Source organism: Sporosarcina gallistercoris, assembly GCF_050459885.1.
Taxonomy (GTDB): Bacteria; Bacillota; Bacilli; order Bacillales_A; family Planococcaceae; genus Sporosarcina; species Sporosarcina gallistercoris_A.
Genome location: NZ_JBCMNO010000012.1, coordinates 286,578 through 344,248, shown reverse-complemented (window position 1 = coordinate 344,248; position 57,671 = coordinate 286,578). Strand labels below are relative to the sequence as shown.

Sequence of the window (57,671 nt, the reverse complement as noted above, 5' to 3'; positions counted from 1 at the left end):
CGATATCGATGAGTACGTCCAGACATTCATGGATAACATCGTGAAAAGTTCTGACGAAATCGTCAAAGCGATGAAGTTGTTAGAACGCAGGAAACTTGTGGAAATGCGAGATCACGCGGTTACCATCAAAGAATATGAACGGATTTGTGACGAAGTGCTCCGTACTTCCATCAAGCAATTGTTCATCCGCGAAACGGATCCAATCCGGATCATCCAATTTAAAGATATTTACGAATTGCTAGAAGATATTGCGGATTACTGTCAGGATGTCGCCAACACAATCGAGACGATCATCATGCGTAACGCTTAAGGGGGCAAACTGATGGATACAGTATTGCTTCTCACAATTATGATTGTAGTTTTTGCGCTAGCATTTGACTTCATCAACGGGTTTCACGACACAGCAAATGCGATTGCCACTTCTGTTTCAACACGCGCACTAAAGCCTCGGGCTGCCATTTTGCTTGCAGCAACGATGAACTTTGCAGGTGCTTTGACGTTCACTGGTGTGGCAAAAACCATTTCAAAAGATATTGTGGATCCGTTCACATTGGAAAACGGATCCCTAGTCATATTAGCCGCCCTCCTTTCGGCGATCATCTGGAATTTGTTGACTTGGTACTTCGGTATTCCATCAAGTTCCTCACACGCCTTAATCGGTTCGATAGCAGGCGCAGCCATCTCAGCTGCAGGCGTCGGCGTTTTAAATTACAATGGCTTCCTTAAAATAATGCAGGCTCTTTTAATTTCACCTGTCATAGCTATCGTCGGTGGATTTGTTGTCATGACTATCCTTCGCACTGTCCTAAAGAACCGGAATCTGTTTAAAGCCAACAGACGGATTCGGCATTTGCAAATTCTCACTGCTGCGATCCAGTCGTTTACGCATGGTACAAACGATGCTCAAAAAGCAATGGGGATCATAACGATGGCCCTCATCGCTGCCAATCTTCAAACAGGCGATGACATTCAATTGTGGGTTCGAATTGCGGCTGCTACTGCGATGGGGATCGGGACTTCAATCGGTGGATACAAAATCATTAAAACTGTCGGTGGCAAGATCATGAAAATCCGTCCAATCCACGGAGCTGCTGCTGATTTGAACTCTGCTGCGATCATTTTTGGCGCTACTCTTCTTCATTTGCCTGTATCTACGACTCATGTCATTTCTTCCTCCATTATGGGAGTGGGCTCAGCGCAACGCGTTAAAGGGGTCAAATGGGGCACTGCAAAGAAGATTATCATCACCTGGGTGATCACAATGCCAATCTCGGCACTAGTGGCAGCTATATTGTACCAATTGCTTAACTTGTTGTTTTAATTAGAACATATGGGTTGCTTTGCCAACTGCTGTTTGGTATGATTAGGAGGAATTATTTTTGTTCGGTGCGATGGTTAAGTTCTCTTGACCCTTTCAAGACTTGAGCAAGAATAGTAACACAGTGTATGCGAAATTCGCATACGAGGAGGAAACAAACATGGAACATGGTAAAGTAAAATGGTTTAACGCAGAAAAAGGTTATGGTTTCATCGAACGTGAAGATGGCGACGACGTATTCGTACACTTCTCAGCAATCCAAGGCGAAGGCTTCAAGACTCTTGAAGAAGGCCAGGATGTAACTTTCGAAATCGAGCAAGGCCAACGCGGTCTTCAAGCTACAAACGTTGAAAAGAACTAATTGACTTAAACCTTTCAAAACCGTTCCCTTCCAGGGAACGGTTTTTTTATGCCTTTTTGGATGATGAATGGCTTCTTCCCCCTCATTTCCTTCCTTTTTTCGCTCCGTCTAATTGTCACTCCCCATTCCTGGTCATACTCTTGAATTCGTTCAACTAAACAGTTCCATTCTCCATAACTACCCGCTATGATGAACATAACGAAACTTACATACGAAAGAAGGACTCAACATGAAAGCATTTTCCGGCTTCGTCACTACCCGTTATAAATGGATCATTACGTTCTGGCTGCTCTTACTAATCGGACTCGCCCTGTTTGCAATCCGCCTGCCGGGTCTTTTAGAAGGTGATGGGTTCCGAATGGATGGTGAGCAAGAAGACGTTTCCAATATGTTGACGCAAGACTTCCATCAACCGGACGAGACGATGTTTCTTGTATTCGAAGGGAAAACCGACGATGAAATTTCGGATGCCCTCACTGCAATCAAAAATTTGAACATTACAACCGGCATCCTTTCTCCACTGGATGAAACAGCCCAGCACAAAGAGGATATCGCCTATGCGATGCTTCAATTCGACGACAGTGAAAGCGACAAATCAGGACTCGTCACTGAGATTCGTGATGCGGTGGGAACAGACGACGGCATCACACTTACCGGACAATCACCGATCACTAAGGATATTAACGCAGCAAGTCAAAAAGATTTAATGGTCGCAGAAGCAATCGGACTCCCCATTGCACTTATTGTGCTTCTATTTGCATTCGGCACTGTTGTCGCTTCAATAGTCCCCCTCCTAATCGGGGTGGCAACGATTGTTACGTCATTCGGGATTCTCTCATTGTTTGGCGAGACCATGGATTTGTCCATCTTCGTGCTCAACATCATTCCGATGCTTGGACTCGCACTCAGTATCGATTTTGCGTTATTGTTCATCAGTCGTTATCGGGAAGAGCGAAAACTTCAATCGATTCCCGAAGCCGTCCGAACAACAATTGAAACTGCTGGTCGATCGATTATTTTCTCAGCATTTTGTGTATTTATCGGACTTGGCGCCATGCTGCTCATCCGCGTGGATATCTTCCAGAACATCGCTCTTGGCGGGATGATTGTTGTTTCGATGGCTGTACTTTCATCCATCACGCTCTTGCCGGCTGTACTGCTTGTACTGAAAGAACGGATTGACAAAGGGAAGATTCTGCGGGTCAACACAGGAACGGACCGCTGGCGTTTCTTTGCAGAACAGGTCATCAAACGCCCAGTCCTCATTACTATTGGCGCACTCCTATTACTTGGAATTGCATTGATTCCCGTACGCAACATGACGCTGACAATTCCACAGATTGACTCATTGCCACTTTCATACGACACCCGCTCTGCTTATGAGAATATGGAAGATGCTTTCGGAATGCGCGACGAATCGACGGCATTTGTGATCGCAGAACGTACAGGCGGTTGGGAAGATGAGGACGGATTGAATGCACTGCTAGACGTTCAAAAGGCTCTTGAAAAAGACGCACTTACGGGGAAAGTGACAACCGTTTTCTCTGAAAGCGGCATCGACCAGCCGGATGATCTGGCCCAAGCCTTGCAAGTACCCGAGCAATCCGCACAGTTACAGCCTTTACTCAAATCATTCATCACAAAAGACCTCCTTATGATTCCAGTTACGCTGGAAGCGGATGGGGCGTCCAATGAAGCGCAGGAATGGGCAAGGAAATGGTCTGAGAAAGAAACCCCTTGGAACTTACAGATCGGCGGAGAAGCAAAATTCAACCAAGAAATATTCGACGAAATTGCAGACAATATCGTTTTTGCATTACTCATTATCATCGTTTCAACGTTCATCATCTTAATGATTGCGTTCCGTTCACTGCTCATCCCGTTTAAGGCGATTTTGATGAACATTATCGGACTGTCTGCCTCGTTCGGACTGCTCGTCTACATTTTCCAATATGGTCATTTCGGACTCCATCCCGGAACGATTGCACTGATTATTCCGGTCATCGTATTCAGCCTCGTATTCGGTCTTAGTATGGACTACGAAGTTTTCCTGATTTCCCGCATGCAGGAATCTTATTTAGAAACTGGAGATAATGACAAATCGACGGTTGAAGGACTGGCATCGACAAGTAAAGTCATCACGTCCGCTGCGCTCATCATGATTGTACTGACAGGTGCATTCGCTTTCACAGATGTCATGCCTGTAAAGCAAATCGGTGTCGGCATCGCAATTGCAGTCGCAATTGACGCCACTATCATCCGTTTGTTACTCGTTCCCAGCCTAATGAAACTGTTCGGAGACTGGAACTGGTGGTTGCCCTTCCGTAAGAAAAACTGAATGATAGCAAAAAGACGCATACTCCACGTCGGAGTGTGCGTCTTTTTCCATCAGCTTATGCCAGACCGTTCCATCCACTCTATCGAAGCTGGTGCGCCCATCGATGAATTCACATCACGCTGGTCGTGTTTGAACGTTGCCATGACTAAAAAGTAGATAGCCGCTACTGCAACAATGGTCAAAACAACCACTGCAATCGCAATTGCTTTGCCTTTCATCGGACGATCCCTCCGTCCTCCACTTTCTTAAATCCTTCTTCTCTCAAATAAGCTACCGCCTCTTGGTAATCCCCGAAGCTGTCTTCCAAATTCAACCCGTGATAGATATTCCATGCACCGTTCTCTTCTTTCAGCTCAAGCTGGGAATTGTGCCCGTCTAGCCAAATTTCTTCAACCCGCTCTGCTTCTGTTCCCTCCTCAGCTAATCCTGCGATAGCGTCTTCGATCGTCTTCCGTAATTCCGCTTCAGAAGCATCACGAACATTCACGAGACCACGGCTGTCTGGTTCATATCCGGGCACGTCCGCAACGTAAACGAACGCATTGCCATTCGGATGCAGATGCTGAACGACAACAGTCTTGTCAAATTTACTTTCTGCATAATGATAATTGACCCGCTTCATGGAAACGTCTTTTCGTGACAATTCCGGATAAGATTCAATGATTGTTTGTTTTTCTTCAAATGTTAGCATAGGTCCTATACACTCCTTGTTTGGTTCGTTTCAGTATATCATGATTCTTCGTGTATCAATAACCCGAACATCCGTGCGAAACCGATTGCTTGTTCCTTAGAAACGGTGCATGCCGAAATTTTAGACGGTGTCACTTCCAGCCGCTCAAATGTACAACCTGCCAGATTCACCCCCGCAAGATCGGTCTCTCTGAAATTCGCATTCTCCAATTGGGTTCGGGTAAGCTTCACATCTTTAAGGACACACTCATAAAAGTCCGACTCCGAAAACTGGGAATCCGCTAGCTGAACCGCCTGCAGCTTACTGAAACTGAAACCGCTGTAGCGGGCGTCACACTCCTCAAATCGTACATGTTTGACTACCGAATGATCGAAGTTCGCACCCGTCAATTTGCAATTCCGGAACTCACAACGCAATAAATCTGCATGTCCACCCTTCACATTTGAGAAATCGCATCTTTCAAAAACAGTATCGACAAATGAGGCACCGGATAAATCCATTTCTGCAAATGTACAATCTGTAAACACTGCATCATCCGTTGAGAGCTGCATTCCACTCGTGAAACGTAAATCTCCGCTCTCCATGTCAACGCCCCGAAGGGTTTCCGGATCTGCCGGAATTTGCTCAGCACGCAGCTTTTCCCTATGAGCTGACAACTTAGGTTTCTGAAATACTGCCTTCTTCATCCACTCACTCCTATCTTGTTTTCCATTCAGTAAATAAGACAATCACGATGACAACGGTAAATGCGACAATATAGAACCAATCCGGGATTGTACTCAGACCACCAAACATGACATCCACTCCTCAATATGTATCCTTCTTAGGCCCACCCGTACAAAACCCACTTCTTTCTCAAAGTATACCTGCATTCCACTCTTCTGGAAACTATCACCTCTTTAAAATAAAGGGTTCACGCTGTATTCAATCGACTTCGGCAAGGTATACTAAGAGTAGGAGGCGAATTATTTGAAACGATTATTATTGTTCATGCTACTTCTCGTTGCCCTCTTTCTCTCAAAACCTTACTGGGAAGAACAGGTCTCTAAGTATGTCGATCTATCCTTCTTAGACTCTATAGATGATAAGCTTGAAGACGTGGTCAACAAAGATACGATTGATTCGACAATCGATACATTACGGACGGCTACACAAGATCTTGCAGGAATCATTTCGGATAAAACAGAAGGATTGAGAGATGCGAAGCAGGCGGTCGACAAACCTGCACTTGCAAAGCCCACAGCCACCCCGATTTCCATCAACAACCTTGAAATTGGAGCATCTGCAGAACAAGTCACAGCTGCACTCGGTGAACCTAAGAACCAATCTCTCAATGAGTACGGAACCGAATGGCGAACGTATCATACGGATTACCAAAACTTCGTCATGGTCTCTCTCGATAAATCCAATCGCGTCGGTGCGATTTATACGAATGACGACCTCATCTCATCTACAGTCGGTGTTTCGTATGGGGCTTCAAAAGCAGATGTCCGTAAAGCACTCGGCCAACCGATGACTAAGATGCGAAAAGGGCTGAATGTGTTTGTCCTTCAAGAGGATGAAGGGATGGACCTTTTTAAACTCGGAAATGTCTATGCCTATGTATTTTATGACATTCACCAAGAAACAACTGTGACTGCCGTCGAACTCGTATCTGTGGAACTCGAGAACAACAAAAAATCGCTCTATGCTGAGCGAAGTGAAGCGCTCCGTAATGGTTTTGAACGCCAATTATTCGACCTTACTAATGCAGCTAGGGTTCGTCACGGCCGCTCCATCCTTTCCTGGGACAGTCAAGTTTCCGGTACTGCACGGAAACATAGTTCGAATATGGCGGACAATGACTATTTCAGCCATGATAATTTACAAGGCCTCTCTCCTTTCGACCGTATTAAAGAAGATGGCATAGGATTCAAACGGGCGGGTGAAAACTTGGCATATGGACAGTCCAGCAGCATCTTTGCACACGAAGGCTTGATGAATTCGAAAGGCCACCGCGAAAATATTCTTCTGAAAGATTATAGCAGCCTTGGTATCGGAGTCGACTTCAACCAAGAGATGCAGCCTTATTATACGGAAGAGTTTTTACTCAGATGAAAAACAGCCAGACAGCGCTTCGTGCGCCTGTCGGCTGTTTTTTCATTTGGTCTTGAGTTCCGCACAGGCAATCCGATCCCCTGAATTCCCGGCAGGATCCGTTTTATAATCATCTGCATCCGCATGAATGACGAGTGCACTGCCGTCCCCGTCTAACAGTGAGTTAGGTTTTCCAGGTTCCAATGTAAGGTTATGCATCGTCACTTTCACCGCGACTTTCCCGTCTTCTCCCACGGTCAAATTCGGTAAATCGCCAAGATGATACCCTTTCGGATTGTCAAAACCATGTTTTTTATCTGTAGGATTAAAGTGTCCGCCTGCTGATTTAAAATCAGGTGGTGTACATACAGCCTTTTCATGAAGATGGATGCCATGGATGCCAGGCTTCAGACCCTCGGCTCTCAAACTAATCGTGAGAGTACCCTCCACTTCCGTGAAATGGGCTTCACCAATTGGTTCGCCCTCTGTATTCAGTAAGCTCGCTTCAACCGCTTTTGTTGCCTCTGCATTCACGGAGACCTTTTTGTTCGCTCCACCGCATCCGCTTAAGACTATCAACATTATCGCAATAAGCATCCCTTCAACTAGACGTTTCATGTTGTTTGCCAACCTCCTTATGAGAAGGATGGCTGAAAACCGGTAAATTATGTGTCTTCATAGGTGTTTTTTCAAAGCTTTACTTCATCGCTCATTTCAAATACGTCAAAAATATCGCGCTGGATAATCAGTGACATGATTTTACCGTTCTTTTTAAAGTAATGGACGTTGCCGACTCGTGCTTCCACAATCTCCGTCCATCCCCACTTTTCGATTTCCGCCAAATATTCAGGGGGAGGCGTTCCTTCTTCGTCTCCGATGTTTTTCATTTTGTACTTGGCAGACTTTGCAATTTCCGTCGTACAGTCTTCCGGTTTTAGTTCGTACGCATTATTCGGTACAGGAAACCCTTCGTTAATGACCGCCATCCGATAGCCGTCTTCGTGTGCAAATGTATAAGAACAGCCAGACAGCAGCCACACGCCTATGATGAGTATCCCGGCAATCCTTTTCATCGAATCCACCTCCCGAATCGTTCTGTCACTTCAAGAATACTTCATAAATTCGGTCATGTCTTTAACGGTTTTGTGACAAAAAAACCGCCATGCGCAAAACGCAGCAGGCGGCTTTTCACTTATTTCAATTTCTGGATGATGCAGACTTTCAAGTAGTTGAATTCCGGATAATCCCGGTTTGTGCGGAAGTCTTTCGGCAAAGAGGATTCTTCCAGAATCTTGTACTTCGTGCCTGTCGCTTTGAACGCTTCATCAATAAACGTCTTGAACTTTTTCATACTGAAGCTTGCGTTGTTTGTAGATGCGACGATGAATCCTTTTTTCTCAGTAATCGCTATCGCATCCTGCAGCAGGGCAGTATAGTCTTTTGCTGAGCTGAATGTGTACTTTTTTGAGCGGGCAAAGCTTGGCGGATCTAAAACAACCACATCAAACTTCAGCTCATGACGCTTCGCATAACGGAAGTAATCGAAGACATCCATCACTTTGATATCTTGTGCTTCGTAGTCGATCCCATTTACACTGAACTGTTCAATCGTTTTCGCTAAACTGCGCTTCGCTAAGTCAACGCTTGTTGTCTTCACAGCCCCACCGCTTAACGCAGCGACTGAAAATGCACCTGTATAAGAAAACGTATTCAGCACATGACTGCCTTCTGAGTATTTGTCCCGCAGTGCTGCACGGACATCCCGCTGATCGAGGAAAATACCTGTCATGGCGCCATCATTCAAATCGACTGCAAAGTTCATACCGTTTTCTTTGACGATGATCGGGAAATCACCAGGAGTTCCTGATACGTAATCGTCCTGATCGATATACTGACCTTTTGTATCGAAGCGTTTTTTCTCATAAATCGCTTTTGCATTCACGATCTTATCAAGAACACCGTAAACATGATGCTTCATGGAGTAGATTCCTTCACTGTACCAGCTCACCATATAATACCCATCGAAGTAATCGATTGAGAGGCCGCCAATACCGTCGCCTTCTCCGTTGAATAGACGGTATGCAGTCGTTTGTGTGTTCAACTTAAAGTTGCTCCGACGTTCAATTGCCGCACTGATGCGGGATTCGAAGAAGTTGAAGTCAATGGCTTCCTCTTCTTTTCTCGTCAACACCCAGCCGATTCCTTTGTTTTGGTTTCCATAATAGCCTTTTGCAATGAATCGGCGGTTCCGGTCGATCAGACGAAGTAAATCGCCTTCTTCTTTTAAAACTTCAGGGTTCATGACAGCGTCTTTTAAAATGAGTGGATAGCCTTTCTTTAAAGCGATTCCACTTTTATCGTTTACGAGTACATCAATTGTTTTCATGTTTTCATCCTTTTCTACGGATATTTATGTCCGTTCACACATTTTCTTTATTATCGCACGTTTGGCTTGGAATTGCGATTCCTTGTTGATATTAGTTGAAGTATAGTACATCATGATACCGTTGTTTTTCGCTTCCGGCTGACGCTTTCTTACCTCGAGTCAAGCCTTTTATAAGGTTAATAATGAAGCTTATGAAGAAAATATCAACACTCAACCTTTGCTTTTCGTTTCAGGACTCGCTTTCCGGCGGGCATGGCTTGAGCCTCCTCGTACGCTTTGCTCCCTGCGGGGGCTCAAGGCTCATGCTATTCCCGCAGGAGTCGAGCCTTCCACTACAAGCAACTTTAATTTTAGAATGAAAAAACCTATCTAATTCAACTAAGGATGTGAAGTGAGTCGGTTTCCTTACACGAATTCTAAGATTCCAGCGTCCGCACGACTTCGCTTCACTTCTACTATAAAAAAATAGTAGCACAAACCATGGCCATGGTTTGTACTACTAATGTTAGTATGTTTCCATGGGCTTACACTTCAAACAACTACTGTAATAAGTAAAAAATAGATCGATCGGTTTAACTATACTAGAAAGTTACGAAATCGATTTGCGGACTTTGCGTTTCATGAAAAAAGAAGGTTTGGTTTCTGCGAGCAAAATGGCTAGTAAAATTAGTGAAGCTCCTATGAGCATTTGTCCTGTGACAATTTCTCGGAGCATGATAATGGAGAAGATCATTCCCCATAGCGATTCCATGGATAGCAGAATGGCTGCTTTTGTTTCAGAGACATGCTGTTGCGCAACAGTTTGCAATAGGAATGCAAGTGTTGTGGAGAAGACTCCTAAATAGAGTAATGAAGTTGCAGAGGTAGTAGTGATAGGAAGGGACGCCTCCCCTTTCACTCCGATTACAATACATGCGATAACCGCAGCTACTGTCATCTGTACAAGCGTCAATGTAATCGCGTCTTCTTTACGGACGAACTGTCCAGTATAAAAAATATGGAATGCAAAAAATACTGCACACAAAAGTGATAATACATCTCCAGGATTGACCGACAGGGTTCCATTCAGCGATAACAGGGCAATACCCGTCATCGCAAGAATTGCCCCTGCGATTTCAAACGGACCCACTCTTCTTCTGTAAAGTACAAATGCAATGAACGGGACGATCAGCACATTCACCGCTGTTAAAAATGCATTATTCGATGGAGTCGTATATTGCAGACCTACCGTTTGAAAAGCAAATGCACCATATAAAAACATACCTAATAAGCTGCCCCTCAGAAGAACAGCTGTAGAAAGCTTCAATAGTTTTTTATAAAACACAACTCCAAGCAAAACAGCCCCAATGACAAATCGTCCCGCTAAGATCTGATAAGGACTGAAATAGTCTAATGCAATCGCGCTGACAGGAAATCCTGTTCCCCAAATAATGGCCGTCACGAGCAAGCCGATTTCACCAATGTATTTACGCATCCACCATCCCCCTTGTCTGTGACTAGTATACTAAGGAACTGGGAGTGACGTATAGAGGAAAAAAAAAGACCTTCGGCGTGTTTTCCGAAGGTCGTGTCTATTATTCGTGTGGTGTCGTTGCAGCAGTCGCTGCTCCCGCTAATGCATCATCCCAATCGGGGGCTTCGACTTCCAAAGGTATATTCTCTCTTCGGGCTTTTAGAGCAGCGAAGAAGAACAACGCCACAAGGAAAATCGAAATCACACTAGCTCCTATCAATGCGACATCCATCGGTAATCTGAATCCGATCTGTGCATTCAAGATATATGTTGTCGTTGCCATCAGCATGAATGTGCCCGGCACGAGCGCAATCCAATAATTCTTTTTCGCAATGAATAAATACATTGCTGCCACAAAGAGTGCAATGACTGCTGTCGACTGGTTCGCCCACGAGAAGTATCTCCATAGGATATTGAAGTCAACGAATGTCAATGCAATGGATATTGCGAACAGTGGAAAAGCAATCCATAGCCGACTCATGATCTTCACTTGCGGCAATTTGAAGTAGTCTGCAATAATCATCCGGGCACTCCGGAATGCAGTGTCCCCTGAAGTGATCGGCAAGATGATAACGCCGAGAATCGCTAATGTTCCACCTACAGCACCAAGCATTAACACAGAAGCTTCACTAACGATCATGGCAGGACCACCTGCAGCAAGCAATTCATTCAAACCAACTGGACCATTGAACAACGCCATACCAGCAGCTGCCCAGATCATTGCGATGATCCCTTCAGCAATCATCATGCCGTAAAAGATTTTACGTCCTTGTTTTTCACTTTGTGTCGTACGAGAAATGATCGGTGTTTGTGTCGCATGGAAACCGGAAAGTGCCCCACAAGAAATCGTCAAGAATAGCAGCGGGAAAATCGGAAGATTGTCCGGATGCAAGTTCGCAAATGACAATTCTGGGATGGGTGCGCCTTTAACGAGCATTCCGCCCCCAACGCCCAGTGCACTGATAATGAGTAACAAACCGAAAATCGGGTAGAAACGTCCAATGATTTTATCAATCGGAAGTAATGTCGCTAAAATGTAATAGATGAAAATTGCTGTGATGATCAAGCCCATCGCCATCCAGCCGTTCATCAAATTATACAGCAGACCTGCAGGTGCAGAGACAAATACCGTTCCGACCAGTAGTAATAAAAGAATTGCGAAAGCGTTTACAATATGTTTCATGAATTTACCTAGGAATTTCCCAGCCAGTTCCGGCAAATGCGCGCCACGATTCCGGATGGATATCATTCCCGTTAAATAGTCGTGAACGGCACCAGCGAAAATTGCCCCAAGTACGATCCAAAGAAAGGCAACCGGTCCATATAATGCTCCCATGATCGGACCAAAGATCGGGCCAACCCCTGCAATGTTCAGTAGCTGAATCAACGAGTTCTTCTTCGTATTCATCGGCACATAGTCGATGCCATCCGCATTGGCATAAGCAGGCGTCTGCCGTTCTTCCTTCACTCCGAAAACCCGTTCCACAAATTTCCCATACGTGAAATAGCCGACCACAAGCAACACTACTCCAAATAGAAATGTATACATCCACTTCCCACCCCTTTGTCTAATTATCATCTATTGTCAGTTTAGATGAATTATTCAAATAACGGATGGGTTTTGTGCTAACATGTCAGTTTTCCAGATTAAGATGCATGGCAGGGTTGTTGACGTGTTGAATTAGTGTTCAAGCTTTGCACGTAAACTTTTCACGTAGTTACGGCTCACAGACAATTTCTCCAAGCGCCCTTCCATTTCAAGCTGATAAGCGCCATTGAACCACGGTGACAAGCGGCTGACATGCAGCAAATTGACTAGATAGCTTTTATGGATCCGAAAGAAGGAAAAGGGTGTGAGCCGTGTTTCCAATTCTTTTAGCGTCAGTTTCACCTCATACTCTTCCGTCTTAGTTACGATTCGGGTCACACTATCCTCACGACAAACGTATAAAATACTACTGATCGGCAGATAGACAATTTCCCCTTCCCGTTCAATTGCCAATTTACCGAGCTGCCGGCTGGAGACTGCAGCAGTTACCATTGTTTCGTCAATTCTTATCCGATTCAACGTTTGAGCAAGCTGTTCCTCTTCATAAGGTTTCAATAAATAATCTATCGCGTTCACACGGAACGCATCTGCCGCAAATTGAGGATATGCAGTGGCAAATACAATTTGAGGCGAATTCTTCAATTCTTTCAGAACAGCTGCCACTTCCATGCCGTTCATCTTCGGCATTTCAACGTCTAGAAAAACGACATCGGGCTGCAAACGAATCGCCTGCATAATGGCAGTGTCCCCTGAATCCGCTTCTCCCACAATCTCCACACGCGGATGACGGCTGAGTAGAAATATGAGTTCTTCACGCGCATAGCGTTCATCGTCTACAACAAGCGCTCGGATGCTAGATGGCATGACGGATCCCCTCTTCTCCTGGAATTGCAAAACGTACGATGGTCCCTTCTCCGCTTGCTGTTGTGAATTGAAGACCTGCTTGGTCGCCAAACGTCATCATCAACCGGCGATGCACATTAAATAACCCCATCCCGGTTCCCGACTCCGACTCAACAGGGTGCTGCCCCAATGTTTTCAACCGTTCGGAAGTGATCCCCTTGCCATTATCTTGAACTGTAATTTCCGTTTCACCATCCCGTGCAGCAATCCTCACTTTCACGACACTGCCTCGCGCCATATCAGCGATTCCATGTTTAACCGCGTTTTCAACAATGGGCTGGAGAGTAAGAGGCGGTATCAGCTGAGAGAGCACCGATGAATCGACATCAAAGTCTATCGTAAGTTTATCGACAAAACGGGCTTCCTCAATTTGAAGGTACGCGCGCACATGTGCTAATTCTTGCTCCAGCGTAACCCGGGCGGCAGTTGTCCCCTCAACGTTTTGACGCAAAAACTTGGACAAAGAGGTCAACAAATGTCTTGCCTGATCGGGATCCGTTCGAATGAGAGAAATAATGACGTTCAACGAGTTGAAGAAGAAGTGCGGACTGATCTGAGCTTGCAATGCTTTAATCTCGGCATCTTTCGCCAGTTCGTGCGCGTGATCGGAAGCTGCGATTTCCAGCTGATCACTGAGCAATGAGCTCAATCCATCGATCAACTCTATCGTGACATCCGTAATCGCTTTTTCAGAAGGATAATACAGTTTAAGGGTTCCGACCACTTTGTCCCTCTGTTTTAGCGGTGCAATGACTGCGGCGCCAAGTGGACAATCCGTTTGAATACAATGAATGGCTTGGTCGTTAGCAACTACACGATCTCCATGTTGAAGCACTTCTTTCGTTATGTGGGTTTGAATCGGACTGCAGGATCGGTGATGGTCACTTGCTACACCGACGTGCGCGAGGATTTCGTTCCGATTCGTCATTGCGACAGCACTTGGGGAGAGCTCATTGAAGAGGATTCGGCAGACTTCATTACACGTTTCAGGTGTCATTCCTTTTCTTAAGTGTGCGAGTGTCTGATTTGCGATCCGCAATGTTTTTTGCGCTTGGAGTGCAGTCGCTCTATCTTGCTCACTCATAACGTTATATACGATCAGAAGAAAAATAGCGGTCCCAACCCCATTTGCTATGATCATCGGCAGTCCAATCGTCTGAACCAGCGCCCAGGCTTCAGTGAATGGCTTTGAAAGCAGCAGGATAAGTCCCATTTGCATAGACTCTGCCAGTGCGCCGATTGCAAAAGCTGTTAGCGGCTTGACGGTTTTCCCCTTTTTGTAGAAATAGCTGGCTAATATACCGGATAGAATAGTCGATAATCCGCATGAGAACGCAGTAAAACCACCTAAAGTCATTCTATGTAATCCCGCAATAAGTCCTGCCCCAATGCCAAAACGGTAGCCTCCCAGTAAACCTGCTACTACAATACCAATGACCCGGGAGTTAGCGATCGCCTCGTCACCCGCCAGATTCATCGTCACGCTATTGAAATGGAACGTTTCAGTATTAAAAGCGACACCTAAATACGTACCAATGATGCCGAAGAATCCGAAAAATACGATAGCACTGGCAGTTTGTCGGCGATCGAGAGTATCGTGGTGCACGAGTTGCTTAAAGAATCGAAAACGCGTCAAGATGAATGCAACTGCAACAATCGTTCCAACACGTTCCAACATAATAATAAGTAAATCCACCGCGCTCCCCCCAATCTCCTACCCTATTAAGTATACTGTATTTTCCGTCATCTCCAAAGAGAAGAATGTACACATACATTCTTCTCGCTTAATGTTTAGTTAACAACCTTGATATAACACTTTCTACCGTTCCCGCTTGTGTACAGTGGACAGAAGTACCAGCCCATAACGATAGGAATTCCGCGTTATTTTGAACAGCTGCTTGTTTTCTGATACGTTTGGTCAAATCGTTTTGATAGGGATAGGGTGCAATTGGTGATTGATCCATTTGGTCAATGAATCGATTACGGATTCCGCGTGCCGGTCTTCCAGAAAAGATCCTCGTAATCACCGTATCATCCGAAGATGCATTCAAAACAGCTTGTTTATAGACTGGCGCTGCCCCGCTCTCCGCTGTTGCTAAAAAAGCTGTTCCGACTTGGACAGCAGTGGCCCCCTTGTTCATCAGTTCGGTCATTCGAGCATTCGTGGCAATACCGCCAGCGGCGATAATCGGAATTTGAAGGACATCCCGCACTTCTGCCAGTAAGTCGTCCAGCGGAATCAGCGGACCCTCTGGGAGAAATGAGCCTCGATGACCTCCGGCTTCTGCGCCCTGGATGACAACCATATCCAGACCCGCTTGTTGAACCGCCATAGCTTCATCCAAAGTAGTCGCAGTTCCTATCAAAAGTATTCCTGCATCGTGAAGCCGTTCAACTGATTCCACAGCAGGAATTCCAAACGTGAACGAACAGGACGCGGGCTTTTCTTCTATAATGACGTCAATTTGTCCGTGAAAATCCGGTTCAGACAGTGATGCTTTCCAGAACGGCATGCCCAGTTGTTCCCCGATTGGTTTCAGCGCTTCATAAGCTACTCGTATTTGCTTTTGGTCAAACGGCGTGTTGTCCGGCACAAATAGATTCACAGAGTAAGGACCGTTTGTCCGTGCTTTCACTTGTCGAATTATAGTGCGTGTTTCAGTCGCAGATAAATACCCTGCTCCGATCGAACCTAATATACCGATTTCTGTACATGCTGCAACGAAATCAGGTGTCGTAACACCTGCCATCGGTGCTTGAACAATTGGATGTTGGATACCTAGAGTCTGTTTGAAGAACATCATAATCTCCCCCCATTCCTAGTGGTTATGTTTAATTAGTCCTCTAATATGTCACACACTCTCCCGACTTGCCCATCTTCAAGACGTACTTTGATGCCATGAGGATGATGTGCCGAATTTGTCAGCAAGTCTTTTACGACTCCTTCCGTCTTCACACCACTCCGTTGATCTTTTTTCAAGATGACTGCCACTTTTAGTCCTGGATGAATATCGCTTCTGTTTTTGCCGTCCATAGTTACCACTCCTTTTCTTTTAGTTTAGCACATGAGCTGCTGCGGAATGTATGACATGGTTCAGCAAAATCTTCCTAGTTGACGGATGATAGTTCATCCCCTAAACTAGTAATTGGTTTAGGGGGTGAACTGATTATGAAAGAGACATTACTAGAAGCCATTGAGCTATTCGAGGAAGTCATCATTTACGGTACGGAGCAATTCCTTAAATCGGTACAATCACCGATTTGGAAAGAATATTCTCCAGAGCAGATTCAAACATTAAAGTTGTTATCGGCTTATGATTCATTATCCAATGGCAAACTTGCCGCACTGCAAGGTGTCCATAAAAGTGCAATTACCGCACGCTTAAAGAAGCTTGAAGATAAAGGGCTGATTCTTTCAGAACGTGCGCAACATGACCAGCGTGAAAAAGTGGTTTGTCTGACAGCAGCTGGTCAAGACATTCTTGCTGCTTCCAACACAGCTATCAATGAAACGATTGCGAATCTCTTCGATGATAAGATTTCGGAAGAGGAATTGGTTCAGTTCGTCGGTACGTTCCGGAAACTAAAAGATATTTTACAAACGAGGGAGTCTGACCAATGAAAACCATATTGAAATTCAGATGGCCGATTTTCATCATCCTGACCGGTCTGGCCATCGGATTACTGTTTGTCGCACCAGACCTAGCAAAACAAGCAGAAGAAGCCGGTTCTTTCCAGTTAGCGGATGATGCCGATTCCCAGAAAGCGGCGGACATCCTGGAAAAGGCAGGCGCTTCAGAAGATACGCTATCGCTCGTCTATGACTTTGAAAAAGCCGTTTCGAAGGAAGACAAAAAAGCGGTCCAGGCCACAGCGAAAGAGATTGAAGACCTGGGGAAACCCGTGACTGATGTTATGGACCCATTTGAAAGCGAAGAGATTGAGGACCAGCTCGTCTCTGAAGATAAACAGACGGTACTCGTTCCGATCACCGTAGATGGTTCAGAGGAAGCAATCATCGATCTGAGTGACAAAATCCGCTCGGAGATTCTGCCAAAAGACACAACTGTCTATCTAACAGGCGAAGCGATCATTAACAATGACGTAAACGAAAGTGCGCAAGAAGGATTGAAGAAGACGGAAGTCATCACTGTCGTCCTCATCTTCGCTTTGCTGCTGATCGTGTTCCGTTCGATTGTGACGCCAATCGTTCCATTGATCGCTGTCGGTATTACGTACCTACTCAGCCAATCCCTCGTTGCGTTCTTCGTCGATTGGTTCGGATTTCCAGTGTCCAACTATACGCAGATTTTCCTCGTCGCGATTCTGTTCGGCCTCGGAACGGACTACTGTATCCTGCTCTTGAGCCGTTACAAAGAGGAATTGATCGAAGGGCACGAAATCCAGGAAGCCATCGTGAACACATATAAAACTGCAGGCCGTACGTTGATCATCAGTTCACTTGCTGTATTCATCGGTTTTGCAGCGATCGGATTTGCAGACTTCCCGATCTTTAAGTCTGCGGTTGCGGTCGCTGTCGGAATTGCAGTTCTGATTCTCGTACTGTTCACAGTCGTACCGCTGTTCATGATGTTGCTGAAAGACAAATTGTTCTGGCCGGCAAAACAAGCGACGACCCACAACGATAGCAAGTTATGGATCCGTTTCAGCAAGCTTTCTGTTGCACGTCCATTGCTCTCGATGGCAATCGTTGCGGTCATCACAGTGCCCTTATTGCTGACATACGACAACGATCTTTCGTTTAACACAGTGGATGAAATCGATCAGTCGAAAGAATCCGTGAAAGGCTTGAATCTGATTTCGGAAGGATTCGGTAAAGGGGATTCCCTCCCAGTCCAGGTCATCTTGAAAGATGACCAATCAATAGTCGATGAAAAAGATGTCCCTTATTTGGAGTCGATCAGTCGAAACCTGGAAAAAGTGGATGGTGTAAAATCCGTCCGTACGATTACTCGTCCAACAGGTGAGCAAATTGACGAGTTAAACGTCGATAAGCAGTTGGGATTGGTCTCCGATGGATTGAAAGAAGCGAATGACGGCATGAAAAGCGTTCAAGACGGGCTCATTCAAGTTGAAGGCGGACTGAACGGCGCTGCAAGCCAGTTGCCTTCCGGTTCAGAAGCGTCCTCAGGTGGTGCCGGATTACGCCAGGCAGCGCAAGGTATCGGACAAATCAATGACCAACTCGGACAAATTGCAGGAGGTCTGTCACAAGGCATGCCAGCTGCTCAAGCTGCAGGAGGACTGAACGCCTTGACTGCTGAACTCGGTAAAATATCCTCGAGCTTGACTGGAGCTGCGGGTCAACTCGAAGGATCCGGTTCCCAAATCGGCGCACTCAGTGGGGGACTAGGCGAACTTGCAAAAGGTGTGACTGCTTCAAAAGAAGGCCTCACAGAGATCAGCAAAGGGCTGACAGAAGTGACGGATATGCTAAAAGATATGAGTGAAACACCGAGTATCCGCGATACAGGGATTTACATCCCTGCAGGTACACTCGGTGAAGAAGAATTCAAACCGGTCATCGATCGCTATACCTTCGGCGACGAAACCGGGATTCTCATGGAAGTCATCTTGAAAGAGGACCCTTATGCGCGTGAATCCATTGCAACTGTAAATGCGATCAAGGACAGCGTAAGGACTTCTGTCATCGGTACGCCATTCGAAGATACGGAAGTTGCGTTTGCGGGTATTTCCAGCATGAACTCCGATCTAGATGACATTTCATCGAAAGACTTCACCCGGACCGTGGTCATTATGCTCGTCGGACTGTTCGTCGTATTGACGATTCTATTCCGATCCGCGATTATGCCATTGTATATGATCGGTTCGTTGCTGCTAACGTATTACACAGCAATTTCCTTTACGGAATTGGTTTTCGTGAATATTCTCGGTTACGATGGCATCAGCTGGGCAGTTCCATTCTTCGGATTCATCATGCTCATCGCTCTCGGCGTCGATTATTCAATCTTCCTGCTCGACCGCTTCCGTGAAGAGAGCATTAAAGGAAGTACGATCGCGGATGCATTGAAAATTTCCATGGCGAAGATGGGCACGGTCATTATCACCGCTGCCGTCATTCTAGCGGGCACATTCGGCGCCATGATGCCGTCCGGTGTTTTGAGCCTCGTGCAAATCGCAACTATCGTCATTACAGGACTCTTGCTGTATGGTCTCATCATATTGCCGCTTCTGATACCAGCGATCACTGTATCGTTTGGCCGAGGCGTCTGGTGGCCATTCCGCGGATGACCGATCTCCCTGGATATAAAGAATCCGTTCCGAACAGCCTCAGCTGTTGGAACGGATTTTTTGTGAATTCAAAAGCTATGTATATATACTGGACCATATCATTTCCCAGAAAATTGAGCATAGGTGAACAGCTAGGAAAAGACCCGAATTTCGGGCCTGCCGTCTACTAATCAGTCCGCAATTAGACATAAAAAAAGACCCTACAAGTAGGGTCTTTTTCAGCTGTTATTAAGCTTTTTGAACGTTAGTAGCTTGTAGGCCACGTTGTCCTTGCTCAATTTCAAATGTTACACTTTGACCTTCGTCTAAAGATTTGAAACCGTCGCTCTGGATTGCTGAGAAATGTACGAATACGTCTTCCCCTGCTTCACGCTCGATGAATCCAAAACCTTTTTCTGCATTAAACCACTTAACTGTACCTTGTTCCATAATTATTGCCTCCTAGTGTGAATATCCACACAATATGTTACTATACTTGCTCAAATACCTTAGACGAAAAACAAAATATTTTCTCAATCTGAAAAAGAACAAAGATAATACTCCCTTAGAATAACAGGTATCTGATGAAATAGCAACTAGTTTGATCCATCTAAAAAACACAGACAAGCAGATCCAACTTGTAACGTAAAGAGGACGCTTTCCTATTTGGGTTTTTTTTAGTTTTAAGCTAAAATCTCCCGTATGGATCCGCCCCCTACGGCCGTTTTAAAGTGATCGTATGAATCGTACACGATGACCTGAACTGGAAGACTTCAAATGTTCAGATGCATTGCTTCGGGTTTATATAGAAGTTTCTCTCTTAGTAAAGTTTTAATCTCTTCATTATTCTGAGGTCATTTAACCTATTCAACGATTCTCTTAAAAATAAATATCCGAAAACTCATATTTTATTAACTCTACTCTATCCATTTTATTGTTATCGACATGTTTACCGGATCCAGTGTCCATAATTGTAATAGGAAGTTCTAAGGTGAACGTACTCCCTTCGTCTAAAATACTCTCTACACTTATACTGCCTCCGTGAAGCTCAGCTAACGATTTGGCTATGGGTAATCCGAGGCCAGTCCCTTCAGCTATACGGTTAAAATTCCTATTCAGCTGTGTGAATTTCTTGAAGATCGCCTCTACATTCTTTTGAGCTATTCCTATCCCTTCATCTTTTACAGAGATACATACAGTATGATCGTCTTTTTTCACGAGCCTTATTAATATCGTTTCACCGGGAATGGAGAACTTAATTGCATTCGATATCAGGTTCAGGAGAATCCTATCAAATTTAGAAACATCGAGCGCCATCATCAGTTCTTCAAGATCCGGGTCAAATATGATTTTGATACCTTTTGATTTCGTGTATTGGGAAACTGATTCCACAATATCCTCAACAATCTCAACAACATTGTAATTGGATAAGTTCAATTCATACAGCCCGTATTCTATTTTAGAAATATCCAGTATATTATTTACGAGTCTGTTCAGCCTATAACAATTCCCCATTGTCATTTTAGTGACACTTTGAATATCTTCTCTATATTCTTCTAAAGAATCCCGTTCCAAATACAAATTCAATAATTGAGCGCCGCTAAATATTACTGTTAATGGAGTCTTTAGTTCATGGGAAGTGTTAATGAATAATTCTTCTTGATCTTTCAGAAGTTTCTCCATGGTTTTGTTTGCCAGTTCTTCATCAGATATATCTATTCCTAAAGCAATTATCTTCTCCACTTTATTATTTTGATTGATAATAGGCTGGAAGATTGTTTTCGTATGATAAGTTATCCCGTCTTTAGTAAACTCCAATTTATGCAGATAGGAGGAGCGTTTTTCAATAGATTCATCAATATTACAAATCAGTTCCTCCAAATCTTCGGTCCTATAGTAATTAAAAAAGTTTTTCCCTATGATATCCGACTCCGCTTTTATCTCTGGCCATTCTTCTTTGAAGGCTTTCAATGCAAACCGATTCAGATAATTTATTTTATAATCTTTGTGAGAAAACGACGCATAGTACATGGAGATCTCATCTACACTTTCTTGCAATGCTGTGTATTCTCCATTTTCAATACCCGGTTGACTAGTTTTATAGATCAGGATCCCCCCCTCTATATTCCCTTGCTCATCATAGATAGGTGTACCTTCACATTCATAGTAAGCAGTCGGCTGTTCGCTTGTTCCAATAACCATACGTTTGGAGAATTTTTCTCCTCTTAACACCTTTCGTTCAGGAATATCTTCAATTGATATTTTCTCTCCATTTGTATCATCCACTCTAAAAGAATGGGATTCCCGTTTGCTGTTTACTGACATTAAATTCTGAGGGTAAGGAGCTGGAAATTGCTCGCCCGCTTTATTTTTATACGTACACACTCCGTCCTTATCCAGAATATTTACGACATCTGACATATTGTCGAGTATGAATTCCATTTCACTTTTTTGTTTTGTGAGGCGTTTTCTCTCTTGGGTCTTCTTCGTGACATCATAAAAAGAAATTACTACATACTGCCTTGTCGCGACGCCTGCTATCATTTTTACATTTATGTCCCAATAAGCAGGGGCTCCGGCCGCGCCGCGTGATTCTACTTCAAATTCATGACAAGATGTCCCTCGTTTTAGTAATTCTGAAATATTCATTGGGAAGGATGGACATTTCCCAAGCAGATTGTCAGAGACACTATTCATCTCTTTCATCATTTTGATATAGTTTTCATCATGGCTAAGCAGAATACAATCCGGATAGCTAAATACGGCTGTACATCCATTATTGTTCGTTTCGCTGCCGCCATAATTATTTAACGTGAATTCCAGCGCTAAATCTTTCTGTTCTTCAAAGTGGAATACTTTATGGTTTTCATCACCTAACCTATCAAAGCGGACTTTCACTTCGATTGGTAAATTGTCACTATTGAAAATATACAAATTTTGTCTATCACTAATATTCTGAAATGATACTTGGTGCTCGAATTTTAATAGCCCCCCTAATTCAATAAGCGATATCCCAATCAACTCACACTCTTTATAACCTGTTAACTTCAGAAATTCTCCGCTAACCTGCTGAATAATATCGTCTATAGTGTATAAATGCAGCCCTTTTGATATTCCCTCTAAATCTTTTATCATAATAGATCACCTACATGTCTTATTTTAGGAATTCTTAGGCAACTCGTATAGATTGTTCGTACACAACAAAACACTCCTGTGTGAATCATCTCTTACCAACCGCGCAACTTAACATGAAAAATTCTATTTCCCTTTATACATGATTTCCCCAGCCACAACCGTCATAACAGTTTTTGCTTTCAATAGGTCTTCACTGTCCACTGTCAGCAAATCCCGATCCAGGATGGTGAAGTCGGCGTCAAAACCTTTTGCGATTTTACCGCGGCTTTCTGCTTTGTCCATTGTTGCCGCACTTCCGGTAGTAAAGAGTGCAACAGATTCAAAGCGGCTCAGTTTCTCCTGCGGCCCATAACCTTCGTGCGTTTCTCCTGGCTTCCGGCGATATGCTGCTGCATAGATGCCGATTAGCGGATCCACTTCTTCGACTGGGGCATCCGAGCCTCCCCCGCAGATGAAACCGCGTTCAATGAGCCTTTTCCAAGCATATGCCCAGTCCATGCGATCTTCACCAAGACGGGCTTTGGCCCATGGGAAGTCGGATGATACAAACACCGGCTGGATGTCGAGGATGACCGGCAATTTCTCCATACGATCGACCAGTTCGTCACTCAGCACGTTGACGTGAATGATGCGGTCCCGCTTACCTGCTGCAGGCGGGTTCACTTCAAGTACATCGAGTAATTTCTCCAATGCTTTGTCGCCGATCGTATGGACCGCCACAGCTTCCCCGTATCGACGGGCAAGTACAATATTCTCACGGATCTCTTCATCCGTCAGGACGGCCATTCCCGAATTCCCCGGGTCATCGGAATAGGGTTTACTTAACAGTGCAGTTCTGCCGCCCAAAGCCCCATCGATGAAGAACTTCATCTCCCCCCCATGGATCCAAGGTTCATCATACGTCGCTTCATCTTCCATCAGTGATTGAAAGACCGTAGAACGTCGCAGTAAATGGGCACGGAATTTAAGCTTGTCTTCCCCAATGACATTCCGGAACGCTTGCAGCGGATTCCGGTAGTCTGCATAATACCCAAGATCATCGGTCACTGCCCCTGTGATTCCTCGTGCCAGCAAGTCTTCGACGGAAGCCTGCAACGCACGTGTAAGTGCCGCTTCGTCCGGTACCGGAATGGCTGCTTCTACAAGATCCGCAGCCCCTTCAAGTAACAATCCCGTTGCTTCACCGGACTCATCCCTGACAATCGTTCCGTTGTCAGGATCGGGTGTCTCTTTTGTAATACCCGCCAGTTCCAATGCCTTAGAATTGGCAAGCGCCGCGTGACGGCACGTCCGTTTCAAAAACAAGGGTGATGTACTGATTGAGTCCAGCTCTGACCGGGTCACTATCCGATGATCCTCGAAGTTGTTTTCGTTCCATCCGTCCGCTGTGAACCATTCGCCTGCCGGATGATCCGCTGCTGCTTCCTTTAAACGTCCAAGCATTTGTTCAGCAGAGGTAACGTATGATAGATCCAGTTGGAGCAACCGACTTCCATGTCCGATCATATGCATATGGCTATCGATGAAACCCGGATACATGACTGCCCCTTGCAGATCCACTTGGTTATCGGCATGTTCACGTAAACTCTCTAGTGTTCCAACTTCGAGAACCGCCCCATCTTCAGTCAAAACAGCTTCTACTGTCTCCCCTTCTTTTTCCATCGTATAAATCCTGCCATTTTTCCAAATTGTTTTCATATCCCCATCGCTCCCCTTTTTCTTTAGTGTACTCGCCGTGACAATTTGAGGCAATATTCTGCTACAATGAAGTTACTTAAAACTTAGGAGGAGATCCAAATGGAATTATCGGTATACTTAGCAGGTGAAATCCACAGCTCTTGGCGTGACGAAGTCAAAGAAAAAGCGGCTGCACTGCGATTGCCTGTGACGTTCTACGGTCCAATGTTAGACCACGACCGTTCGGACAACATCGGGGAGGAAATCCTAGGTACACAACATGATGCGGTTGCTAAAGATGCTGCTGCGTCGAGCTTCAATAACTTACGGACAGAATTGCTACTGAAGAAATGCGACTTGGTCATCGCATTGTTCGGTGAAAAGTACAAGCAATGGAATACGGCCATGGATGCAAGTACTGCTGTCGCACTCAACAAACCATTGATTTTAATACGCCCGCATGAGCATCATCATGCACTCAAGGAACTCTCCAGAAAAGCCCATGCCACTGTAGAAACGCCTGACCAAGCGTTAAAAGCGCTCAAGTATATCTTCGAATGACCAAACTTTACACAATCTTTACACTCCCTTCACACCCCCTCAACATTTCTTCTCTATACTGAGGAAGAAGTTACAAGAGAGGGGCAGCGCGCATGACTACATTAACGAACTACCGTCCGGCCACTCGGTCGCGAGTCGTTGCACAAACCGAAGCGCCCGCAGCGATTTTCACTACGGAAAGTCTGAACGTATGGTATGGGGACACTCACGCACTAAAAAATATTGATTTGACGATTTTCGAAAACGAAGTGACAGCAATCATCGGACCATCCGGGTGTGGTAAATCCACCTATCTTAAAACATTGAACCGGATGGTGGAAACCAACCCGGCAGTACGCATTTCCGGGTCGGCCCAGTTTAAAGAAACCGATTTGCTGCACGCAACTGTGGAACGTTTACGCTCTGAAGTAGGTATGGTATTCCAAAAGCCCAATCCTTTCCCGAAATCGATTTATGACAACGTCGCTTATGGACCGAAACTACATGGAATCCGTAAAAAAGCGATGTTAGACGAAATCGTGGAAAACAGCCTAAAAAAAGCTGCATTGTGGGACGAAGTGAAAGACCGTTTGACGGCCAGCGCATTCGGGCTTTCCGGCGGTCAGCAGCAGCGACTTTGTATCGCCCGCTCACTCGCAATCGAGCCTTCTGTTTTGCTTATGGACGAACCCACTTCTGCACTGGACCCGGTGTCCACCAATAAAGTGGAAGAATTGATCGGCGAATTGAAAAAAGACGTCTCTATCGTCATCGTGACGCACAACATGCAGCAAGCTGCACGGATATCCGATCGCACCGCCTTCTTCCTGCACGGTGAAGTCGTAGAATACGACCGTACGGAAGCCATCTTCCAGAATCCAACTAGTCACTTAACGGATGATTATGTAAATGGCCGTTTCGGGTAATTGACGGCAAGCCTTTTCCTACGCAAACTGGGAGAAGGCTTTTTTCTGTAGATTTTTTCATTATAGGCAAAAATACCACTACGTGGAATTATTCATCGTGATAGAATAGAAGTATCAAATTAGAAAAAGACGAGGTGTACTGTGCGTAAAAAGAGCATTCGTACCTATTTCATTCGAATTATAGTCGCGTTATCGTCCTCTCTACTCTTATTACTAGGAATTTCCTATTATTATAGTACCTGGATGTTCGAAAAGCGTCACGCAGAGTTAGCTCAGCAAGTTGAAAAAGGAGAAGTCATTACGGAACTCTCAGAAAGTATTTCGAATCTCTTTTTTCGAGCGCGAGGATTTTATGCATTTAAGATGGAAGAAGAACTTCAACTAGCCCGTGCGGAGCTGCGGCATATACGCGAGGTGAACACTCAGTTAACCGCTATGGAGTTGACGGAGAAAGAAGTCCAGTACACTGGTGAAATTGATAGATTCATTTCAAATTACGAAAAGAATATTCTCCCCAAAGCAATTGCCTATGTGGATGCTGACGATTATGAAGGATTGCGGCGTTTGTCAGGAGGGGGCACCAACCTATCTGTAAACCAATTCATTAAATATGCCAAGCAATATGAGGAACAAGCGGAAGAAGCCCGAAATCTGTTCAATAAAAAATCTGAACGGGAGCTAAACCTACTTTACATCGTCATTTTTTCAGTCGCTCTAAGTGCATTGTTGTTCCTGATTATCCTTAGCTGGCGTGTCATCAGTAAGCTAATTGCTCCTATTGAGTCTATGACCAATGCAACTGGGCGCTATTTAGCAAATCAGGATGTGAACTACGAACCTGAAAAACGAGACGATGAACTCGGTTCCCTTTCCAGTTCTTTTTCGAGCATGATGACTACCATTCAAAAAAAAGAACAGGAACTTCTAGCACAAAATGAAGAACTCTTGTCACAACAAGATGAGTTGCTTTCACAGCAAGACGAATTATTTACTCGTCAAAGAAAGTTAGAAGATGCCTTATCGGAAGCGCGTTATGCAAAACTACGTCTTGAACGCTATAACGGACTTAGTCATCTACTGTCTTTCTCAGATGACACTCAAGGAATTGCAACGGCGACACTCAACTATTTAGACAACCTGTTTTTGATTGACAGAGGGATCATTTACATTCCTTCAAATAATTCACATATCCTCCATGGAATTTCTGAAGAGGACTATGCCAGCTTTCCTGACGTACAAAGGCAGTATGTGTTGAATCGATTGAAAACTGAACATTATTTTCAATTGGAACGTCAGCTCGATAATGGTTCTATCGCATATGATTTCTATGCAGCTCCTTATCTAACAGAGGATACGTATACAGCACTCTTAGTTTTAACCCGATCCTCCCGCGAATTTTCAGAAGAAGACCAGTCCGACTTATTCGGTCTTGCTAATCGCATATCCTTTGCAATCGATCGCATTGATCAGTACGCTCTCATGAATAAGGAACGCCGATTGAACCAGACCATCTTGGATAATCTGGAGGAAGGCATTCAATTCGTTTCAACTGAAGGAACTTCTGTTCAGGTGAATGACGCCCTTTCAGTCTTGATAGGACAACCCTCTGGCATGTTCAAACTGACCGATTGGAGAGAGAGACTTGCTGGACTCACTTCTGACCCTGAAGTATTAGCAGGATTTATCAATGGGGTTCTTAACGATGACTCAGGACGACTGGCAGAGACTGTCTATACAGTCGAAGGTGCAGATACGAAAGTGATTTCGTTATATGGCTCTCCTGTGCACTATGAAGGGCAACGGATTGGTTCCTTGTTTGTCCACAGGGATATCACCCAGGCGTTTGAAGTGGATAAAATGAAAACAGAACTCGTATCTACAGTTAGTCACGAACTGCGTACTCCGCTATCCAGTATTCTCGGATTTACAGAGCTCCTTATCGGAAAAGAGATGGATAGCACAAGGCGCTCCCGTTATCTCGATGCGATTTATAAAGAAACAAAACGTCTGACTTCTCTCATCAACGACTTTTTGGATGTGCAGCGGATGGAATCAGGAAACCAGGAATATACGATGCAGGAAGTGGACATGGCGGACATTGCTCAGCAAACCATTCAAAACTTTGCGACACAGGATAAGCATTCGATTGCTCTTCAGGTGAACAGTGAACAAACGATTTGTGTAGGAGATTCAGATCGACTTGTTCAAGTGTTTACCAATCTGCTCAGCAACGCCATTAAGTTTTCCCCAGATGGCGGAGACGTGATTGTGGCATTTGATTCACAAGACGCGTATTTGAAAGTCACCGTCCAGGACCAAGGAATTGGAATTCCGACGGATGAATTAAAGCATATGTTTGAAAAGTTTTATCGGTTTGATAATACGTACCGTAGAAAAATAGGAGGAACCGGACTGGGGCTTGCGATTTGCCGTAAAATCGTTGAAAAACATGGTGGGGAAATCACAGTGGAGTCGAAAGAAAATGTTGGAACTGCTGTCAGCTTCACCATTCCTTTGAAGCCTTCCCAATCTAGGTTGCCCGAGCGGTCCAGCTTACCCGCAGTTGTTGTGGTCGAAGACGACCCTAGCATAGCGCTGTTATTGGAGGAAGAATTGAGAGCTCATGAATATGAGGTATTTCACTTCCAGGACGTAGCGAGTTCGTTCGCCTATGCTAAAGAGCACCATCCCGACTGTATGGTCATCGACTTGATGCTTCAAGAGGAACTGACCGGTTGGGATTTAATCGGCATGTTAAAGGATGATGCGGAGACGCGTCAAATCCCGATCATCATCTCCTCAGCGCTGGAACGGGAAGAAGAGTTGACGCGCAAATTCGGGATCAATCACTACATGACGAAGCCGTTTCCTCTTCGAACCCTTACGGAAACAGTTGCTGAAACGCTGAATGTGGAGGACGGGCGAATTTTATACCCTATGAATGACGAATAACATAAGCCACTGGGTGAGCAGGAAGTTCCTGCGTCTCCCCGTGGCTTTTTGAGTGGGTTGAGTGTTGGAATGAGCGGGTTGGACGCTGAAACGAGCGGGTTCCTCGTCGAAACGGGCGGGTTCCTCGTCGGAATGAGCGGGTTCCTCGTCGAAACGAGCGGGTTGGACGCCGAAACGAGCGGGTTCCTCGCTGGAACGGGCGGGTTGAACGCTGAAACGAGCGGGTTCCTCGTCGAAACGAGCGGGTTGGACGCCGGAACGAGCGGGTTCCTCGCTGGAACGGGCGGGTTGGACGCTGAAACGAGCGGGTTGCTCACCGGAATGAGCGGGTTCCTCGTCGAAACGAGCGGGTTGGACGCCGGAACGGACGGGTTGATTGCCAGAACGAGCAGGTTCTCCACTCGCTCCCCCTTTCTCATCTTTACACAGTCTTTACACTTCTCCCATACTGCCTTTACACTCCGCCCCTATACTAAAAGTTGTAAGAGACGAAAAACATACACAAAGGGGAGAACATTCATTGATTAAATCCATTCAAAAAACCATTCTTATCGGAGTGGCGGCTCTCGCACTCACAGCTTGTAGCGCAAAGGACGAAGAAAGTAAAACAGCTTCCGCCACAGCATCTGCAGAGCTTGAAGGAAGCGTCCTCATCGATGGTTCAGGAACCGTCTACCCTCTCATGGCGAAACTTGCTGAAAACTATATGCTAGAAGAACAAGAAGGGGTTTCTGTAGAAGTGAGCCGAGCAGGTACAAGTGCTGGCTTCAAGAAATTCCTTGCGAAAGATGGAACAGATTTCAATGATGCTTCTCGTACTATAAAAGAAGAAGAAAGCCAAGCTGCAAAAGATGCAGGGATCGAAGTGAAAGAGCTCAAACTCGCATTGGACGGTCTCACATTCGTCGTCAATAAGGACAATGACTGGGTGGATTCACTGACACCTGAACAACTCATACGCATTTTCACGGCAGATGGTGATGTAACTAAATGGTCGGATCTCGATCCTTCTTGGCCAGACGAAGAAATCAAGCCTATGGGGCCGAACGAAAATCATGGAACTTATGAGTTCTTCTATGAAAAAGTGTTGGAAGAACAAGATTTGAAGCCTTCCGTTAACTTACAACAAGACTACTCAACACTCGTTACCCTTGTATCAGAAGACAAGAACGGCATAGCATTTTTCGGTTATGGCTATTATGCAGGCAACCAAGAAAAGCTCCAAGCAGTACCTGTAGACTTTGGAAAAGGGCCGGTTGAACCTTCTCTTGAAACAATTGCAGAAGATGGTGATTATGCAGCATTCACTCGTCCTGTCTTCACTTATCTGAATGTCGGGCATGCTAAAGAAAAGCCTCAAGTACTCGACTATGCAAAATACATTTTAAACAATGCGAATAAGATGGCTGGTGAAACCGGATTTGCACCGATTCCTGAAAATGAAAGCAAAGAGAATCTGGACTTCCTGAACTCACTTGGTGATCAATAAGATACGGAACTTCATTGCAGAAAAGGAGGATGCGAGGTAATGACATCTCCATTCCAAGCTAACTCAAGTAGCGGAAACAACATTCGTGACCTCATCCGCCACAATCAGGACCAGAAATCGTTTAGAAAAATGATAGAAACATGGATCCCACGGTTTCTGTTCCTACTTGCTTCCCTATCCGTCTTCACGACGGTAGGGATTCTCGTAATTTTATTGACTGAGACCGTTGAATTTTTCAAAGCCGTTCCCATAGTCGACTTCTTTACAGGTACTGTGTTGAAACCCCTGAGCCAAACACCTGAATACGGGATTCTCCCACTTGTAATGGGGACTCTGGTTTCTTCCGGTATTGCCATCTTGGTTGCGGGTCCAATTGGTCTCATGGCAGCAATCTACTTAAGTGAATACGCTTCACGAAGAGTTCGCAGCATCCTCAAACCTGCACTGGAATTATTAGCGGGTGTCCCGACAATCGTTTACGGGTTCTTCGCATTCACTTTTGTGACACCGCTGCTTAAAGAATGGATTCCCGGCTTGGAAGCTACAAATATCCTGAGTCCCGGCCTCGTAATGGGAGTGATGATCATTCCGATGATCGCTTCACTTTCGGAAGATGCGATGCAGTCTGTCCCTGAAGCAATGAGAGAAGGATCCGCAGCACTTGGCGCCACTAAACTGGAAACCGCTTTAAAAGTGGTCGTTCCTGCAGCGCTTTCCGGCATTATCGCATCCTTTGTCCTTGGGATATCACGCGCACTCGGTGAAACGATGATTGTCGCAATCGCAAGCGGGAGCTCCAAGAACTTCACGTTCGATATCACGGAATCCATGCAAACCATGACCGCTTATATCGTTGAAGTCACGAGCGGCGATGCGGCGGCAGGTTCCACCGTTTACTACAGTCTTTACGCAGTTGCGATGACTCTATTCGCCGCGACGTTAATCATGAATTTACTTGCTGGAAAAATCGCACGCAAATTCCGGGAGGTCTACTAATATGCTCCATACCCGACAACCATCCAGTCCATCCAGAATTCGTTTCCGTCTACTCGCTGACCGATCGGCTAAAGTACTATTTGGAGCTGCTGCCCTATTCGGAATTGTCATCATGGGAATTTTGTTAGTCCGGATCACGTCTGAAGGGATAAGCTGGCTCTCCCTCGACTTTCTAACAGGACGCTTTTCCACCACACCTGAAAAAGCAGGTATTATGGGAGCCGTCCTTGGTACCTTCTGGTTGCTGGCTGTAGTAGTGCCTGTAACGATGATTGTGGGCATCGGGTCGGCCGTTTACTTGGAACTTTACTCTAAGAACGGCAAAGCCCGGACCTTCATCCAGACCAATATCGCCAATCTTGCTGGCGTTCCGTCCATCGTTTACGGAATTCTCGGATTGACCGTTTTTGTAAGAGCGCTCGGATTCGGAAGTGTAGTACTCGCCGGAGGCCTGACCTTATCGTTACTGATCCTCCCGATTGTCATTGTCGCTGCACAAGAAGCCTTGCGATCCGTTCCTAGTCAGCTAGGTGATGCCTCTTATGCGCTAGGCGGAACAAAATGGCAGACCATACAATCCGTCATTTTACCGGTCGCCCTCCCATCCATTCTGACGGGTGCGATATTGGCTCTCTCAAGAGCTATCGGGGAGACTGCGCCGCTTGTCGTCCTTGGAATCCCTGCGCTACTCATTCCATTTCCAGGCGGAATCTTAGATCGTTTCACAGTGTTACCGATGCAAATCTATTATTGGACATTGGATGCAGCACTCGTTGCAGACTATGCGCATCTAGCCGCAGCTGCAAGTATTGTATTGCTCATCAGTCTATTCCTTTTAAACGGGTCTGCTATTTACTTGAGGAACAAATACAGCATGAAGGCATAAAAAAACGCTAGTTTCCGTAACCTGGAACTAGCGTTTTTTAAACTTAAACTGCCCCTTCCAATACTTGTTTCACGAGCGTTACAAGTTCTGAAGGACTGAATGGTTTAGGCATGAAGTAATCTGCCCCAAAATGTGCTGCCAAGTCTCTATCTGATTGCTGCGCTTTGGCAGTCAGCATTATAATCGGAATTCCAAGGTTGAGTGGCTGCAAGCGTTCCAACACCTCTGGCCCCGTTAGTTTCGGCATCATGTAATCAAGAAGGATCACATCGAAATGTCCCGTTACCGCCTTTTCAAACCCTTCTTGACCGTCTTGCGCTTCTTCTACCGCATAGCCTTCAAAGGAAAGCGTATCAGAAATCAGCATCCGCAAGATTTCTTCATCATCGACCACCAATATTTTCTTGCTTTCTACCATGTAGGACCCCCCGGTGTAGTCGATTGTTTAAAACATTCTGGACGACAAATTCTGAATCCGCGTTAGTATTTCATTCTTTTGGAACGGCTTCATTATATAATCATCAGCACCTAGCCAAAGTGCAGACTTAATATCTTGTTCACTCGTGCGGGCAGTCATCATCGAAACTAAAATATTATTAGTATCAGGTCTTCTCTTTAGGCGTTCTAACACTTCCAATCCATCCATACCTGGCATGATTCCGTCAAGCAGGATGATGAAGTGCGTATCAGGATCAAACCAATCAGCTGCTAAAAATGAAATTCCATCCTCAAACATTTTCACAGATAAATCAATATCCGCCAAGCTCCATCCGCGAAGTTCCTCTTCCAACATTGTGCGGATCAGAAGATCATCATCGATAATAATGACTTGAAGTTTACGCTTTACTTGCACTAAATTCTTATTAAAAATGACACTCTGGTTGCGCCCTGTACGCTTTGCCTGGTAAAGTGCTTGGTCAGCTTCAATAAGAAGCATTTCCAATCTTCCTTCATACTCCGCGATTCCCGCAGAGAATGTGACAGTGAAAGAACGATCCCCTTCTTCAAAAACAAACGTATTGAAGGACTCATGCAACCGCTCTACGAAAGTATATGCTTCGTTCTTATCGCCAGAGATGAGTATGGCAAATTCTTCTCCTCCATAGCGGAAGACATAGTCATTCTCCCGTGTTTCTTCAAGAGCAATTCGACTGAAAACCTTTAACACTTCATCTCCTGCGGGATGTCCATATATATCATTCACACTCTTAAAATGGTCTAAGTCCATCATTACAACGGAGAATGGGAGACCCGTTCGCTGCGATAAGCGTTCACAATACTTCAGTATTTCATCCAAACGCTTGCGATTTCCGACACCTGTCAATCCGTCTGTTGTTATCGATTGACCTATTGCTTTTCGCCATTTGTCCCTGTTAAATAAGTAAGGCAAAAACAGATCCAGTTCAAATGGCTTTCTGATGAAGTCCATCAGTCCTGCCTCATAAGCCTTGGTAATCACTTGATTGGAGTGATTGCTGCCCATCAAGATAGAGATTACATGACGGTCACTTGCTGTATCACGGATTTTTTCAAAAACCTCCAGCCCTGTCATGTCTGGAAGTTGTAAATCGATCATGACCATATTCGGTTGCATATCGTAAAATTGTTGTATGCCACGCTTCCCATCCATAGCGATCAGCACTTGTGCACCCAGTTGTTCCAACAACTCTTTAACGAATGAAACAAACTCCAAATCATCATCAATAATCAAGATGAACGTTTCCTGATCGAAATGATCGAAGTATAAGTCAGGCAATACATAATTGCATCTTTTCTTTTTATTGCCATCAGCCAATAGACGGACGTTTTTCTTAAAGTTTTTTAAAGAAGAAATAGGAATTGCCGATTCATCATCTGGAGTCAGGATTTCTAAATGTGCACTGCAGAACTCCGCCAGATCATGGAGGCCAATTGTTCCCGCCGTCCCTTTTAACGTGTGTAGAAACGTATACAATTCCGATTCGTTCACTATTTTTTCAGCGTCCCACTGCGTGAATTTCGCCTCGACGTTTTCGGTTAATAGTCGTTGATACTTCTCGTTGTCCAAACTTTCATCCCCCGTCCCCATATACGGTCGGTTATTCTTCCCTCAATCCCCCGAATTGGATTTTATTATGCTCTTTTGAAAAAGAACTGAAGCCCTTTAAGATCCAGGAACTTCAGTTCTTCATAAAGATGCAGTTAGTCCAATCCCATCTCTTGCGTGACCACATTGACAATCCGAGTGCTGTAGCTTTCACATGCTTCCATTGTAGATGCTTCCACCATTACTCGAACCAATGGCTCTGTACCAGAAGGTCGTACGAGAACACGTCCTTCTCCAGCCATTTCAAGTTCCACTTCGTTGATAATTGCAGCGACTTTTGCATTATCCGTTACTGCATGCTTATCCGTCACACGGATATTTACCAGCTTTTGAGGGAAAATCGACATACCGCTCGTCAATTCGGATAACTTCTTACCTGTCCGCTTCATGATGTTCACCAGCTGCAGACCGGTAATAAGACCGTCTCCTGTTGTATTGTAGTCCAGCAAGACAATATGTCCTGATTGTTCTCCGCCAAGATTATAATTACCTCTTCGCATCTCTTCCACAACATAACGGTCACCTACCGCTGTTTGTGCGCTATGGATGCCTTGTTCTTCTAATGCTTTGTAGAATCCAAGATTACTCATGACTGTCGATACAATCGTATCGGAATTCAACGCGCCTTTTGAATGGAGGTAGCTTCCGATTACGTACATGATCTGGTCTCCGTCTACAATCGCACCCGTTTCATCAACTGCGATTAAGCGGTCTCCATCGCCATCGAACGCAAGCCCGATTTGAGCATTTTTCTCAAGGACGAGTTTAGCCAGTTCTTCAGGGTGGGTCGAGCCAACTCCATCATTGATATTCAACCCATTAGGGGATGCCCCCATCGTGGTGAGATCGGCTTCCAGATCTGCGAAGACGTGTGTCGCGATCGTGGAAGTAGCACCGTGTGCACAATCAAGCACAACGTGCATACCTTCAAAATCACCATCTATTGTCTGTTTCAAATACTGATTGTATTTTTGACAGCCTTCGAAGTACTCGGTAATCGTTCCTACGTTACCGCCTGTCGGGCGAGGTAACGTATCTGTCTCAGCATTCAATAGCTGCTCTATTTCAGATTCGAGATCGTCCGACAGTTTAAAGCCGTCTGCTCCAAAGAATTTAATGCCGTTGTCTTCGACTGGATTATGAGAAGCAGAAATCATAACACCCGCCTGAGCATTCATCGCCCGCGTTAAATAAGCGACTCCTGGTGTACTGATTACGCCTAAGGTCATAACTTCGACTCCTGTTGACAAGAGTCCGGCGATTAACGCACTCTCTAGCATTTGACCAGAAATACGAGTATCTTTTCCTACAAGAACACGTGCTACTTCCGTTGAATGTTGCGTAAGGACGTAACCGCCGAAACGACCTAATTTAAATGCCAGTTCCGGTGTCAATTCTGCATTGGCAACACCTCTTACACCATCCGTGCCGAAATACTTAGTCATTTTCATTCTCCCTTTCGATCCTATCCATTCTGCGTATTTTACGCTTGTTCAACCATTACTGTAATGTCTTTAAAATTCACTTCATACTGAACATCCGATGGCACCTGCACACTAATAGGCAGAACGTGTTCTCCGACATGGTTCACACTTTTAGCATCCGCCAAAACAATCACGTCTGACTCAGTCAGTGCATCAATCACTTTTTCTTCGCCTGTTACCGTAACTGCTGCCAAACCGTCCGAAGGTTTCACCATACTTCCGATAAACCTTTTGTCCAGACCTTGAAGCCTGATTTCAATCCCTGAGAACTGACGAGTCTTTTTAACAACAGTTGTTGGTTCCTGATCACTGGAAGGCGGTTCTTCATCTGCAACATCTGAATTGGTGGAACCTTCAGATGGCGGGGCAGACGCTTCGTCATCCGTGTTGTCCTTCTCCCCTTCAGCTGATACTTTGACATCTATATTAACATTTACTTTGTCGACAGACATTTTGAGAACCCCTTTAGGCTTCGGCAGTACAATCGATTGCTTCCCGCTTCCCGATAGCTCACTCACGTCGATGTCAACGTTCAGCTGATCGATCGCCTCCAATGTTTTACGCGGCCCATATAAGGTGACCATTTTTTCATCGGTCGTTAAGGAACTGACGGTAACCCCTTCTTTTGTTTTCCCTTTTTGCTTAACGGAAATCGGCACCTCTTTATGATACGCTTCTACATCGACTTTTACAGTGACTTCTTCTGGTTCAATAGAAACATTTAATTTATTCAAATCCCGATCGAGTACACGAACTCTTCCTTTTTGCTCAAACGATTTGTCGATTCCGTTTTCACCGGAAACTGAAACTTTTACAAAACTGATGGAATCCACAATACTTTTAGCACCTGTCACTTCGATTGTCGATGGCTCCACTTCCATTTTCACCAGCTCGTAATCTTCTGCAAGTAACTTATCATTCATTTCCGGATCGACTCTGAACGACTGTGTGATTTTCTCTTCTATATCCACTTCTATTGTTGCGGGATCCAACTCCACATTAATTTTATTGGAAATATTTTCGGTCTGGATTTGAACTGTATGGCGTCCCATCGGCATACTCCTCAAGTCAACTTTCAAAGTAAAGTCCTTAAGTAATTTTGCTGACTGAACTAAATTCGCCGGTCCTTTGATGGTCATATTGACCGTTTCAGGGACTCCCGTGACTACGAGGTTTTCGTTGTCGTAGTATACTTCCACAGGCACATCACGAATGATATCCATTGAGTCTCCTACATTTGCAAGAGACGATTTGTCCTGATCTGCCCGTACGGAAAAGAAGAGAAATAGAGCAAGTGCGAGTGCTGTCAATCGCAGAAACCAAGGACTATCCATGAACTTATCCATTTTTCCTCTTCCCCCATTTCCAAATGGAGTTAACAGCGCTAGCGGCTGTCATGTCTCCGAACCATGCGAGACGTACAATCCGTTCAAACTCTTCCATCGTCACATTGCGGTTGATGTCCCCGTCAATTGTCACACTGACTGCGCCGGTTTCTTCGGAAACAATAATTGTGAAGGCATCCGTGACTTCACTAATTCCCAAGGCCGCTCTGTGGCGGGTTCCCAGTTCTTTTGAGATGAATGGGCTTTCAGAAAGTGGTAAGTAACATGCTGCCGCCGCAATTTTGTTTCTTTGGACAATTACTGCTCCGTCATGCAACGGGGTGTTCGGAATGAAGATGTTGATCAGTAATTCTGATGAAATGTCTGAATTCATCCCGATGCCGGTCTCGATGTACTCACTCAGTCCCGTCTCTTTCTCCACAGTGATAAGCGCTCCAATCCGACGTTTCGCCATATAACTCACGGATTTGGTGAAGGCACTGATCAGGCGGTCTCTCTCTTCTTCCTCCTGCATTTGAGTCCGAGCGAACAGTCGGCCACGACCGAGCTGCTCGAGCGCACGGCGCAATTCAGGTTGGAAAATGATGATCACAGCTAAGAAACCGAATGTCAGAACTTGCTCGACCATCCATTTCAACGTATCCAGACCGAGTAGTTCAGTCAGAATACGGACAATCAGGATGACAAAGATTCCTTTAAGCAGCTGTACAGCTTTTGTCCCTTTGATAATTGTGATGAGTTTATATACCACAAACCAAACAAGAAGCACATCCAAAATGGCTTTCAAGACTTCAACAGCATTCATATTCGTTATCATTTCCCAATCAGGCATGCGCTTCCCCTACCTTTACAGACAATTTTTCACTTATTCAAGTATACCATAGAGCACGATTTGCATGCTGTTCTTAGACGGGGAAACGACCTTTCAAGTTCCCATAACCACTGAAAAAGCGATCGGCATGTGCCCGTCGCTTACTCAGTATCTTCTTTCTCGGATTTGTCGGGGGTCAACCCTTTAAATGCGGTTTTGATTTTATACCAAAGCCAGTCGAATAATTCGTCGATTTCTTCAATGTTGCCTGTCACTACCGCTGTAGAAGCCATGTACTTCTCCCCCCGTATGACAGTTACATTGCCATCCACCTGTCCTTCAATACGTAAATCCCCGTTCTTTACAACGAGATCCCCCTTGATCACTTCCCCTGCTGGGACAACGACTGTATCCCCTTCAATTACGAGATTCGGTTGCATTGTAACTGAAAATTGTTCAGTTGTATTGTAACTTGAAAAAAGTGCTGCACTCATCAGAATGAGAAATAACGCTGCTGCCGACAATAATGGATGTTTGCGTAACCAGCGGTTTACTCCCGTCTTCTTTTTTTGTGGTGTGCTTTGTGGTAATCGTGCCATGACTCCCTCTGCAAAACCAAGGGGTGCTTGCATCGGGTCTGCTATTTCAAGGAGCGCAACCGCATCACTTAATTCTTCAAACAGTTTTTTACACTCTTCGCACGTAGCAAGATGTTCGTTCAATACCTGTTCATCTTCAGGAGAAATTTCTCCATCCAGGTATTCGTGCATATATTGGACAACCTCAATTGGACAGTTAGTCATCCTTACCCCTCCTACATTGTACCTATCTGTTTTCGTAAAGCATCTCGCCCTCGATGCACACGTGTTTTTACGGTGCCTAGCGGAAGTTCTAGTATGTCGGCGATTTCTTGGAGCGGCAGTTCTTCCATATACCTCAGCGTGATGACAGAACGATACTTTTCTGGCAGACGTCCGATTTCGTATTGCACACGTTCCTGCGTCTCCATACGTTCGACTTCCTCTTCAGGCAGATCTTCAGCGGCTGCAATTTGCGAGTACATATCGAGCCCTTCAGTACCAGGAACTTGAGCATCCAAGGAATAATCCGGTTTCTTTTTCCGGATCCTATCAATGCAAAGGTTCGTCGCAATCCGAAAAATCCAAGTTGAGAACTTCCTCTTCTGGTCAAACGTATGCAAATTCGAATACGCTCTCAGGAAAGCCTCTTGCGCGATATCCTGTGCCTCTTCCCGACTGCCGAGCATCCTGTAACAGACATGATATAAGCGGTGCTGGAACAGCAGTACAATTTCTTCAAAAGATTCTTGGTTCCCTTTCAACACTTCGTTTATTCGTTTATTGATCAATTCATCCAAAGACTCTCATCCTCCGCTTCTGCTGCGGCTGTCCCTTCTATACGGATGAAGGGGTCTACAGGTTTCATTAAATATAAATTCATTTTACCAAATTACTGAAAATATTGCCCCATTTTCTTCAATTCACTAAAAAAAGAGCCATGCAATGGTTTGCATGACTCTTCCCCGTCCATTATTTCTGTTCAATACCGTCTGGTCGCCTTATCTCATAGAAGTTTTTCACCGAATAATGAACCGATCAGTCCTACTGCTACGTCGGCAGTCGCGTTCTTATCATCCAATATCGGATTGACTTCCACAAACTCGGCTGAAGTCAGTAAACCAGAATCTTGAAGCATCTCCATTGCCAGATGGCTTTCACGATAACTGATTCCGCCTGGGACGGGTGTTCCAACGCCTGGTGTATAAAGTGGATCTAATCCATCCAAGTCCAATGACAAATGAAGACCGTCAATATTTTTTGAAGTCAAGTAGTCGATTGCTTGGTTCATGACGGAGGTCATCCCATCACGATCGATTTCGTGCATCGTGAATACTTTAATCCCCAATTCCTTTATCAGTTCGCGTTCGCCAGGATCGACAGAACGTGCTCCTATGATCACGACATTTTCAGGTTTGATTTTTTGTCCTTCTTTATAGATGTTGACGAGGCGATCGTGCCCCATTCCAAGGCTCACCGCAAGGGGCATACCATGTATATTGCCTGAAGGAGATGTTTTTTCAGTATTGATATCAGCATGCGCATCATACCAGATGACACCCAGATTATTGTATTTCTCCGAAAGTCCTGCAAGTGTACCGATCGCCATGCTATGATCACCACCGAAAACAAGCGGGAACTGTCCAGCATTCGTCAACTCAGCAACACGGTGAGCAAGCTCCGTGCATGCGTCTGTCACTTCGTCCAAATTTTTCAGTCCATCGCTCTCCTGACCAATACGTTCCCCTGCCGGCACAGCGATATCTCCCGTATCGATTACGTGATGACCGATCGCTTCTAGACGTGGCACGGCACCCGCATAACGAATTGCACTCGGTCCCATATCTACGCCTCTGCGGCTCTGACCATAGTCAAGCGGAACTCCTACCAATGAAATGTTTAAATTCTTCTCCATGTCCAATTCCCCCTGAAGTTCACTTTGTTTACATTTCTATTGTATCCGCTTCACACTAATGGCTCAACCAAGCAATATACTGAATATTTATTCAGTGGATCTCCGTTTTTCTATAAACTCTTCAAGTAGTCTTGGAATCCCGGTTGCAGGAAGCGGACGGCTGTATAAATACCCTTGTCCCTCTCTGCATCCCAATTGTTTTACAATAGCAGCTTGTTCCTGAGTTTCAATTCCTTCGGCTATCACATTCATCCCAGCAGTGTCCGCCATTGTCACGATCGCCTTGATGATTGCTCGGCTATTTTCACTCGTTTCAATATCCCGTACGAAAGACATATCTATTTTCACCGTTTCCGCAGGGAATTCTTTGATATAACTGAACGAACTGAACCCTGTGCCAAAATCATCTATCGATACAACGAATCCAAGGTCACGCAGCTGTCGGAGAGCTGACCTCATTTCTAAACGATCAGCAAACGCACTTTCCGTCACTTCCATTTCAATGGTTGTAGGGTCAATGCCCGTTTTTTCCAAGAGAGTCCGAACAAAAGGAATGAGGTCCGGACTCTCTAACTGCACCGCTGAGAGATTGACTGCCACTGTTATAGGATTTGGGCGCAACGCTTGAAGCCATTTCGATTTGTTGAATGCTTCTTCTAGAATCCACTCTCCAAGAGGGATGATCATTTTAGTCTCTTCGGCGAGAGCTATGAATTTGTCGGGTGGTATCCTTCCGAGATCAGGGTGCTGCCATCTCACTAACGCTTCAAAACCGATGATTTCCTCTTTATCCAGGTTCACTTTCGGTTGATATTCCAATATGAAATGTCCTTCTTTAACGCTTTTGCGAAGCTCGTTCTCCAGAATTATCCTATCCAACGATTTCGAATACATATCGGGGACAAATAGAGCGCTACCTGATCCGCCTTGTTCTTTCACATACTGCATCGCTTGCTCTGTCGTTGTAATCCATCCTGGAACTTCAGTCGCGTGGATAGGATAAACAGACAGTCCACAACTGACAGAAGGATTATACAATTTACCTGCCACTTCAACAGGTGCTTCTATTATTTTTTGCAAGGCGCATGTCCATTCAAATAATTCGTCAGCAGACTGATTACTTTTCATGACAAAAGCAAATTCATCGCCAGCCGTTCGACCGCACACCGCTCCGTTCAGGTGTAAGGTAAGGCGCTCCGCAACTTTCTTGAGGATTTCATCGCCCCGCTCATGACCGAACGTTTCATTGGCATATCGAAGCTTGTCAATGTTGAGATGGACTAGACCGAGTAACTCGTCCGTCTTTCTCACACGATCGACCTCCATAAACAGCTCTTTAATAAAAGCTTTCCGATTCAATAATCCAGTGAGTTGATCGGTGGATGCTAGATCCAAAATGAGTTGTTCTTGCTTCTTCGCTGCAGTACTATCTTGCAAAACCAAAACACTGTATCCTGAAAATTCTCCTTTAGTAGTAATCCGGGACAAACTTCCGCTCATTTGCAAAATGGAATACTCGGTTGATTCCAAACGAAAGTCCACCCGCACTTCATGTGCATCCGTTTGATTGACCCGTTCAAGAGCTTCTTTTACGCAGACTCGATCCACATCTACTGTGGCGTTCAACATGTTGGGATTGGACGTGCCCAGCAGCTTCTCTAACGAAGGCGATTGGTAATGAATTGTCCCTCCAACATCCACGACGGCTACGTAATCACCGGCATTTTCCGTTATCAGCCGATACAGCTCCGCCTGTTTACGTAACGAGTCTTCTATGGTTTTCTTTTCAGTTATGTTATATCGAATCGAAATATATTGTTCAGGGATCCCTTTTTCATTTAAGAAAGGAACAATTGTCGTATCCACCCAATAGAAAGACCCGTCTTTAGCGCGATTACAGATTTCACCTCGCCATATTTGCCCTTGACCGATTGTCTGCCACATTGCCTTGAAAAAGGATTTAGGATGATATCCCGAATTGACGATGCGCTGATTCTCCCCTAAGAGCTCCTCTTGAGAGTACTTTGACAGGTTCGAAAAAAACTCATTTGCATAAGTAATCTTTCCTGTCCTATCGGTAATCGCAACTATCGCAGAATTGTCTATTGCAAATACGATGTCATTCAACAACTGTGAGTATTCAAGGTGTTGATAACGAGTTGCTAAGTTCTGAATCATATCTTGATGGTCCGTCACATGACACCTCTTTTATCCAGGGCCTGCCTGGGGATTCTGTTGATGTGCACAAACAAAAAAACCCTTTCCGTAATACATGGAAGGATCGAATACATTCTATTTATAACTATCGGTTCAATTATACAAATTGTTAAAAAATCAATTTTTCGAATTATTCAATGAATCATCTCATAGGATAGGTGGTGTCTTGAATACGTCTTGCCACTAATAATTCCAGCTTCTCAGCATGGTATTTATCGTGTTTGTTTTTAAACGAAGTTTATTAAGTAGACTTCTTGTATCTCTAACATGTTAATACGTTGTTTTCTTCTCTTGCCCTGTATTGCTCCAAATACCTTGCGGTATTTCTCGCAAAAATTTTTAAAACGAAGTTTATTAAGTGGACTTCTTGTATCTTTAACATGTTAATACGCTATTTTCTTCTCTTGCCCTGTATTGCTCCAAATACCTTGCGGTATTTCTCGCAAAAATTTTTAAAACGAAGTTTTAAAAATTTTGGCTGGGGTAGCTGGATTCGAACCAACGAGTGACGGAGTCAAAGTCCGTTGCCTTACCGCTTGGCTATACCCCAGTAATTAAAAAAATCGGCTCATCTCTGCGCCGGAGTACTACTAATTAAGATATCCACTTTGATTAAAAACTATACATGGAAAATGGTGGTGGGGGACGGATTCGAACCGCCGAACCCGGAGGGAGCGGATTTACAGTCCGCCGCGTTTAGCCACTTCGCTACCCCACCATTAGAAAATTATGAATAAGCGTCCATGGCGACATCGCTTATCTGATATGTATTACTGGAACAAACATGGTGACCCCTACGGGATTCGAACCCGTGTTACCGCCGTGAAAGGGCGGTGTCTTAACCGCTTGACCAAGGGGCCCTACTTAACTTCCAACCTGCCGCCATCTGTTTAGGACATTTTAGTGGAGCTTCCAACCGGATTCGAACCGGTGACCTCTTCCTTACCATGGAAGCACTCTACCTACTGAGCTATGGAAGCATAGGCATGGAAAATGGCTCCGCAGGTAGGACTCGAACCTACGACCGATCGGTTAACAGCCGATTGCTCTACCACTGAGCTACTGCGGAACAATATTATAAACTTTTGTCGAACAACAAAAATTATACCATAACTTCAAAATATAGCAATAGTTTTTTTATTCATGTCTTCCCGTCTGTTGACGACTTTTACATAATAGCATGTGGTGCGCATAATGGTCAAGCCTTCATCATAAAGTACAGTAATCATGTTGGAAAGGAGCTTTTGTGCTGAAAAAGATAGGTTACATCCTGATCATTTGCATGCTAATTCTCGTCTTATGGCCCTCCTCCATTACAGCTCCGCAGATATTGAATGTGTTCAAACTGACAGAAGAACCCGACGTCATCGTTAGAGGCACAACTGGCTCGGCACTGACTCTGGATATATCGTTCGGTGATGCAGCTCTTGAAAAATGGATTGCAGAGTTACAAGCCCCATATCCTTTGCTATTAGTGGATACCGCTTGGGCAATGCGTTTTACGGACTCTGCTGAACTTATTCGAAAAAAGAATATCCCTGTTGCTCTTCTAGGTAAAGAAGGAGCTGCCTATGAAGAGGATAGTGCCCTCTTCAATAAGCAGCTGGAGGAATTCACGATTCTATTCGGAAAAAAGCCTCTTTGGTTCCGTACAAGCGATGAAGTATTTCCAAAATTGCTTCAAGATACCTTATGGAAACATGAGATCAATGCTCTAGGTTCCACTTTACGTTGGAATGGTGGAAAACTTCCTCCCCATAAAAAAGGTGAAATATTGGCTGCTGTCCTGGAACGCAAGGGTACCGCCACGTTGGATGATATCGATCGTTTACTCGGCAGTCGCGAATTTCAATCTGTGGAAGATGTACTGTTTGCGACAGATGTCAAAACCAAGAAGATTCCCGAATAACAAAGGACGCCCACCAGCGAAGCTTATAGTGGGCGTCCTTTGTTATTTTACATTCGCAGCTTTTTGTTTTCTGCGTTCTGCTTTTCGAGCATCTAATTTCCGCTTATCCTCGTCAGACTTCCGATTGTACTTCGGAAGCGCAAGGAGTTGATACGCATTCACTGCTACAAGAGGGAATAACATAATCGTCACCCATGTGTCGACTTCCCCATTGCGTACCATCAAGGCGGGTAACCACTCAATAGTTGTAATGACAATCATGAAAAACAGGGCGGAAATTAGTATATGTTTCTTCGTCCACTGCGCTTTATACCATGCTGTCACTACAGCAGTACCTACCAATATCGCGAGCAGTACCATATAGAGTACAGTCCGTCCCGTATCCTCCGAAGTCAAACGGAATCTGAAAAAGACCAAGTCGAATAGAACGATGACGATTAACAACAGTTGTACCCAATTCCAGAGTGTCAACGTTCTGAACAAATTGACTCCGAATTGGTGAATGGACAAATAAGCGAAGAATCCCATCTGGGCGATGACACTCATCGTAAATCCTAGAAATACCATCCATAATAAAGCACCTATAAATTGAAAATACTCCCCCGTTGATAAGTACGAGTAAAAAAAGTCCCAACGAACAATCAGTCCGACAAGTCCAGTAATGACGCCACCTAAAAGTAGAGCCCGTATGAAAAATTTCATCCAATTTCGTATAGTCACAGCAGCGTTCCTCCGTTTTAATTACTAATTCCAGTGTAACAGCCATTTATCGAAAAATCTATTTCATTCAACTGTCTTTGCATAATCTGCGCAAAGTTGTGAACAATAATTGAAAAGCCAGTGGAGGGATTTTAACACCATGAGAAAATTAGCGCTGTATCTGCTCCCTGTCCTATTTGTTCTAGCCGCATGCAGCAATGCACAAAACGCAGCTCCTTCTTACGATGAAACGAAAAAGATGATGACCGATGCGATACAAACTGAAGAAGGAAAAAAAGCGATCCGGCAATTACTTTCAGAAGAAGAGTTTCGAAAACAGCTTGTCCTTGAGCAACCTGAAGTGACTTCTGCTATAGAAACGACATTGCTTTCGAAAGAGGGAAAGGATTTTTGGAAAGAAACATTTGATGATCCGAAGTTCCAGAAGACAATTGCAACGAGTATGAAGGATCAGCAAAAAGAAATCATGAAAGCCTTGATGAATGATCCGTCTTTCCAAAAAGAGATGGAAGAGTTCTTTGGTACACCCGATATGCAAAAACAATTGGAAAACATTTTGCACTCAGGCTCATTGAAGAAGGAGTTCGAAAAAGCAATTCAAGAAACGATTAGCAGTCCTTTGCTTCAGGCAAAGTGGCAAGAACTGATCTTGCAGGCGGGAGAAGTGAAACCCGTAGGAAAAGAAGATAAGAGTAAGAAAAAAGAAGAGGGCAAAGCAGAAAGCGGAGGGGGGAAATAACCCCACTCCGCTTTCTATTATTTCTTAATTTTATCTACAACATTTTGTGCGATTTCCAAGTAAATCTTTCCAATCGGGTGATCCGCTGCGTAAACAGAAGGCGCGAAGTCCTCTTCATCCCAATCCGGCTGCCCTAACGGAATTTGACCAAGTAATTCTGTCCGAAGTTCCTCAGCAAGCCGCTTTCCACCGCCAGAACCGAAAACAAACTCCTTTTCACCTGTTTGTTTGGACTCGTACCAAGACATGTTTTCAATAACGCCAAGCAGCGCATGGTCTGTTTGTAACGCCATCGCACCCGCACGCGCGGCGACGAACGCTGCTGTCGGATGTGGTGTAGTCACAACGATTTCTTTGGAGGCTGGAATCATCTGATGGATATCGAGCGCAACATCGCCAGTACCAGGCGGTAAGTCGAGTATCATGTAATCCAGGTCGCCCCATTCCACATCTCTGAAAAATTGATCGAGCACTTTTCCGAGCATAGGCCCGCGCCAAACAACAGGGGCATTATCTTCTACAAAGAAGCCCATCGAAATGACTTTAACACCTTTACGTTCCACAGGAATAATCCGGTCTCCGCGGATTATAGGGGATTCAGTAACCCCCATCATATCCGGCACACTGAATCCGTAAATATCCGAGTCGATCAGTCCTACTTTTTTGCCAAGACGCGCAAGGCCAACCGCCAAGTTAACAGAAACTGTCGATTTCCCCACTCCACCTTTACCTGAAGCAATGGAGATGAACGTGACATCATTGATAGGGGATAGTAGATCCTGCGCTTCTGCAGCCGTCGCAGTTCCACGGAATTTCTCCAACGTCTCTTGCGGCAGCTCTTCAAATCGAATGCCGACCGAGTCAGCACCGGCAGCCTTCAGCATCTCGACGACTTTCGATTGAAGCGTCATCTGCTCTGCCGTGTTCACTTTGGCAATTGCTAATTTCACACTTACATGTGCTTTTTCAGGCTTGATGGTAATGCCCACGATCCCATCTGTCTCTGCTAATGTTTTATGTAAAAAAGGATCGGTCATACCGCTCAGTAATTCACGTACTGTTTCTTCATTCATCACAACGGAACACTCCTTAGAGGTTTAGTACATTCACCTCCAAGTATAGCATAGTCCACCTTCTGCGTAAGTCGATGCGCTTATTACTTTTGCTCCATATGCTGGTGTTTCACAACACCTTCAACAATCGCATCTGCCACCTTTTTCCGATAATCCGGGTCCGCTAACAGTTTGTGCTCATCCGGATTGGAGATGAAGCCCGTTTCTACAATTACAGAAGGCACTTGGATATTCTTCAACAGATAAACCCCTTTAATTTTCATGGCTTCGCGATCTGTGTTCTTTAGTCGCTCCTTGAACGCCTCCTGGATCGACTTTGCGAGTGCTTCTCCTCCCTCATGACCATCTGGGTGGTAAAACACCTGAGCACCTCTCCACTGCGTCTCAGGGATTGCATTCACATGGACACTAAGAAACAAATCAGGTTCTTCCTTCTCAGCGAGTTGAACGCGCAACTTCAAATCTTCAAATTTGCGTTCACGCATTGAAGAGAATTCTTTGTCCGGCGCATGCTCGGCAATGGCATCTCCAGGTTTCGTCCGCGTCATCACAACGGTTGCACCTTTTTGTTTCAACTTCTTTTCCACTTCTTTTGTAATGGCAAGATTGACATCACTTTCAATCAGTTCTTTCGTGGAGGCGCCCCCATCTTCTCCGCCATGTCCTGCATCCAGCAACAGTTTGACACCTGCTAGCTCAGCAGGCATGAAAAACGCTCGATCCGAAGCATTCACTCCATACCAGACCACACTCAAAGAACATACTAGTAATAAGCCAATAATCATTCCACGCTTCATATGACACCGCCTTTTTCATCCACTATACGCAGCTCCGGTTTCCAATATGACCAAGCATAGAAAAGACGCCTTCCTTTGGAAGACGCCTGCGCCAGTTACTTATTCAATTGGACCTTGCCAGCTAAGCATACCGCCAGTCATATTGGTTACGTCATAGCCTTCCTCTTCCAAAAACGCAGCAGCGCGTCCACTCCGACCTCCCGAACGGCAAATGAGTGTATACGGCTTCGTTTTATCGAGTTCTCCTAATCGTGCAGGAACCTCACCAAGCGGAATGTGAATTGCACCTATGACTTTCCCTGTTGCAATTTCATCCGCTTCGCGAACGTCGATCATGTTGATTTGCTGACCTTCATCTAATAACGTTTCCAGTTCAATCGCTGTAATTTCTTTCATCTTGTACGCCTCCTGTACGCTTAGCTTGCTATCGGTATCATATACGGTCTCTTTAATTGCGTCCATTGCTTTTGCCCAGTTACTCCGGCTGATGGATCACTTGGTAGTTCAGTGGAAGCTCGATATTGGCTTCATCGAATGCGACTTTGATGGCCTTCAGAAGGTCCCGTTCACACTCCCATTGCAATCCGTTTTCAACTTGTCCGATTACACGGAGCACCACGTTTGTACCATCTATACTTTGCACACCGATCGCATGAGGTCCATCTTTGAAACGATCATCTCGTTGAAAGCTCTCGCAAACCCGTTCCAACACGCTGATCGCCTGATCGATATCGTTGTAATAGCTAATCCCTACATCCACTAGAGCCCGCATATTACCACGGGTATGATTTGCTACATTTTCAATGATCCGGTTCGGTAAGTAGTTGAGAGTTCCATCGAATGCCCGAACTTTCGTTGTGCGTAAACCGATTTCTTCCACTACTCCGTCGATGCCTGCAACTGTTACATAATCATCCACTTCCATCTGTTGCTCCAGAAGTATGAAAAATCCTGTTACGACGTCACTCACCAGCCCTTGGGCACCGAAACCTATTGCGAGTCCAACCACACCTGCCCCTGCGATAAGCGGCCCAATGCTAACACCGAACAGCGATAGGACGGTGCCGATAAAAATGAAGATCATCACATAGGAATAAATATTCAAAAGTAGTTTATCAAGGGTCTTAATGCGACTCGCTTTTGTTTTTCTAGTCAGGGACATCTTATTTATTGTTGCACTGATCATTTTTTTACCTAATGGAACAGCTATGGAAAAAGCCACAATTATGACAGCAAGCTTGATAACCGTTCCAATTATATCATCCAGCTCAAAAGGGATTTTATCTAGAAACACTTTCATTTTTAATAGAAACCTCACTTTCATTTTGTTGCACTGAAATAGCATACCCCATATGAAATCACACTTTCAAGCAATCCGATGTCCTTTAAATGAGTCAGAAAATTACTTTCAACTTCGATAGTTCACATGGAGAAGTAAATGGACTGAAGGATTTAATATAGATCTTCCCGCACTTTATATTTTTCTATGTAATCACATTTCATGGACGATTAATAGACTAGACAAAACAGCAAAACCAGGAGGAGTTCTATGGGTGTAAAAAACGGGCAGGAATTCTTAAACCGTGTAAATCAGTTGAAGCCTGAAATATGGGTGGACGGTGCACAATTAAAGGGGCCGATTTCCGAATCCCCAGAGTTCAGAGGACTGCTGAAAACTAAATCTTCTTTATATGACTATCAAACCTTAGCCGAACATAAGTCCGAGATGACATACGATTCTCCTACATCCGGTGAAAAAGTAGGGATTTCTTTTTTGCAGCCGACCACGAAAGAGGACTTAAGAAAGCGCAGGGCAATGATTGAACAATGGGCCCGCCAAACCGCTGGGCTTATGGGTAGGAGTCCTGACTATTTGAATACGGTTCTTATGAGCTTTGCCAGCTCCTCACATTTTTTAGAAGGAAAAGAAAACTGCTTTCCCCAACATGTTCACTCTGCATATGAACGAGCGAGGGAACAAGACTTGACGTTCACCCATACATTCATCACCCCTCAAGTCAATCGGGCACCGATGTACTTCGAGACTTCCGATGAACCTATCTCCGCAAAAATTGTCGATACTACACAAGAAGGTCTCGTGATTAAGGGAGCGAAATTACTTGCAACGCAAGGCGGACTGACGGATGAAATCCTCGTCTTCAGTGCACCCAAGTTGCTCCCCGATCCCGACGAAGCCTTTGCATTCACACTTCCTTCAGATGCTGAGGGGGTGCGTTTCATCTGCAGGGAGTCCTTTGCGGGTACGGATTCCGCATTCAATTATCCACTGAGCTCCCGATTTGAAGAGATGGACTCGATTGTCGTGTTCGATAACGCACTCGTTCCATGGGATCGCGTTTTCTTTTATCGCAATACAGACGTGGCCTCTCAGTTCTTCGCATCCAGTTCCTTTCACCCATACACACTCCATCAGGTCATTACCCGACAGGTTGTCAAAACCGAATTCATGCTCAGTGTTGCGCAACTTCTTGTAGAGACGATAAATGTTGGCGGGTACTCGCACATCCAAGGGAAAGTTGCAGAAATCATGATCAGTTTAGAAACGTTGAAAGCATTGCTGGACAAATCCGAGCAAGATGCAGCGTTGGATCAGTGGGGGTATATGCGGCCCAGCATCGTACCGCTTCAAGTGGCAAGTAATATCTTCCCGATAGTCTATCCTCGCTTCAGCGAAATCATTCAGCTAATAGGTGCTAGCGGAATGGTGACCATACCTACCGAAAAAGCATTTCAATCTGAAATCCAACAGGACTTGGTACAGTATTTGCAAGGAGCAACTAAAACAGCTGAAGATCGAGTGAAAATTTTCAGACTCGCTTGGGATTTGACTATGAGTTCTTTCGGTACAAGACAAACTCAATATGAACGCTATTTTTTTGGAGACCCTATTCGTCTGGCTGGCCAACTGTACAATTCCTACACCTCTACCAGTGCTTTCCCTATGATCGAGTCTTTGTTAGGGCCGTTGGATTGCGGTTCTAAGTGATAGTGTCAAGAATCCGCACCGGTTATGAAGGAAAAACCGATTATGCTTACATGAAAGTAGTAGACCATACGAAAAAAACAGTCCACTCCTGTAAGGGAATGGACTGTTTGTAGTTGATGATTAACGTTTTGAGAACTGAGGTGCACGACGAGCGCCGCGAAGACCTGGCTTCTTACGTTCTTTCATACGTGGGTCACGTGTAAGTAGACCTGCAGCTTTTAGAGCTGGACGGAAATCAGGATCTACAGTTAACAACGCACGAGCTACACCATGACGGATGGCTCCTGCTTGACCTGTGTATCCTCCGCCGTTCACGTTTACGTGAATATCATAGCTTCCAAGTGTATCCGTAGTTACAAGTGGCTGCTTGATGATTTCGCGAAGTGTTTCAAATGGTACGTAGTCTTCTGCATCACGTTTGTTGATGATGATTTTACCTTCACCAGGAACTAAACGTACACGAGCTGTTGAACTTTTACGTCGGCCAGTGCCGATATATTGTACTTGTGCCAAAAGTGTTTCCTCCTCTTAATTACCCGCGAAGCTCAAATGCTTCAGGTTTTTGTGCTGCATGAGTGTGCTCTGGTCCAGCGAAAACGTGAAGCTTTTTAGCAGTTTGACGACCAAGTGGACCTTTTGGAAGCATTCCCTTGACAGCTAATTCAAGCATTTTCGTTGAATAGTTTGTGCGCATTTCTAGCGCTGTACGAGACTTAAGGCTACCTGTGTAACCTGAGTGACGGTAATATTTCTTGTCTTTCAATTTGTTACCTGTAAGCTGGATCTTTTCAGCGTTGATGATGATCACGTGGTCACCTGTATCAACGTTTGGTGTGAATGACGGTTTATGTTTACCGCGAAGTAATGTAGCGACTTCTGAAGCAAGACGTCCAAGCGTTTGGCCTTCAGCGTCTACTAGGAGCCATTTCCGCTCTACTTCGTGGCCTTTAGCCATGAATGTTGTACGCATAGTTTCATATCCTCCTAAATGAATATCAGTCTGTTCCGTTTTCTCTATCCCTAAACACAAATAAACTTTCGGGGCTTTTTGTGGGGTTATTGAAATACCAAAGATTATCTTACCGGTTATCGCACGAAAAGTCAAGCAGTTTTCATAAGAACACCTGGAAAAGTTGCTTTACCCTTCATACGTAACACTCATCAAATACAAACCGTGTGCCGGAGCGGTTTTTCCAGCTCGTTTGCGATCACGGGCTTCGAGAATTTCAGCCACTTCGTGCGGCTCGTTCCATCCGATTCCTACAGCGTAAAGAACCCCTGCAATCGTTCGCACCATATTATATAAGAATCCGTCGCCTTCGATGGTCAGAATGAGGTCATCGCCATTTTCCTCGATTTCAAGCATACGGATCGTCCGTACTTTGTTCGATGTCGCTGTTTGGGAAGAACAAAAGCTTGTAAAGTCATGCTTGCCAAGTAAATGCACCGCACCTTCCTGCATTCGTTTAAGATCCGGATCCCATCTCCCTAAATGGACGGAATAATTGCGGTCAAATGGACTTTGGATGGGCTTCCTCGTCCAGCGATATTGATACGTTTTCCCTTTCGCTGAGTAACGGGCATGAAAATCCTTATCTACTGGGTGGACAGAAAGGATCCGGATATCCTTAGGCAATAAGACGTTCAATGCCATTAGCCAACTATCTTCAGTGAGATTGAGGGGCGTATCAAAATGGATCACTTGACCCCACGCATGGACGCCCGCATCGGTTCTGCCGCTTGCCACGCTATGAATAGAATCGTCTTTATGCATCTTACGAAGTGCCTTGTCGATATCGGACTGTACCGTACGCATACTAGGCTGAGATTGATAACCAGAAAAATGAGTGCCGTCATAGGCAACGGTCGCTTTTATACGCATCATGCGTGTCCTCCCTTACCCTCTGAAATACAGCATGATGGCTGAAAGTACACCTAACAAAACAAGGACCATTGTGTCGCTCATCTGCCACTGCAACTTCCGGAAACGCGTCCTGCCTTCTCCTCCGCGGTAACCGCGGACTTCCATCGCCACTGCTAAGTCTTCCGCACGCTTAAATGCACTTACAAACAATGGAACGAGTAATGGAATGACAGCTTTAACACGCTGCTGAACACTTCCTGAACTGATATCCGATCCTCGTGCGAGCTGTGCTTTCAAGATTTTGTCTGTCTCATCCATTAAGGTAGGGATGAATCTCAAAGCGATGGACATCATCATAGCGAGCTCGTGTACGGGCAACTTCAGACGTTTCAGCGGATTAAGCAGCGTTTCCACGCCATCCGTAATGGAGATTGGCGAAGTTGTCAGTGTGAGTACAGTCGTCATCAATACTAATATGAAAAATCGTAACGAAATGTAAATCCCTTGGCGTAATCCTTCTTCATAAATAGTGATAAACTTCCAATGGAAGAGGACTTCCCCTTCACGTGTGAGAAACAAATGCATGAAAAGCGTGAATACAACGAGAAACAAGATCGGTTTGAGTCCGCCTAACAGAAATGGGATCCTGATTTTTGAGAGAAGGATAACAAACACTGTAAATCCAAATAATATGGCATAGGTCACTGTATTATTTGCTAAAAAAACTGCAAAGATGAACAAGAAAATGAAAATGAGCTTGGATCTCGGATCTAGACGATGCGTAATGGAATTTCCGGGTAAGTAGCGCCCGAAAATCATCTTCTCCATCATTTCAGCTCACCTGCTTCTTTAGCAAGCTCTGCAATCATTTCAGCAAGCTCTTCTTCGGTAAGCGCAGATTTAGGAAGTTTCTGATGAACTAACCGTTCAAAGTCCCTCTGAAACCTCACAGAACGGGGTAATTCCAAGCGGTACGCTGAAAGTTGCTCTCTATCCGTCAATACTTCTTCAGGTGGTCCAGCGAGGACTGCACGCCCTTCATGCATCACAATGACTTGCTCTGCATAGCGGGCAGCGTCCTCCATGCTGTGGGTAACTAAAATCGTTGTCAGACCCTCTTCCTTATGAAAACGTTCAAACAGCTCCATGATCTCCCGGCGCCCTTGCGGATCGAGTCCAGCAGTCGGTTCATCCAAAATGAGGACGGATGGTTTAAAAGCCAGCACCCCTGCAATTGCAACCCGCCTCATTTGACCGCCTGATAACTCAAACGGTGACTTGTCCGCAACGTCCGACGGCAAACCCAGCATCCCGATCAATTCATGTGCCCGCGCTCTAGCTTCCTCCTCAGGTATGCCAAAATTCAAAGGACCGAACATGATATCCTTTTCAACAGTCTCTTCGAATAACTGATGCTCAGGGAATTGGAAGACGATTCCTACATTCCGTCTGACATTCCGGAGTGCTTTCCCCTTCGTTTCAGATGTAATGAGCGTATCGCCCACTCGAACGGTACCTTCAGTGGGTTTTAACAGGCCATTCAAGTGCAAAAGCAAAGTCGATTTTCCAGACCCTGTATGCCCAATCACCGCTGTATAAGAACCCGTTTTAATCGTAGTATTAATGTCATGCAGCGCTTTCTTTTCAAAAGGGGTATTCGGTGCATATGCAAAATTCACTTGCTGAAATGAGATGTCCATAACTCGTTCACCAACTCGTTTTCTGACATATGGTTGCCTACTAACGGCAATCCTGCATCTCGCAATAGCTGAGAGAGGCGAAGAGCAAATGGCAAATCGAGTCCATGCTCTTGAAGTTTTGTTCCTTGTTCAAAGATAGAGGTCGGTGTTCCTGACGCAGCAAGTCGGCCTTGATTCATGACGAAAACCCGATCCGCAAGCAGGACCTCTTCCAAGTCATGTGTAATTGAGATGACCGTAAGACCGGTGGTATTACGCAGAGAAGTGATCAATTCAATCACTTCACTACGACCTTGGGGATCCAGCATCGATGTCGCTTCATCCAATATCAAGATTTTCGGATTCATCGCAAGCGCGCCGGCAATCGCTACACGTTGTTTTTGCCCTCCCGATAAATGGTGAGGTTCATGGCTATGATAATCCGACATCCCGACATCAGCGAGGGCCTCTTTCACACGTGTCTGCATGTCATCGTAAGGAATTCCATTATTCTCTAGGGCAAATGCAACATCATCTTGCACTGTGGCACCTACGAACTGATTATCGGGATTTTGAAACACGACACCCAGTTGCGAACGGACGTCCCATAGATTATCTTCCGTCAAAAGGTCCAAAAAGACATTGACTGTACCGCTTGCAGGAAAGAGTAAGCCAATCATCAACTTGGCAAGTGTCGATTTGCCTGATCCATTATGACCGACAATCGATACCCATTCGCCATCACGAACTGTAAAGGAGACGTCTTGGACCGCTTGTACGAAAACCTCTTCTTCAGTTTCATAAGCAAACGATACACCGTCCAATGACAAAACTTCCCGCATGACCCACCGCCCCTTTTCTTGTGAACTTATGTATGTATAGGTAGAAATTCAATAGAAGATTTCTATAAATAAAAAAAGCGCGCATCTCATCCGAAGAATGCGCAGCAAAATTTTCGATGCCGGGTGCTCAAGCCGTCACCGCGGATGAGATGCGTAGAGCTAGACCGAACAGAAACTCTGTCGATCATAACACTCAGCTTTTCATATTGTCGTATAAATCATTATGTGGAAAGAGGGTGTGGCTGTCGCCAGTCACACCCTCAAGTTCCTTACACGAGTTCGATGATTACAACAGGTGCTCCGTCTCCACGGCGCGGTCCCATCTTCATGATTCGTGTATATCCGCCCTGGCGTTCTGCGTAGCGCGGTGCAACATCATCAAATAATTTCTGGATAGCAAACGTTTTAGTTTCCTTACCTTCATCATCAGTACCAAGAATTACTTCACGGCGGATGAATTCAGCAACCTGACGACGTGCATGCAAGTCACCACGTTTACCAAGTGTAATCATTTTTTCAACAACTGAACGAAGCTCTTTCGCACGTGCTTCCGTTGTTTGGATGCGTTCGTGGATGATTAGGTCTGTTGCCAGGTCCCGCAGCATCGCTTTACGCTGTGAACTTGTGCGTCCAAGTTTTCTGTAACCCATAGAAGATTCCCTCCTTCAATCTAATTCTGCCATTAATCTTCAGAGCGTAATCCTAGATTCAACTCTTCCAATTTCAGCTTTACTTCTTCAAGTGACTTTCGGCCAAGATTGCGCACTTTCATCATTTCGTCCTCGGACTTGTTTGCAAGTTCCATAACGGTATTGATGCCTGCACGCTTCAGGCAGTTGTAAGAGCGAACAGAAAGATCCAATTCTTCGATAGTCATCTCAAGAACTTTCTCTTTTTGGTCTTCTTCTTTTTCTACCATGATTTCTGCAGTTTGTGCTTCGTCTGTCATGCCGACAAAAATATTTAAATGTTCCATCAGGATTTTCGCACCTAGTGAAACAGATTCTTTAGGACCAATACTGCCATCTGTCCATACATCCAATGTCAACTTATCAAAGTTTGTACTTTGACCGACCCGGGTATTTTCAACCTGGAAGTTTACACGGGAAACTGGTGTGTAGATAGAGTCGATCGGTATTACACCAATCGCAAGGTCATCACGTTTGTTTTGAACCGAAGGAACATAGCCTCTGCCTCTTACTGCATACATACGCATACGGAGGTGACCATTTTTCCCAAGTGTTGCAATGTGAAGATTCGGATTCAATACTTCAACATCACTGTCATGAGTAATGTCTGCAGCAGTTATCTTACCTTCGCCTTTAATATCTATCTCAATAACTTTTTCGTCATCAGAATAGATTTTAAGAGCCAATTGCTTCACGTTCAGAATAATAGTCGCTACATCTTCTACGACACCTTCGACTGTTGAGAACTCATGAAGAACGCCATCGATCTGAATCGATGTAACGGCAGCTCCAGGTAGAGAAGACAACAAAACGCGGCGTAACGAATTCCCTAAAGTGTTTCCATACCCTCGTTCCAAAGGTTCGATAACAAACTTACCAAACATGGAATCTTCAGCAACCATAACGGTTTCAATCTTCGGTTTCTCAATCTCGATCATTCATTTACCCTCCTTCAAAACGTCTGTGTGGGTCGTTCCTTATTGAAATCGATTTTTATAGACAGCAAAATGCAATCGCACAATTCATTCTTACCAAAAATTGTGTTTCTCAATCAATTGGAATAGAAACCATTATACACGACGACGTTTTGGAGGACGGCATCCGTTGTGCGGAACAGGCGTTACGTCACGGATAGCAGTTACTTCAAGACCAGCAGCTTGTAGTGAACGAATCGCAGCTTCACGTCCTGCACCAGGTCCTTTAACAGTAACTTCCAACGTTTTAAGACCGTGTTCCATAGAAGACTTCGCAGCAGTTTCTGCAGCCATTTGCGCCGCAAAAGGAGTAGATTTACGTGATCCGCGGAAACCAAGTGCACCAGCACTAGACCATGAAATTGCGTTTCCGTGAGTGTCAGTAATCGTTACGATAGTATTGTTGAACGTCGAGCGGATGTGTGCAATCCCGGATTCAATATTCTTTTTTACACGACGTTTACGAGTTTGTTGTTTACGTGCCATGTTCGAAAATACCTCCTTTACCTATTATTTCTTTTTGTTTGCTACAGTCCGCTTAGGACCTTTACGTGTACGTGCATTGTTTTTTGTGTTTTGTCCGCGTACAGGCAATCCACGACGGTGACGGATTCCACGGAAGCTTCCGATTTCCATCAAACGTTTGATGTTAAGTGAAGTTTCACGGCGAAGATCCCCTTCTACTTTCAATGCATCTAATTGTTCACGGATTTTGTCTAGTTCCGCGTCAGTTAAATCACGAACGCGTGTCTCTTCTGAAACTTCAGCTGCAGCAAGAACTTTCTGTGCTGTCGTTTTCCCAATTCCGTAGATGTAAGTCAATGAAATTACAACGCGCTTATCGCGCGGTACGTCTACACCAGCAATACGTGCCATATAGGTTGCGCACCTCCTTTATATTATCCTTGACGCTGTTTGTGCTTTGGATTTTCACAGATTACCATTACTCGGCC

Annotated in this window: 57 protein-coding genes and 5 tRNA genes (2 of these 62 cut by a window edge); 17 read left to right on the top strand and 45 right to left on the bottom strand. The window is 44.9% G+C overall.

Annotated features, from left to right (window positions below; all coding sequences use genetic code 11):
* The 4 genes from ABE021_RS09100 to ABE021_RS09085 form a co-directional block, all read left to right on the top strand.
* A protein-coding gene (locus ABE021_RS09100) for a DUF47 domain-containing protein (protein WP_191688620.1) crosses the window boundary here: on the top strand, positions 1 to 310 show its final stretch. Its footprint begins 311 nt before the window's first position; only the last 310 of its 621 coding nucleotides appear in the window; its start codon lies beyond the left edge, outside the window; it ends in the stop codon at positions 308 to 310.
* Positions 311 to 322: 12 nt separating this feature from the next.
* Positions 323 to 1,321, top strand: coding sequence for an inorganic phosphate transporter (locus tag ABE021_RS09095; RefSeq protein WP_430288170.1), 999 nt, complete (start codon positions 323 to 325; stop codon positions 1,319 to 1,321).
* 157 nt (positions 1,322 to 1,478) lie between these two features.
* On the top strand, positions 1,479 to 1,679 hold the full coding sequence (locus ABE021_RS09090; RefSeq protein WP_025783780.1) for a cold-shock protein: 201 nt from the start codon (positions 1,479 to 1,481) through the stop codon (positions 1,677 to 1,679).
* A gap of 229 nt (positions 1,680 to 1,908) precedes the next feature.
* The gene (locus ABE021_RS09085) at positions 1,909 to 4,017 is read left to right on the top strand and encodes an MMPL family transporter (RefSeq protein WP_430288169.1); all 2,109 of its coding nucleotides are present in this window, start codon (positions 1,909 to 1,911) and stop codon (positions 4,015 to 4,017) included.
* 50 nt (positions 4,018 to 4,067) lie between these two features.
* Here the strand turns inward: ABE021_RS09085 and ABE021_RS09080 are convergent, their stop codons facing one another.
* From ABE021_RS09080 to ABE021_RS09070, 3 genes are read right to left on the bottom strand one after another with little or no spacing between them, the layout of a single operon-like run.
* Complete coding sequence (locus tag ABE021_RS09080; RefSeq protein ID WP_430288168.1) at positions 4,068 to 4,235, bottom strand: hypothetical protein; 168 nt, start codon at positions 4,233 to 4,235, stop codon at positions 4,068 to 4,070.
* Positions 4,232 to 4,708, bottom strand: a complete 477-nt coding sequence (locus tag ABE021_RS09075) for a hypothetical protein (protein WP_430288167.1) — start codon at positions 4,706 to 4,708, stop codon at positions 4,232 to 4,234. The genes ABE021_RS09080 and ABE021_RS09075 overlap by 4 nt, the downstream gene beginning before the upstream one ends.
* Positions 4,709 to 4,746: 38 nt before the next feature.
* Complete coding sequence (locus ABE021_RS09070) at positions 4,747 to 5,394, bottom strand: pentapeptide repeat-containing protein (RefSeq protein ID WP_430288166.1); 648 nt, start codon at positions 5,392 to 5,394, stop codon at positions 4,747 to 4,749.
* Positions 5,395 to 5,677: 283 nt separating this feature from the next.
* Between ABE021_RS09070 and ABE021_RS09065 the strand changes: the two genes are divergently transcribed.
* Positions 5,678 to 6,805 carry a CAP-associated domain-containing protein gene (locus ABE021_RS09065; protein ID WP_430288165.1) on the top strand — a complete coding sequence of 376 codons (1,128 nt, stop codon included), beginning with the start codon at positions 5,678 to 5,680 and terminating at the stop codon, positions 6,803 to 6,805.
* A gap of 42 nt (positions 6,806 to 6,847) precedes the next feature.
* Here the strand turns inward: ABE021_RS09065 and ABE021_RS09060 are convergent, their stop codons facing one another.
* The 9 genes from ABE021_RS09060 to ABE021_RS09020 form a co-directional block, all read right to left on the bottom strand.
* Positions 6,848 to 7,402 (bottom strand): superoxide dismutase family protein, encoded by a 555-nt coding sequence (locus ABE021_RS09060; RefSeq protein ID WP_430288163.1) that lies wholly within the window; start codon positions 7,400 to 7,402, stop codon positions 6,848 to 6,850.
* A 71-nt stretch (positions 7,403 to 7,473) separates the two neighbouring features.
* Positions 7,474 to 7,857 carry a hypothetical protein gene (locus ABE021_RS09055; RefSeq protein ID WP_430288161.1) on the bottom strand — a complete coding sequence of 128 codons (384 nt, stop codon included), beginning with the start codon at positions 7,855 to 7,857 and terminating at the stop codon, positions 7,474 to 7,476.
* Positions 7,858 to 7,976: 119 nt separating this feature from the next.
* Positions 7,977 to 9,170, bottom strand: coding sequence for a class I SAM-dependent rRNA methyltransferase (locus tag ABE021_RS09050; protein WP_430288159.1), 1,194 nt, complete (start codon positions 9,168 to 9,170; stop codon positions 7,977 to 7,979).
* A 589-nt stretch (positions 9,171 to 9,759) separates the two neighbouring features.
* Positions 9,760 to 10,644: a DMT family transporter gene (locus ABE021_RS09045; RefSeq protein ID WP_430288157.1), complete on the bottom strand. Its 885-nt coding sequence runs from the start codon at positions 10,642 to 10,644 to the stop codon at positions 9,760 to 9,762.
* 100 nt (positions 10,645 to 10,744) lie between these two features.
* Positions 10,745 to 12,232, bottom strand: a complete 1,488-nt coding sequence (locus ABE021_RS09040; RefSeq protein WP_430288155.1) for a carbon starvation CstA family protein — start codon at positions 12,230 to 12,232, stop codon at positions 10,745 to 10,747.
* Between the two features lie 132 nt (positions 12,233 to 12,364).
* Complete coding sequence (locus tag ABE021_RS09035) at positions 12,365 to 13,096, bottom strand: LytR/AlgR family response regulator transcription factor (protein ID WP_430288154.1); 732 nt, start codon at positions 13,094 to 13,096, stop codon at positions 12,365 to 12,367.
* Positions 13,086 to 14,831: a LytS/YhcK type 5TM receptor domain-containing protein gene (locus ABE021_RS09030; protein ID WP_430288152.1), complete on the bottom strand. Its 1,746-nt coding sequence runs from the start codon at positions 14,829 to 14,831 to the stop codon at positions 13,086 to 13,088. Before ABE021_RS09030 ends, ABE021_RS09035 begins: the two co-directional genes overlap by 11 nt.
* Before the next feature lie 88 nt (positions 14,832 to 14,919).
* Positions 14,920 to 15,936, bottom strand: a complete 1,017-nt coding sequence (locus ABE021_RS09025) for an NAD(P)H-dependent flavin oxidoreductase (RefSeq protein WP_430288151.1) — start codon at positions 15,934 to 15,936, stop codon at positions 14,920 to 14,922.
* 35 nt (positions 15,937 to 15,971) lie between these two features.
* Positions 15,972 to 16,169 carry a YwbE family protein gene (locus ABE021_RS09020; protein ID WP_430288149.1) on the bottom strand — a complete coding sequence of 66 codons (198 nt, stop codon included), beginning with the start codon at positions 16,167 to 16,169 and terminating at the stop codon, positions 15,972 to 15,974.
* 135 nt (positions 16,170 to 16,304) lie between these two features.
* Between ABE021_RS09020 and ABE021_RS09015 the strand changes: the two genes are divergently transcribed.
* Both ABE021_RS09015 and ABE021_RS09010 read left to right on the top strand, forming a co-directional pair.
* Complete coding sequence (locus ABE021_RS09015; protein WP_430288148.1) at positions 16,305 to 16,757, top strand: MarR family winged helix-turn-helix transcriptional regulator; 453 nt, start codon at positions 16,305 to 16,307, stop codon at positions 16,755 to 16,757.
* The gene (locus ABE021_RS09010) at positions 16,754 to 19,408 is read left to right on the top strand and encodes an MMPL family transporter (protein WP_430288146.1); all 2,655 of its coding nucleotides are present in this window, start codon (positions 16,754 to 16,756) and stop codon (positions 19,406 to 19,408) included. The genes ABE021_RS09015 and ABE021_RS09010 overlap by 4 nt, the downstream gene beginning before the upstream one ends.
* A 228-nt stretch (positions 19,409 to 19,636) precedes the next feature.
* Here the strand turns inward: ABE021_RS09010 and ABE021_RS09005 are convergent, their stop codons facing one another.
* The 3 genes from ABE021_RS09005 to ABE021_RS08995 all read right to left on the bottom strand — a co-directional run bounded on the left by ABE021_RS09005 (position 19,637) and on the right by ABE021_RS08995 (position 24,220).
* Complete coding sequence (locus tag ABE021_RS09005; RefSeq protein ID WP_153721042.1) at positions 19,637 to 19,837, bottom strand: cold-shock protein; 201 nt, start codon at positions 19,835 to 19,837, stop codon at positions 19,637 to 19,639.
* Positions 19,838 to 20,266: 429 nt separating this feature from the next.
* Entirely contained in the window at positions 20,267 to 22,522 is a 2,256-nt protein-coding gene (locus ABE021_RS09000) for an ATP-binding protein (protein ID WP_430288145.1), read from the bottom strand.
* A gap of 123 nt (positions 22,523 to 22,645) precedes the next feature.
* The gene (locus ABE021_RS08995) at positions 22,646 to 24,220 is read right to left on the bottom strand and encodes an amidohydrolase (protein ID WP_430288144.1); all 1,575 of its coding nucleotides are present in this window, start codon (positions 24,218 to 24,220) and stop codon (positions 22,646 to 22,648) included.
* Positions 24,221 to 24,319: 99 nt separating this feature from the next.
* Between ABE021_RS08995 and ABE021_RS08990 the strand changes: the two genes are divergently transcribed.
* The 7 genes from ABE021_RS08990 to pstA all read left to right on the top strand — a co-directional run bounded on the left by ABE021_RS08990 (position 24,320) and on the right by pstA (position 31,988).
* The gene (locus ABE021_RS08990; protein WP_430288143.1) at positions 24,320 to 24,760 is read left to right on the top strand and encodes a YtoQ family protein; all 441 of its coding nucleotides are present in this window, start codon (positions 24,320 to 24,322) and stop codon (positions 24,758 to 24,760) included.
* Positions 24,761 to 24,852: 92 nt separating this feature from the next.
* On the top strand, positions 24,853 to 25,665 hold the full coding sequence (gene pstB / locus ABE021_RS08985; RefSeq protein ID WP_430288142.1) for a phosphate ABC transporter ATP-binding protein PstB: 813 nt from the start codon (positions 24,853 to 24,855) through the stop codon (positions 25,663 to 25,665).
* A 141-nt stretch (positions 25,666 to 25,806) separates the two neighbouring features.
* Entirely contained in the window at positions 25,807 to 28,617 is a 2,811-nt protein-coding gene (locus ABE021_RS08980; RefSeq protein WP_430288141.1) for an ATP-binding protein, read from the top strand.
* 69 nt (positions 28,618 to 28,686) lie between these two features.
* Positions 28,687 to 29,145, top strand: a complete 459-nt coding sequence (locus ABE021_RS08975; RefSeq protein ID WP_430288139.1) for a hypothetical protein — start codon at positions 28,687 to 28,689, stop codon at positions 29,143 to 29,145.
* The gene (locus tag ABE021_RS08970) at positions 29,141 to 30,106 is read left to right on the top strand and encodes a PstS family phosphate ABC transporter substrate-binding protein (RefSeq protein WP_430288194.1); all 966 of its coding nucleotides are present in this window, start codon (positions 29,141 to 29,143) and stop codon (positions 30,104 to 30,106) included. Before ABE021_RS08975 ends, ABE021_RS08970 begins: the two co-directional genes overlap by 5 nt.
* A gap of 39 nt (positions 30,107 to 30,145) precedes the next feature.
* Positions 30,146 to 31,102 carry a phosphate ABC transporter permease subunit PstC gene (gene pstC, locus ABE021_RS08965; protein WP_430288138.1) on the top strand — a complete coding sequence of 319 codons (957 nt, stop codon included), beginning with the start codon at positions 30,146 to 30,148 and terminating at the stop codon, positions 31,100 to 31,102.
* 1 nt (position 31,103) lies between these two features.
* A complete protein-coding gene (pstA, locus tag ABE021_RS08960) occupies positions 31,104 to 31,988 on the top strand; it encodes a phosphate ABC transporter permease PstA (protein ID WP_430288137.1) in 885 nt (294 codons plus the stop codon).
* 43 nt (positions 31,989 to 32,031) lie between these two features.
* Here pstA and ABE021_RS08955 read toward each other — a convergent pair whose 3' ends face one another.
* From ABE021_RS08955 to ABE021_RS08890, 14 genes are all read right to left on the bottom strand, one after another.
* Positions 32,032 to 32,406 carry a response regulator transcription factor gene (locus ABE021_RS08955; RefSeq protein WP_430288135.1) on the bottom strand — a complete coding sequence of 125 codons (375 nt, stop codon included), beginning with the start codon at positions 32,404 to 32,406 and terminating at the stop codon, positions 32,032 to 32,034.
* Between the two features lie 27 nt (positions 32,407 to 32,433).
* On the bottom strand, positions 32,434 to 34,035 hold the full coding sequence (locus ABE021_RS08950; RefSeq protein ID WP_430288134.1) for a diguanylate cyclase: 1,602 nt from the start codon (positions 34,033 to 34,035) through the stop codon (positions 32,434 to 32,436).
* A gap of 134 nt (positions 34,036 to 34,169) precedes the next feature.
* Positions 34,170 to 35,519: a phosphoglucosamine mutase gene (gene glmM / locus ABE021_RS08945; RefSeq protein ID WP_430288133.1), complete on the bottom strand. Its 1,350-nt coding sequence runs from the start codon at positions 35,517 to 35,519 to the stop codon at positions 34,170 to 34,172.
* Positions 35,520 to 35,557: 38 nt separating this feature from the next.
* Positions 35,558 to 36,904 (bottom strand): CdaR family protein, encoded by a 1,347-nt coding sequence (locus ABE021_RS08940; protein ID WP_430288132.1) that lies wholly within the window; start codon positions 36,902 to 36,904, stop codon positions 35,558 to 35,560.
* Positions 36,897 to 37,736: a diadenylate cyclase CdaA gene (gene cdaA, locus ABE021_RS08935; RefSeq protein WP_430288131.1), complete on the bottom strand. Its 840-nt coding sequence runs from the start codon at positions 37,734 to 37,736 to the stop codon at positions 36,897 to 36,899. The genes ABE021_RS08940 and cdaA overlap by 8 nt, the downstream gene beginning before the upstream one ends.
* Before the next feature lie 140 nt (positions 37,737 to 37,876).
* Positions 37,877 to 38,518, bottom strand: coding sequence for an anti-sigma factor family protein (locus ABE021_RS08930; protein WP_430288130.1), 642 nt, complete (start codon positions 38,516 to 38,518; stop codon positions 37,877 to 37,879).
* A gap of 11 nt (positions 38,519 to 38,529) precedes the next feature.
* Entirely contained in the window at positions 38,530 to 39,093 is a 564-nt protein-coding gene (gene sigW, locus ABE021_RS08925; RefSeq protein ID WP_430288129.1) for an RNA polymerase sigma factor SigW, read from the bottom strand.
* A 206-nt stretch (positions 39,094 to 39,299) separates the two neighbouring features.
* A complete protein-coding gene (rocF, locus tag ABE021_RS08920) occupies positions 39,300 to 40,208 on the bottom strand; it encodes an arginase (protein WP_430288127.1) in 909 nt (302 codons plus the stop codon).
* Positions 40,209 to 40,295: 87 nt separating this feature from the next.
* The gene (locus tag ABE021_RS08915; protein WP_430288126.1) at positions 40,296 to 42,404 is read right to left on the bottom strand and encodes a sensor domain-containing protein; all 2,109 of its coding nucleotides are present in this window, start codon (positions 42,402 to 42,404) and stop codon (positions 40,296 to 40,298) included.
* 496 nt (positions 42,405 to 42,900) lie between these two features.
* Positions 42,901 to 42,975: transfer RNA gene (locus ABE021_RS08910), tRNA-Gln, on the bottom strand.
* An 83-nt stretch (positions 42,976 to 43,058) separates the two neighbouring features.
* A tRNA-Tyr gene (locus ABE021_RS08905) sits at positions 43,059 to 43,143 on the bottom strand.
* 67 nt (positions 43,144 to 43,210) lie between these two features.
* A tRNA-Glu gene (locus tag ABE021_RS08900) sits at positions 43,211 to 43,285 on the bottom strand.
* Between the two features lie 44 nt (positions 43,286 to 43,329).
* Positions 43,330 to 43,405, bottom strand: a tRNA-Thr gene (locus tag ABE021_RS08895).
* 14 nt (positions 43,406 to 43,419) lie between these two features.
* A tRNA-Asn gene (locus tag ABE021_RS08890) sits at positions 43,420 to 43,494 on the bottom strand.
* A 177-nt stretch (positions 43,495 to 43,671) separates the two neighbouring features.
* Between ABE021_RS08890 and ABE021_RS08885 the strand changes: the two genes are divergently transcribed.
* Positions 43,672 to 44,334 carry a hypothetical protein gene (locus ABE021_RS08885; RefSeq protein ID WP_430288124.1) on the top strand — a complete coding sequence of 221 codons (663 nt, stop codon included), beginning with the start codon at positions 43,672 to 43,674 and terminating at the stop codon, positions 44,332 to 44,334.
* A gap of 42 nt (positions 44,335 to 44,376) precedes the next feature.
* Here the strand turns inward: ABE021_RS08885 and ABE021_RS08880 are convergent, their stop codons facing one another.
* Positions 44,377 to 45,054 (bottom strand): KinB-signaling pathway activation protein, encoded by a 678-nt coding sequence (locus ABE021_RS08880; protein ID WP_430288123.1) that lies wholly within the window; start codon positions 45,052 to 45,054, stop codon positions 44,377 to 44,379.
* Positions 45,055 to 45,193: 139 nt separating this feature from the next.
* Here ABE021_RS08880 and gerD point away from each other — a divergent pair, with 139 nt between their 5' ends.
* Positions 45,194 to 45,793: a spore germination lipoprotein GerD gene (gerD, locus tag ABE021_RS08875; protein WP_430288122.1), complete on the top strand. Its 600-nt coding sequence runs from the start codon at positions 45,194 to 45,196 to the stop codon at positions 45,791 to 45,793.
* A 17-nt stretch (positions 45,794 to 45,810) separates the two neighbouring features.
* Here gerD and ABE021_RS08870 read toward each other — a convergent pair whose 3' ends face one another.
* The 4 genes from ABE021_RS08870 to ABE021_RS08855 form a co-directional block, all read right to left on the bottom strand.
* Complete coding sequence (locus ABE021_RS08870) at positions 45,811 to 46,866, bottom strand: Mrp/NBP35 family ATP-binding protein (protein WP_430288193.1); 1,056 nt, start codon at positions 46,864 to 46,866, stop codon at positions 45,811 to 45,813.
* Positions 46,867 to 46,949: 83 nt separating this feature from the next.
* The gene (locus ABE021_RS08865; RefSeq protein WP_430288121.1) at positions 46,950 to 47,663 is read right to left on the bottom strand and encodes an N-acetylmuramoyl-L-alanine amidase; all 714 of its coding nucleotides are present in this window, start codon (positions 47,661 to 47,663) and stop codon (positions 46,950 to 46,952) included.
* Positions 47,664 to 47,762: 99 nt separating this feature from the next.
* Complete coding sequence (locus ABE021_RS08860) at positions 47,763 to 48,059, bottom strand: rhodanese-like domain-containing protein (RefSeq protein WP_430288120.1); 297 nt, start codon at positions 48,057 to 48,059, stop codon at positions 47,763 to 47,765.
* 79 nt (positions 48,060 to 48,138) lie between these two features.
* Positions 48,139 to 48,963, bottom strand: a complete 825-nt coding sequence (locus ABE021_RS08855) for a mechanosensitive ion channel family protein (protein ID WP_430288119.1) — start codon at positions 48,961 to 48,963, stop codon at positions 48,139 to 48,141.
* A gap of 249 nt (positions 48,964 to 49,212) precedes the next feature.
* Between ABE021_RS08855 and hpaB the strand changes: the two genes are divergently transcribed.
* Positions 49,213 to 50,670: a 4-hydroxyphenylacetate 3-monooxygenase, oxygenase component gene (hpaB, locus tag ABE021_RS08850; protein ID WP_430288118.1), complete on the top strand. Its 1,458-nt coding sequence runs from the start codon at positions 49,213 to 49,215 to the stop codon at positions 50,668 to 50,670.
* A gap of 120 nt (positions 50,671 to 50,790) precedes the next feature.
* On the opposite strand, the gene rpsI is transcribed toward hpaB, so the two are convergent.
* The 11 genes from rpsI to rpmJ form a co-directional block, all read right to left on the bottom strand.
* Positions 50,791 to 51,183 carry a 30S ribosomal protein S9 gene (rpsI, locus tag ABE021_RS08845; RefSeq protein WP_317935564.1) on the bottom strand — a complete coding sequence of 131 codons (393 nt, stop codon included), beginning with the start codon at positions 51,181 to 51,183 and terminating at the stop codon, positions 50,791 to 50,793.
* A 19-nt stretch (positions 51,184 to 51,202) separates the two neighbouring features.
* Positions 51,203 to 51,640, bottom strand: coding sequence for a 50S ribosomal protein L13 (gene rplM, locus ABE021_RS08840; RefSeq protein WP_430288116.1), 438 nt, complete (start codon positions 51,638 to 51,640; stop codon positions 51,203 to 51,205).
* A gap of 168 nt (positions 51,641 to 51,808) precedes the next feature.
* Positions 51,809 to 52,555 (bottom strand): tRNA pseudouridine(38-40) synthase TruA, encoded by a 747-nt coding sequence (gene truA / locus ABE021_RS08835; RefSeq protein WP_430288114.1) that lies wholly within the window; start codon positions 52,553 to 52,555, stop codon positions 51,809 to 51,811.
* Positions 52,556 to 52,567: 12 nt separating this feature from the next.
* Positions 52,568 to 53,365 carry an energy-coupling factor transporter transmembrane component T family protein gene (locus ABE021_RS08830; protein WP_430288113.1) on the bottom strand — a complete coding sequence of 266 codons (798 nt, stop codon included), beginning with the start codon at positions 53,363 to 53,365 and terminating at the stop codon, positions 52,568 to 52,570.
* Positions 53,362 to 54,234 (bottom strand): energy-coupling factor ABC transporter ATP-binding protein, encoded by an 873-nt coding sequence (locus tag ABE021_RS08825; RefSeq protein ID WP_430288112.1) that lies wholly within the window; start codon positions 54,232 to 54,234, stop codon positions 53,362 to 53,364. Before ABE021_RS08825 ends, ABE021_RS08830 begins: the two co-directional genes overlap by 4 nt.
* Positions 54,210 to 55,055, bottom strand: coding sequence for an energy-coupling factor ABC transporter ATP-binding protein (locus ABE021_RS08820; protein ID WP_430288111.1), 846 nt, complete (start codon positions 55,053 to 55,055; stop codon positions 54,210 to 54,212). Before ABE021_RS08820 ends, ABE021_RS08825 begins: the two co-directional genes overlap by 25 nt.
* Before the next feature lie 269 nt (positions 55,056 to 55,324).
* Positions 55,325 to 55,705 (bottom strand): 50S ribosomal protein L17, encoded by a 381-nt coding sequence (gene rplQ, locus ABE021_RS08815; RefSeq protein ID WP_430288110.1) that lies wholly within the window; start codon positions 55,703 to 55,705, stop codon positions 55,325 to 55,327.
* A 32-nt stretch (positions 55,706 to 55,737) separates the two neighbouring features.
* Positions 55,738 to 56,682, bottom strand: coding sequence for a DNA-directed RNA polymerase subunit alpha (locus ABE021_RS08810; RefSeq protein WP_430288109.1), 945 nt, complete (start codon positions 56,680 to 56,682; stop codon positions 55,738 to 55,740).
* A 132-nt stretch (positions 56,683 to 56,814) separates the two neighbouring features.
* Entirely contained in the window at positions 56,815 to 57,204 is a 390-nt protein-coding gene (gene rpsK / locus ABE021_RS08805) for a 30S ribosomal protein S11 (RefSeq protein ID WP_039043300.1), read from the bottom strand.
* Positions 57,205 to 57,228: 24 nt separating this feature from the next.
* Entirely contained in the window at positions 57,229 to 57,594 is a 366-nt protein-coding gene (gene rpsM, locus ABE021_RS08800) for a 30S ribosomal protein S13 (RefSeq protein ID WP_430288108.1), read from the bottom strand.
* Between the two features lie 23 nt (positions 57,595 to 57,617).
* On the bottom strand, positions 57,618 to 57,671 hold the 3' portion of the coding sequence (rpmJ, locus tag ABE021_RS08795; RefSeq protein ID WP_076758849.1) for a 50S ribosomal protein L36. The gene runs 60 nt beyond the window's last position; only the last 54 of its 114 coding nucleotides appear in the window; its start codon lies beyond the right edge, outside the window; the stop codon is at positions 57,618 to 57,620.

Excerpts from the sequence above, each read along its gene's own strand:
- ABE021_RS08830 (WP_430288113.1), bottom strand. The coding sequence starts at position 53,365 with ATGATGGAGAAGATGATTTTCGGGCGCTACTTACCCGGAAATTCCATT.
- glmM (WP_430288133.1), bottom strand. The coding sequence starts at position 35,519 with ATGACTAAGTATTTCGGCACGGATGGTGTAAGAGGTGTTGCCAATGCA.
- ABE021_RS08825 (WP_430288112.1), bottom strand. The coding sequence starts at position 54,234 with ATGGACATCTCATTTCAGCAAGTGAATTTTGCATATGCACCGAATACC.
- ABE021_RS09015 (WP_430288148.1), top strand. The coding sequence starts at position 16,305 with ATGAAAGAGACATTACTAGAAGCCATTGAGCTATTCGAGGAAGTCATC.
- truA (WP_430288114.1), bottom strand. The coding sequence starts at position 52,555 with ATGATGCGTATAAAAGCGACCGTTGCCTATGACGGCACTCATTTTTCT.
- ABE021_RS08855 (WP_430288119.1), bottom strand. The coding sequence starts at position 48,963 with ATGAAAGTGTTTCTAGATAAAATCCCTTTTGAGCTGGATGATATAATT.
- ABE021_RS09050 (WP_430288159.1), bottom strand. The coding sequence starts at position 9,170 with ATGAAAACAATTGATGTACTCGTAAACGATAAAAGTGGAATCGCTTTA.
- ABE021_RS09075 (WP_430288167.1), bottom strand. The coding sequence starts at position 4,708 with ATGCTAACATTTGAAGAAAAACAAACAATCATTGAATCTTATCCGGAA.
- pstB (WP_430288142.1), top strand. The coding sequence starts at position 24,853 with ATGACTACATTAACGAACTACCGTCCGGCCACTCGGTCGCGAGTCGTT.
- cdaA (WP_430288131.1), bottom strand. The coding sequence starts at position 37,736 with ATGCCTGATTGGGAAATGATAACGAATATGAATGCTGTTGAAGTCTTG.
- ABE021_RS09010 (WP_430288146.1), top strand. The coding sequence starts at position 16,754 with ATGAAAACCATATTGAAATTCAGATGGCCGATTTTCATCATCCTGACC.
- ABE021_RS08860 (WP_430288120.1), bottom strand. The coding sequence starts at position 48,059 with ATGAAAGAAATTACAGCGATTGAACTGGAAACGTTATTAGATGAAGGT.
- ABE021_RS09055 (WP_430288161.1), bottom strand. The coding sequence starts at position 7,857 with ATGAAAAGGATTGCCGGGATACTCATCATAGGCGTGTGGCTGCTGTCT.
- ABE021_RS09045 (WP_430288157.1), bottom strand. The coding sequence starts at position 10,644 with ATGCGTAAATACATTGGTGAAATCGGCTTGCTCGTGACGGCCATTATT.
- ABE021_RS08955 (WP_430288135.1), bottom strand. The coding sequence starts at position 32,406 with ATGGTAGAAAGCAAGAAAATATTGGTGGTCGATGATGAAGAAATCTTG.
- rocF (WP_430288127.1), bottom strand. The coding sequence starts at position 40,208 with ATGGAGAAGAATTTAAACATTTCATTGGTAGGAGTTCCGCTTGACTAT.
- ABE021_RS09025 (WP_430288151.1), bottom strand. The coding sequence starts at position 15,936 with ATGTTCTTCAAACAGACTCTAGGTATCCAACATCCAATTGTTCAAGCA.
- pstC (WP_430288138.1), top strand. The coding sequence starts at position 30,146 with ATGACATCTCCATTCCAAGCTAACTCAAGTAGCGGAAACAACATTCGT.
- ABE021_RS09070 (WP_430288166.1), bottom strand. The coding sequence starts at position 5,394 with ATGAAGAAGGCAGTATTTCAGAAACCTAAGTTGTCAGCTCATAGGGAA.
- ABE021_RS08870 (WP_430288193.1), bottom strand. The coding sequence starts at position 46,866 with ATGAATGAAGAAACAGTACGTGAATTACTGAGCGGTATGACCGATCCT.
- ABE021_RS08930 (WP_430288130.1), bottom strand. The coding sequence starts at position 38,518 with ATGACTAACTGTCCAATTGAGGTTGTCCAATATATGCACGAATACCTG.
- ABE021_RS08820 (WP_430288111.1), bottom strand. The coding sequence starts at position 55,055 with ATGCGGGAAGTTTTGTCATTGGACGGTGTATCGTTTGCTTATGAAACT.
- ABE021_RS09005 (WP_153721042.1), bottom strand. The coding sequence starts at position 19,837 with ATGGAACAAGGTACAGTTAAGTGGTTTAATGCAGAAAAAGGTTTTGGA.
- rpsM (WP_430288108.1), bottom strand. The coding sequence starts at position 57,594 with ATGGCACGTATTGCTGGTGTAGACGTACCGCGCGATAAGCGCGTTGTA.
- ABE021_RS08810 (WP_430288109.1), bottom strand. The coding sequence starts at position 56,682 with ATGATCGAGATTGAGAAACCGAAGATTGAAACCGTTATGGTTGCTGAA.
- rpsK (WP_039043300.1), bottom strand. The coding sequence starts at position 57,204 with ATGGCACGTAAACAACAAACTCGTAAACGTCGTGTAAAAAAGAATATT.
- ABE021_RS08940 (WP_430288132.1), bottom strand. The coding sequence starts at position 36,904 with ATGGATAAGTTCATGGATAGTCCTTGGTTTCTGCGATTGACAGCACTC.
- ABE021_RS08865 (WP_430288121.1), bottom strand. The coding sequence starts at position 47,663 with ATGAAGCGTGGAATGATTATTGGCTTATTACTAGTATGTTCTTTGAGT.
- pstA (WP_430288137.1), top strand. The coding sequence starts at position 31,104 with ATGCTCCATACCCGACAACCATCCAGTCCATCCAGAATTCGTTTCCGT.
- rplM (WP_430288116.1), bottom strand. The coding sequence starts at position 51,640 with ATGCGTACAACATTCATGGCTAAAGGCCACGAAGTAGAGCGGAAATGG.
- ABE021_RS08995 (WP_430288144.1), bottom strand. The coding sequence starts at position 24,220 with ATGAAAACAATTTGGAAAAATGGCAGGATTTATACGATGGAAAAAGAA.
- ABE021_RS09020 (WP_430288149.1), bottom strand. The coding sequence starts at position 16,169 with ATGGACGGCAAAAACAGAAGCGATATTCATCCAGGACTAAAAGTGGCA.
- ABE021_RS09035 (WP_430288154.1), bottom strand. The coding sequence starts at position 13,096 with ATGCCATCTAGCATCCGAGCGCTTGTTGTAGACGATGAACGCTATGCG.
- ABE021_RS09060 (WP_430288163.1), bottom strand. The coding sequence starts at position 7,402 with ATGAAACGTCTAGTTGAAGGGATGCTTATTGCGATAATGTTGATAGTC.
- ABE021_RS09090 (WP_025783780.1), top strand. The coding sequence starts at position 1,479 with ATGGAACATGGTAAAGTAAAATGGTTTAACGCAGAAAAAGGTTATGGT.
- ABE021_RS09040 (WP_430288155.1), bottom strand. The coding sequence starts at position 12,232 with ATGTATACATTTCTATTTGGAGTAGTGTTGCTTGTGGTCGGCTATTTC.
- rplQ (WP_430288110.1), bottom strand. The coding sequence starts at position 55,705 with ATGGGTTACAGAAAACTTGGACGCACAAGTTCACAGCGTAAAGCGATG.
- hpaB (WP_430288118.1), top strand. The coding sequence starts at position 49,213 with ATGGGTGTAAAAAACGGGCAGGAATTCTTAAACCGTGTAAATCAGTTG.
- ABE021_RS09095 (WP_430288170.1), top strand. The coding sequence starts at position 323 with ATGGATACAGTATTGCTTCTCACAATTATGATTGTAGTTTTTGCGCTA.
- ABE021_RS09000 (WP_430288145.1), bottom strand. The coding sequence starts at position 22,522 with ATGATAAAAGATTTAGAGGGAATATCAAAAGGGCTGCATTTATACACT.
- ABE021_RS09085 (WP_430288169.1), top strand. The coding sequence starts at position 1,909 with ATGAAAGCATTTTCCGGCTTCGTCACTACCCGTTATAAATGGATCATT.
- ABE021_RS09080 (WP_430288168.1), bottom strand. The coding sequence starts at position 4,235 with ATGAAAGGCAAAGCAATTGCGATTGCAGTGGTTGTTTTGACCATTGTT.
- gerD (WP_430288122.1), top strand. The coding sequence starts at position 45,194 with ATGAGAAAATTAGCGCTGTATCTGCTCCCTGTCCTATTTGTTCTAGCC.
- ABE021_RS08990 (WP_430288143.1), top strand. The coding sequence starts at position 24,320 with ATGGAATTATCGGTATACTTAGCAGGTGAAATCCACAGCTCTTGGCGT.
- ABE021_RS08975 (WP_430288139.1), top strand. The coding sequence starts at position 28,687 with ATGAGCGGGTTGGACGCTGAAACGAGCGGGTTCCTCGTCGAAACGGGC.